Source organism: Paractinoplanes atraurantiacus (assembly GCF_900215205.1).
Taxonomy (GTDB): domain Bacteria; phylum Actinomycetota; class Actinomycetes; order Mycobacteriales; family Micromonosporaceae; genus Actinoplanes; species Actinoplanes atraurantiacus.
On record NZ_OBDY01000003.1, the window covers coordinates 111954 to 166210 of the forward strand.

The 54257-nt window shown below is 70.4% G+C and carries 70 protein-coding genes, 1 other RNA gene and 2 pseudogenes (2 of these 73 cut by a window edge); 61 read left to right on the plus strand and 12 right to left on the minus strand.

The genetic code is table 11. The annotated features are described in order from the left end of the window. From mtrA to hpf, 5 genes are all read left to right on the plus strand, one after another. Positions 1-205, plus strand: the final stretch of a protein-coding gene (mtrA, locus tag CRP55_RS09645) for an MtrAB system response regulator MtrA (protein WP_097319350.1). Its footprint begins 485 nt before the window's first position; only the last 205 of its 690 coding nucleotides appear in the window; its start codon lies off the left edge, out of view; its stop codon occupies positions 203-205. Positions 206-226: 21 nt separating this feature from the next. Beyond that, the gene (mtrB, locus tag CRP55_RS09650) at positions 227-1882 is read left to right on the plus strand and encodes an MtrAB system histidine kinase MtrB (protein ID WP_245922899.1); all 1656 of its coding nucleotides are present in this window, start codon (positions 227-229) and stop codon (positions 1880-1882) included. Next, on the plus strand, positions 1882-3696 hold the full coding sequence (locus CRP55_RS09655; RefSeq protein ID WP_097319351.1) for an LpqB family beta-propeller domain-containing protein: 1815 nt from the start codon (positions 1882-1884) through the stop codon (positions 3694-3696). Before mtrB ends, CRP55_RS09655 begins: the two co-directional genes overlap by 1 nt. Then, positions 3693-4478, plus strand: coding sequence for a ComF family protein (locus CRP55_RS09660; protein WP_245922900.1), 786 nt, complete (start codon positions 3693-3695; stop codon positions 4476-4478). The genes CRP55_RS09655 and CRP55_RS09660 overlap by 4 nt, the downstream gene beginning before the upstream one ends. Before the next feature lie 253 nt (positions 4479-4731). Then, positions 4732-5352, plus strand: a complete 621-nt coding sequence (hpf, locus tag CRP55_RS09665; RefSeq protein WP_097319352.1) for a ribosome hibernation-promoting factor, HPF/YfiA family — start codon at positions 4732-4734, stop codon at positions 5350-5352. A gap of 24 nt (positions 5353-5376) precedes the next feature. Here hpf and CRP55_RS09670 read toward each other — a convergent pair whose 3' ends face one another. After that, on the minus strand, positions 5377-6489 hold the full coding sequence (locus tag CRP55_RS09670; RefSeq protein WP_097319353.1) for a GNAT family N-acetyltransferase: 1113 nt from the start codon (positions 6487-6489) through the stop codon (positions 5377-5379). Between the two features lie 148 nt (positions 6490-6637). Here CRP55_RS09670 and secA point away from each other — a divergent pair, with 148 nt between their 5' ends. Beyond that, positions 6638-9565, plus strand: coding sequence for a preprotein translocase subunit SecA (gene secA / locus CRP55_RS09675; RefSeq protein WP_097319354.1), 2928 nt, complete (start codon positions 6638-6640; stop codon positions 9563-9565). 148 nt (positions 9566-9713) lie between these two features. Here secA and CRP55_RS52875 read toward each other — a convergent pair whose 3' ends face one another. The 3 genes from CRP55_RS52875 to CRP55_RS09690 form a co-directional block, all read right to left on the minus strand. Continuing rightward, on the minus strand, positions 9714-10418 hold the full coding sequence (locus tag CRP55_RS52875; protein WP_179855104.1) for an Rv3235 family protein: 705 nt from the start codon (positions 10416-10418) through the stop codon (positions 9714-9716). Between the two features lie 139 nt (positions 10419-10557). Beyond that, positions 10558-10785 carry a helix-turn-helix transcriptional regulator gene (locus tag CRP55_RS09685; protein ID WP_097319356.1) on the minus strand — a complete coding sequence of 76 codons (228 nt, stop codon included), beginning with the start codon at positions 10783-10785 and terminating at the stop codon, positions 10558-10560. 24 nt (positions 10786-10809) lie between these two features. Then, the gene (locus CRP55_RS09690; RefSeq protein WP_097319878.1) at positions 10810-11283 is read right to left on the minus strand and encodes an Lrp/AsnC family transcriptional regulator; all 474 of its coding nucleotides are present in this window, start codon (positions 11281-11283) and stop codon (positions 10810-10812) included. Positions 11284-11375: 92 nt separating this feature from the next. On the opposite strand from CRP55_RS09690, the gene CRP55_RS09695 reads away from it, so the two are divergent. Together CRP55_RS09695 and CRP55_RS09700 are read left to right on the plus strand one after the other, a co-directional pair. Beyond that, positions 11376-11891 (plus strand): rhodanese-like domain-containing protein, encoded by a 516-nt coding sequence (locus CRP55_RS09695; protein ID WP_097319357.1) that lies wholly within the window; start codon positions 11376-11378, stop codon positions 11889-11891. Between the two features lie 187 nt (positions 11892-12078). Beyond that, on the plus strand, positions 12079-12588 hold the full coding sequence (locus CRP55_RS09700) for a DUF6912 family protein (protein ID WP_097319358.1): 510 nt from the start codon (positions 12079-12081) through the stop codon (positions 12586-12588). A gap of 34 nt (positions 12589-12622) precedes the next feature. Here CRP55_RS09700 and CRP55_RS09705 read toward each other — a convergent pair whose 3' ends face one another. After that, positions 12623-13723, minus strand: coding sequence for a hypothetical protein (locus CRP55_RS09705; RefSeq protein WP_179855105.1), 1101 nt, complete (start codon positions 13721-13723; stop codon positions 12623-12625). 322 nt (positions 13724-14045) lie between these two features. Between CRP55_RS09705 and CRP55_RS09710 the strand changes: the two genes are divergently transcribed. From CRP55_RS09710 to ssrA, 8 genes are all read left to right on the plus strand, one after another. Further along, positions 14046-14561, plus strand: coding sequence for a PadR family transcriptional regulator (locus CRP55_RS09710; RefSeq protein ID WP_097319359.1), 516 nt, complete (start codon positions 14046-14048; stop codon positions 14559-14561). Positions 14562-14628: 67 nt separating this feature from the next. Continuing rightward, positions 14629-15741, plus strand: a complete 1113-nt coding sequence (prfB, locus tag CRP55_RS09715; RefSeq protein ID WP_097319360.1) for a peptide chain release factor 2 — start codon at positions 14629-14631, stop codon at positions 15739-15741. Between the two features lie 144 nt (positions 15742-15885). Then, positions 15886-16566 (plus strand): cell division ATP-binding protein FtsE, encoded by a 681-nt coding sequence (gene ftsE, locus CRP55_RS09720; RefSeq protein ID WP_097319361.1) that lies wholly within the window; start codon positions 15886-15888, stop codon positions 16564-16566. 71 nt (positions 16567-16637) lie between these two features. Beyond that, complete coding sequence (ftsX, locus tag CRP55_RS09725) at positions 16638-17513, plus strand: permease-like cell division protein FtsX (protein ID WP_097319362.1); 876 nt, start codon at positions 16638-16640, stop codon at positions 17511-17513. A 119-nt stretch (positions 17514-17632) separates the two neighbouring features. After that, the gene (locus tag CRP55_RS09730; protein ID WP_245922901.1) at positions 17633-18829 is read left to right on the plus strand and encodes a M23 family metallopeptidase; all 1197 of its coding nucleotides are present in this window, start codon (positions 17633-17635) and stop codon (positions 18827-18829) included. A 54-nt stretch (positions 18830-18883) separates the two neighbouring features. Then, positions 18884-19360 carry an SsrA-binding protein SmpB gene (gene smpB / locus CRP55_RS09735; protein WP_097319364.1) on the plus strand — a complete coding sequence of 159 codons (477 nt, stop codon included), beginning with the start codon at positions 18884-18886 and terminating at the stop codon, positions 19358-19360. Positions 19361-19405: 45 nt separating this feature from the next. Further along, positions 19406-20122: a cellulose binding domain-containing protein gene (locus tag CRP55_RS09740; protein WP_143234510.1), complete on the plus strand. Its 717-nt coding sequence runs from the start codon at positions 19406-19408 to the stop codon at positions 20120-20122. Between the two features lie 35 nt (positions 20123-20157). Then, positions 20158-20535, plus strand: a transfer-messenger RNA (tmRNA) gene (gene ssrA / locus CRP55_RS09745). A gap of 283 nt (positions 20536-20818) precedes the next feature. Here ssrA and CRP55_RS09750 read toward each other — a convergent pair. Beyond that, on the minus strand, positions 20819-22204 hold the full coding sequence (locus CRP55_RS09750; protein WP_097319366.1) for a M1 family metallopeptidase: 1386 nt from the start codon (positions 22202-22204) through the stop codon (positions 20819-20821). Between the two features lie 59 nt (positions 22205-22263). On the opposite strand from CRP55_RS09750, the gene CRP55_RS09755 reads away from it, so the two are divergent. From CRP55_RS09755 to CRP55_RS55595, 4 genes and pseudogenes are all read left to right on the plus strand, one after another. Continuing rightward, positions 22264-23202: an ArsR/SmtB family transcription factor gene (locus CRP55_RS09755; protein ID WP_097319367.1), complete on the plus strand. Its 939-nt coding sequence runs from the start codon at positions 22264-22266 to the stop codon at positions 23200-23202. Between the two features lie 245 nt (positions 23203-23447). Then, positions 23448-23885: a hypothetical protein gene (locus CRP55_RS09760; RefSeq protein WP_143234512.1), complete on the plus strand. Its 438-nt coding sequence runs from the start codon at positions 23448-23450 to the stop codon at positions 23883-23885. A gap of 43 nt (positions 23886-23928) precedes the next feature. Beyond that, positions 23929-24285, plus strand: a pseudogene (locus tag CRP55_RS56200) (MBL fold metallo-hydrolase); the annotation flags it as partial. Between the two features lie 82 nt (positions 24286-24367). After that, positions 24368-24499: a hypothetical protein gene (locus tag CRP55_RS55595; RefSeq protein WP_281260772.1), complete on the plus strand. Its 132-nt coding sequence runs from the start codon at positions 24368-24370 to the stop codon at positions 24497-24499. Positions 24500-24511: 12 nt separating this feature from the next. Here the strand turns inward: CRP55_RS55595 and CRP55_RS09770 are convergent, their stop codons facing one another. After that, positions 24512-25345, minus strand: coding sequence for a PHP domain-containing protein (locus tag CRP55_RS09770; protein WP_097319879.1), 834 nt, complete (start codon positions 25343-25345; stop codon positions 24512-24514). Between the two features lie 57 nt (positions 25346-25402). On the opposite strand from CRP55_RS09770, the gene CRP55_RS09775 reads away from it, so the two are divergent. After that, positions 25403-25828, plus strand: coding sequence for an NUDIX domain-containing protein (locus tag CRP55_RS09775; RefSeq protein ID WP_179855106.1), 426 nt, complete (start codon positions 25403-25405; stop codon positions 25826-25828). Here the strand turns inward: CRP55_RS09775 and CRP55_RS09780 are convergent. The 5 genes from CRP55_RS09780 to CRP55_RS09805 form a co-directional block, all read right to left on the minus strand. Next, complete coding sequence (locus CRP55_RS09780) at positions 25818-26192, minus strand: type II toxin-antitoxin system YoeB family toxin (protein WP_179855107.1); 375 nt, start codon at positions 26190-26192, stop codon at positions 25818-25820. The two genes, CRP55_RS09775 and CRP55_RS09780, sit on opposite strands and share 11 nt — an antisense overlap. A gap of 400 nt (positions 26193-26592) precedes the next feature. Beyond that, on the minus strand, positions 26593-27288 hold the full coding sequence (locus CRP55_RS09790; RefSeq protein WP_097319369.1) for an aggregation-promoting factor C-terminal-like domain-containing protein: 696 nt from the start codon (positions 27286-27288) through the stop codon (positions 26593-26595). 88 nt (positions 27289-27376) lie between these two features. Continuing rightward, positions 27377-28108: a class I SAM-dependent methyltransferase gene (locus tag CRP55_RS09795; protein ID WP_097319370.1), complete on the minus strand. Its 732-nt coding sequence runs from the start codon at positions 28106-28108 to the stop codon at positions 27377-27379. A gap of 4 nt (positions 28109-28112) precedes the next feature. Then, the gene (locus CRP55_RS09800) at positions 28113-28910 is read right to left on the minus strand and encodes an S-methyl-5'-thioadenosine phosphorylase (protein ID WP_097319371.1); all 798 of its coding nucleotides are present in this window, start codon (positions 28908-28910) and stop codon (positions 28113-28115) included. Between the two features lie 32 nt (positions 28911-28942). After that, positions 28943-29218, minus strand: a complete 276-nt coding sequence (locus CRP55_RS09805) for a helix-turn-helix domain-containing protein (protein ID WP_097319372.1) — start codon at positions 29216-29218, stop codon at positions 28943-28945. Positions 29219-29318: 100 nt separating this feature from the next. Here CRP55_RS09805 and CRP55_RS09810 point away from each other — a divergent pair, with 100 nt between their 5' ends. The 40 genes and pseudogenes from CRP55_RS09810 to CRP55_RS52890 form a co-directional block, all read left to right on the plus strand. Further along, entirely contained in the window at positions 29319-29597 is a 279-nt protein-coding gene (locus CRP55_RS09810; RefSeq protein ID WP_097319373.1) for a helix-turn-helix domain-containing protein, read from the plus strand. Positions 29598-29919: 322 nt separating this feature from the next. Further along, entirely contained in the window at positions 29920-30129 is a 210-nt protein-coding gene (locus CRP55_RS09820) for a BldC family transcriptional regulator (RefSeq protein ID WP_097319374.1), read from the plus strand. Between the two features lie 75 nt (positions 30130-30204). After that, a complete protein-coding gene (locus CRP55_RS09825) occupies positions 30205-30510 on the plus strand; it encodes a hypothetical protein (protein WP_097319375.1) in 306 nt (101 codons plus the stop codon). Next, positions 30507-31145: an RNA polymerase sigma factor gene (locus CRP55_RS09830; RefSeq protein ID WP_179855108.1), complete on the plus strand. Its 639-nt coding sequence runs from the start codon at positions 30507-30509 to the stop codon at positions 31143-31145. Before CRP55_RS09825 ends, CRP55_RS09830 begins: the two co-directional genes overlap by 4 nt. 32 nt (positions 31146-31177) lie before the next feature. Beyond that, entirely contained in the window at positions 31178-31633 is a 456-nt protein-coding gene (locus CRP55_RS09835) for a hypothetical protein (protein WP_179855109.1), read from the plus strand. Continuing rightward, positions 31626-31796, plus strand: coding sequence for a hypothetical protein (locus CRP55_RS52880; RefSeq protein ID WP_179855110.1), 171 nt, complete (start codon positions 31626-31628; stop codon positions 31794-31796). The genes CRP55_RS09835 and CRP55_RS52880 overlap by 8 nt, the downstream gene beginning before the upstream one ends. Beyond that, the gene (locus tag CRP55_RS09840) at positions 31793-32104 is read left to right on the plus strand and encodes a DUF6011 domain-containing protein (RefSeq protein WP_097319378.1); all 312 of its coding nucleotides are present in this window, start codon (positions 31793-31795) and stop codon (positions 32102-32104) included. The genes CRP55_RS52880 and CRP55_RS09840 overlap by 4 nt, the downstream gene beginning before the upstream one ends. Next, on the plus strand, positions 32101-32382 hold the full coding sequence (locus CRP55_RS09845) for a hypothetical protein (RefSeq protein ID WP_097319379.1): 282 nt from the start codon (positions 32101-32103) through the stop codon (positions 32380-32382). The genes CRP55_RS09840 and CRP55_RS09845 overlap by 4 nt, the downstream gene beginning before the upstream one ends. Before the next feature lie 278 nt (positions 32383-32660). Beyond that, positions 32661-32843 (plus strand): annotated as a pseudogene (locus tag CRP55_RS54470) (response regulator transcription factor); the annotation flags it as partial. Between the two features lie 98 nt (positions 32844-32941). Continuing rightward, positions 32942-34084 (plus strand): glycosyltransferase family 2 protein, encoded by a 1143-nt coding sequence (locus CRP55_RS09855; protein WP_097319381.1) that lies wholly within the window; start codon positions 32942-32944, stop codon positions 34082-34084. Between the two features lie 50 nt (positions 34085-34134). Beyond that, positions 34135-34578, plus strand: coding sequence for a hypothetical protein (locus CRP55_RS09860; RefSeq protein ID WP_097319382.1), 444 nt, complete (start codon positions 34135-34137; stop codon positions 34576-34578). A gap of 9 nt (positions 34579-34587) precedes the next feature. Beyond that, positions 34588-34896, plus strand: coding sequence for a hypothetical protein (locus tag CRP55_RS09865; protein ID WP_097319383.1), 309 nt, complete (start codon positions 34588-34590; stop codon positions 34894-34896). Further along, positions 34893-35537: a 3'-5' exonuclease gene (locus CRP55_RS09870; RefSeq protein ID WP_097319384.1), complete on the plus strand. Its 645-nt coding sequence runs from the start codon at positions 34893-34895 to the stop codon at positions 35535-35537. The genes CRP55_RS09865 and CRP55_RS09870 overlap by 4 nt, the downstream gene beginning before the upstream one ends. A gap of 4 nt (positions 35538-35541) precedes the next feature. Beyond that, positions 35542-35877 carry a hypothetical protein gene (locus CRP55_RS09875; RefSeq protein ID WP_097319385.1) on the plus strand — a complete coding sequence of 112 codons (336 nt, stop codon included), beginning with the start codon at positions 35542-35544 and terminating at the stop codon, positions 35875-35877. Continuing rightward, positions 35867-36472 carry a hypothetical protein gene (locus CRP55_RS09880; RefSeq protein ID WP_143234516.1) on the plus strand — a complete coding sequence of 202 codons (606 nt, stop codon included), beginning with the start codon at positions 35867-35869 and terminating at the stop codon, positions 36470-36472. Before CRP55_RS09875 ends, CRP55_RS09880 begins: the two co-directional genes overlap by 11 nt. Next, on the plus strand, positions 36472-36618 hold the full coding sequence (locus CRP55_RS52885; protein WP_179855111.1) for a hypothetical protein: 147 nt from the start codon (positions 36472-36474) through the stop codon (positions 36616-36618). Before CRP55_RS09880 ends, CRP55_RS52885 begins: the two co-directional genes overlap by 1 nt. Positions 36619-36762: 144 nt before the next feature. Beyond that, positions 36763-36972, plus strand: coding sequence for a hypothetical protein (locus CRP55_RS09885; RefSeq protein WP_143234518.1), 210 nt, complete (start codon positions 36763-36765; stop codon positions 36970-36972). Then, on the plus strand, positions 36972-37442 hold the full coding sequence (locus CRP55_RS09890) for a hypothetical protein (protein ID WP_097319388.1): 471 nt from the start codon (positions 36972-36974) through the stop codon (positions 37440-37442). The genes CRP55_RS09885 and CRP55_RS09890 overlap by 1 nt, the downstream gene beginning before the upstream one ends. Continuing rightward, positions 37439-37831, plus strand: a complete 393-nt coding sequence (locus tag CRP55_RS09895; protein WP_097319389.1) for a hypothetical protein — start codon at positions 37439-37441, stop codon at positions 37829-37831. The genes CRP55_RS09890 and CRP55_RS09895 overlap by 4 nt, the downstream gene beginning before the upstream one ends. Then, positions 37828-38238: a hypothetical protein gene (locus CRP55_RS09900; protein WP_097319390.1), complete on the plus strand. Its 411-nt coding sequence runs from the start codon at positions 37828-37830 to the stop codon at positions 38236-38238. The genes CRP55_RS09895 and CRP55_RS09900 overlap by 4 nt, the downstream gene beginning before the upstream one ends. Before the next feature lie 335 nt (positions 38239-38573). Beyond that, entirely contained in the window at positions 38574-39689 is a 1116-nt protein-coding gene (locus tag CRP55_RS53875; RefSeq protein WP_097319391.1) for an HNH endonuclease, read from the plus strand. Then, positions 39686-40609 carry a hypothetical protein gene (locus CRP55_RS09910; RefSeq protein WP_097319392.1) on the plus strand — a complete coding sequence of 308 codons (924 nt, stop codon included), beginning with the start codon at positions 39686-39688 and terminating at the stop codon, positions 40607-40609. Before CRP55_RS53875 ends, CRP55_RS09910 begins: the two co-directional genes overlap by 4 nt. Then, on the plus strand, positions 40606-40980 hold the full coding sequence (locus CRP55_RS09915; protein ID WP_097319393.1) for a DUF6221 family protein: 375 nt from the start codon (positions 40606-40608) through the stop codon (positions 40978-40980). The genes CRP55_RS09910 and CRP55_RS09915 overlap by 4 nt, the downstream gene beginning before the upstream one ends. Positions 40981-41174: 194 nt before the next feature. Continuing rightward, on the plus strand, positions 41175-41486 hold the full coding sequence (locus CRP55_RS09920; RefSeq protein ID WP_097319394.1) for a hypothetical protein: 312 nt from the start codon (positions 41175-41177) through the stop codon (positions 41484-41486). A 461-nt stretch (positions 41487-41947) separates the two neighbouring features. Beyond that, positions 41948-42457 (plus strand): hypothetical protein, encoded by a 510-nt coding sequence (locus CRP55_RS09930; protein WP_097319395.1) that lies wholly within the window; start codon positions 41948-41950, stop codon positions 42455-42457. Next, the gene (locus CRP55_RS09935) at positions 42429-44054 is read left to right on the plus strand and encodes a terminase large subunit domain-containing protein (RefSeq protein WP_097319396.1); all 1626 of its coding nucleotides are present in this window, start codon (positions 42429-42431) and stop codon (positions 44052-44054) included. The genes CRP55_RS09930 and CRP55_RS09935 overlap by 29 nt, the downstream gene beginning before the upstream one ends. A gap of 9 nt (positions 44055-44063) precedes the next feature. Then, positions 44064-45248, plus strand: a complete 1185-nt coding sequence (locus CRP55_RS09940) for a phage portal protein (RefSeq protein WP_143234520.1) — start codon at positions 44064-44066, stop codon at positions 45246-45248. Beyond that, positions 45245-45883: an HK97 family phage prohead protease gene (locus CRP55_RS09945; protein WP_179855112.1), complete on the plus strand. Its 639-nt coding sequence runs from the start codon at positions 45245-45247 to the stop codon at positions 45881-45883. The genes CRP55_RS09940 and CRP55_RS09945 overlap by 4 nt, the downstream gene beginning before the upstream one ends. Before the next feature lie 133 nt (positions 45884-46016). Further along, positions 46017-47474, plus strand: coding sequence for a phage major capsid protein (locus CRP55_RS09950; protein ID WP_179855113.1), 1458 nt, complete (start codon positions 46017-46019; stop codon positions 47472-47474). 84 nt (positions 47475-47558) lie between these two features. After that, a complete protein-coding gene (locus CRP55_RS09955; RefSeq protein ID WP_097319400.1) occupies positions 47559-48077 on the plus strand; it encodes a hypothetical protein in 519 nt (172 codons plus the stop codon). Between the two features lie 59 nt (positions 48078-48136). Continuing rightward, positions 48137-48565, plus strand: coding sequence for a hypothetical protein (locus CRP55_RS09960; protein ID WP_097319401.1), 429 nt, complete (start codon positions 48137-48139; stop codon positions 48563-48565). Positions 48566-48567: 2 nt separating this feature from the next. Then, a complete protein-coding gene (locus CRP55_RS09965) occupies positions 48568-49395 on the plus strand; it encodes a DUF4082 domain-containing protein (protein ID WP_097319402.1) in 828 nt (275 codons plus the stop codon). A gap of 12 nt (positions 49396-49407) precedes the next feature. Next, entirely contained in the window at positions 49408-50262 is an 855-nt protein-coding gene (locus CRP55_RS09970; protein ID WP_245922902.1) for a head-tail connector protein, read from the plus strand. 11 nt (positions 50263-50273) lie between these two features. Continuing rightward, positions 50274-50615: a hypothetical protein gene (locus CRP55_RS09975; RefSeq protein ID WP_097319403.1), complete on the plus strand. Its 342-nt coding sequence runs from the start codon at positions 50274-50276 to the stop codon at positions 50613-50615. After that, positions 50615-51076 carry a hypothetical protein gene (locus tag CRP55_RS09980; RefSeq protein ID WP_097319404.1) on the plus strand — a complete coding sequence of 154 codons (462 nt, stop codon included), beginning with the start codon at positions 50615-50617 and terminating at the stop codon, positions 51074-51076. Before CRP55_RS09975 ends, CRP55_RS09980 begins: the two co-directional genes overlap by 1 nt. A 2-nt stretch (positions 51077-51078) precedes the next feature. Beyond that, positions 51079-51822, plus strand: a complete 744-nt coding sequence (locus tag CRP55_RS09985) for a hypothetical protein (RefSeq protein ID WP_097319405.1) — start codon at positions 51079-51081, stop codon at positions 51820-51822. 90 nt (positions 51823-51912) lie between these two features. Continuing rightward, positions 51913-52323, plus strand: a complete 411-nt coding sequence (locus CRP55_RS09990) for a phage tail tube protein (protein WP_097319406.1) — start codon at positions 51913-51915, stop codon at positions 52321-52323. 2 nt (positions 52324-52325) lie between these two features. Further along, a complete protein-coding gene (locus tag CRP55_RS09995) occupies positions 52326-52817 on the plus strand; it encodes a hypothetical protein (RefSeq protein WP_097319407.1) in 492 nt (163 codons plus the stop codon). 1 nt (position 52818) lies between these two features. After that, complete coding sequence (locus tag CRP55_RS10000; RefSeq protein ID WP_097319408.1) at positions 52819-53244, plus strand: hypothetical protein; 426 nt, start codon at positions 52819-52821, stop codon at positions 53242-53244. A gap of 135 nt (positions 53245-53379) precedes the next feature. Then, on the plus strand, positions 53380-54257 hold the start of the coding sequence (locus CRP55_RS52890) for a phage tail family protein (RefSeq protein WP_097319409.1). Its footprint extends 1210 nt past the window's final position; 878 of the gene's 2088 nt are visible here — the first part of the coding sequence; it begins with the start codon at positions 53380-53382; the stop codon falls past the right edge of the window.

Here is a 54257-nt window from a genome sequence, read left to right on the forward strand (position 1 = left end):
GCTGGTGGCCCTGGCCCGCAAGCCGCGCCAGGTGTTCACCCGTGAGGTGCTGCTCGAGCAGGTCTGGGGCTACCGGCACGCGGCCGACACCCGCCTGGTGAACGTCCACGTGCAGCGGCTGCGCGCCAAGATCGAGCCAGATCCGGAGCGCCCCGAGATCATTTTGACGGTGCGGGGAGTCGGCTACAAAGCCGGCACGGGATAGGGAGCTACCCTTGCCCGCGTAATGCGCGCACCCGCCTGGCTTCCGATGCCCGTCCGCCGCACCCTTCGCGTGGTGCGGCGGTACTGGCGTGTGGCCGCGCGCCGGCTCGAGGTCCATTCCGCGCCGGCCCGCCGGGCGTGGCGGCGCTCGCTTCAGCTGCGCGTGGTCACCCTGACCCTGATCGCCTCCAGCCTGCTGGTCGGCGCGTTCGGCTGGTTCATCGCCGCCCGCAGCGCCACGATCCTGCTGACCCGCGCGCAGGAGGAGGCCAAGGTCTCCATGCGCAACAAGATCGATTACGCGGAGCAGCAGCTCACGGTCAACCCGCAGGCGAGCGACCCCAAGCTGCCGAACACGTTCGAGCTGATCGTCAGCCAGCTCGCCGACGGCGATCCGGCCGAGTCGGGCGGCTCGGTGGTCTCGATGCGGGCCGGGCAGTATCCCGAGCTGCGCGCGGCCACCCTGCCCAACGTGGGCACCGACGAGCTGATCACCCCCGAGTTGGCCCATGCCGTCTCCGACGACAGCAAAGAGGCCAGTCAGGTCGTCACGGCCACACTCAACGGGCGAACCACGAAATATCTGGCGTACGGGGCACCGGTGCGCACCAGCTTCGGCCACGTCGAGCTGTATTACATGATGCCGCTGACCACCGAGGACAGTGCGGCCAACCAGATCCGGACGACAGTGCTGGCCACCGGCATCGCGCTGGTCCTGCTGCTCGGCGTGGTGGCCGGCCTGGTCACCCGCCTGGTCGTCACCCCGGTGCGCATCGCCGCCCGCACCGCCCAGCGCCTCTCGGCCGGCCTGCTCGACCAGCGGATGAAAGTCGACGGCGAGGACGACCTGGCCCTGCTCGCCGCTTCGTTCAACCAGATGGCGGCCAACCTGCAGCGGCAGATCGTCCGGCTCGAGGAGCTGTCCCGCCTCCAGCGCCGGTTCACCTCCGACGTGTCGCACGAGCTGCGCACCCCGCTCACCACCGTCCGCATGGCGGCCGACCTGATCTTCGCCGAGCGCGACGAGTTCGACCCGGCCGTGGCCCGCAGCGCCGAGTTGCTCCAGGCCGAGCTCGACCGCTTCGAGAGCCTGCTGACCGACCTGCTGGAGATCAGCCGGTTCGACGCCGGCTTCGCCGCCCTCGACGCCGAGCACACCGACCTGGTGCCGATCGTCGAGCGGGTCGCCGAGCGGCTCACCGGCCTGGCCGACCGGGTCGGCGTCACCATCGAGCTGCGCGTGCCGGAGACGCCGGTGATCGCCGAGGTCGACCCGCGCCGGGTCGAGCGGGTGCTGCGCAACCTGGTCGGCAACGCCGTCGAGCACGGCGAGGGCCGGCCGGTCGTGGTCACCCTGGCCTCCGACGAGTCGGCCGTGGCGGTCACCGTTCGCGACCACGGCATCGGGCTCAAGCCGGGCGAGGAGCGGCTGGTCTTCAACCGGTTCTGGCGGGCCGACCCGTCGCGGGCCCGGCAGACCGGCGGCACCGGCCTCGGCCTGTCGATCAGCGCCGAGGACGCGCGGCTGCACGGCGGCTGGCTCGAGGCGTGGGGCTCGCCCGGTGAGGGCGCCCAGTTCCGGCTGACCCTGCCGGTGCGCTCGGGCGACCGCCTGCTGGCGGCGCCGCTCCCGTTGATCCCGCGCGACCGGGCTCCCGCGCCGGAGGAGGTGTCCTGATGCGCCGTCTTCTTGTCGGGGTCGTGGCGCTGGCCGTGCTCGTGCCCGGCGGCTGCGGCATACCCGACCGCAGCGAGGTGACCGTGATCGGCGACGGCCGGTCGGCCGGCGTCTCGGTCGAGGACGAGGCCCCGCCGCCCATCCAGTACAAGCGCGAGGCCGCCACCAACCCCCGCGAGCTGGTCCAGTACTACTTGCAGGCCGCGGCCGGCGACCCGCAGACCGCCCTCGAGCGCGTCAAGGCGTTCCTCGCCCCCGAGGAGGCGGCCGACTTCACCAACACCGACGTCCGGGTGGTGCGCGAGGCCGAGTCCATCCTCGGCGGCTATTCGCCGACCGACTCGGTCGTCACCATCACCGAGCAGCAGGTCGGCAACCTGACCAGCAACGGCGAGCTGGTGCCGGCCGCGCCGACGCCCGACTCGACCTACAAGATCAAGGTCGGCACGGTGGAGGGCCGGTCCGGCCTCTGGATCCTCGACGCGCCGCAGGTCATGCTGCTGACCGCCGACGCGCTGAGCGCGTTCTACCAGCGCCGGGCGATCTACTTCTGGAACAAGGACAACACCAGCCTGGTGCCCGACCTGCGCTACATGCCGCGCAGCGTGCCGGCGGTGCAGCAGCCGACGAAGATCCTGCAGTGGCTCGCCGCCGGGCCGTCCGACTGGCTCCGCGACTCCGTGCAGGCGCTGCCGCAGGGCACCGACGTGGCCGACAACATCCCGGCCGTCACCGACGAGACGCTCCAGATCAACCTGACCGCGCAGACCATCCCGGCCGGCAGCGACGCCGGTGCGATGGACCGGCTGCGGCGGCAGGTCCAGTGGTCGATCTACCCGGTCGTGCCCCGCACCCTGGAGATCAAGATCGGCCGGCAGGACCCGGTCAGCTTCAAGGACGGCGAATACCGCGAGAGCAACCTCGCCTACTTCCTGGACGACTCGCCCGAGCGCTTCGTGGTCTTCGGCGGGGCCGTCCGCCGGCTCAAGGAGACCCCGCGGGCCGAGGAACCGGTGCCGGTGCTCAAGGAGGCGGCCAACAAGGGCATCACCACGGCCGCCCTCAGCTCCTCGACGACGCACGAGTTCGCCGCGGTGGTCACCGGCTCGGGCAGCGGCCAGCGGCTGCGGGTCGCCGCCGCGCCCATCGGGCAGCAGGCCGACCTCAAGGAGGTCAAGCTCCAGGGCGCCCTCGGGCAGCCGGTCTGGGCGCAGACCGGCGGCACGGGCGCGGCCGGCGCGGTCGGCCTGATCACGGCGGGCGGGCACCTCTACAGCTTCGGCGCCGACGGCGGCGTGGCCCAGCGGGTCGAGTGGCAGGGCGACCCGGGCACGGTCACCGCGATCTCGGTGGCGCCCGACGGGCGGCGGGTGGCGCTGGTCAGCGGCGGGCGGCTCTATCGCACGGTGCTCAACAGCAGCGCCGACGGCGTCGCGATGAGCGGGCCCCAGCAGGTGCTGCCGCCCAACCTGAAATCGGTCACGGCGGTCGCCTGGAGCAGCCAGTCCTACCTGGCGGTGGCCGGCGTCCGGGCCGACAACAACCGGGTCTCGGTGATCGACGTGACGGTCGACGGCGCGCTCTCGGCGACCCGGCTCGCCGACATCGGCGCCGAGCCGGTGAGCTACCTGACGGCGTACCCGGAAAATCCGATCACCGGCACCGAGACCTCCGACTCGGAGGCGTACGTGGCCGGCGGCGAGGCCTGGGACGTGTTCAGCCAGCCCAACCCGATCACCAAGGCGAACCTCGCCGGCCCGGCGGTCAACGCGCCGGCCACGGTCAAGCCGACCGCGCCGCTCTACCTCAATTGAGCGTCCTCGCCGATCTCGCCGACCTGGTCCTGCCGAGCCCCTGCGCCGGCTGCGGGGCCGAAAGGGTGCCGCTGCGCCATGGTGCCTGCACCGAGTGCGCGGCCCGGCTGGAGGCGCTGCGGCCGTTCCGGACGGCGCCGACCCCACCGCCGCCCGGCATGCCGCCGTGCGTGGCCGTGGGTGCGTATGCGGGGCCGCTGAGGGGCGCGCTGCTGGCATACAAGGAGCGGGGCCGGCACCGGCTGGCCCGGCCGCTCGGCGCGCTCCTGGCGACCGCTGTGGCGGGCCTGGCGCCGCGCCGGCAGCCGGTGGTGCTGATCCCGGTGCCGTCGACCGCGGCGGCCCGCCGGGAACGGTACGGCGATCACATGACGCGGCTGGCCGCACACGCGGTGCGGCGGCTGCGCGCGGCCGGCTGGGAGGCTGACATCAGCCACCCGCTCGAAGCGTTACCCCGTCCTGACTCCACGTCACTGAGTGTGTCCGGCCGCCGTGCCGCGGCTGAGAGTTCGCTGCGAATCCGGCGGGCCCGAATCGGGTTTCCGCGACGCGCGACGCCGCGGAAAGGCACCCTTGTCGTAGTGGACGACATCGTCACGACCGGGGCCACGCTGGCCGCCGTGACGGGTCGCCTCGAGGAGGCGGAGATGCAGGTCACAGGCGCTGCCGTCCTGGCCGCTACCCAATTGCGGCGCTCGTCGCGCGGCGGTATCGCCGGATTGTCGCCCCGAGGCACCGAAAAGGTGGAACGTCCTGCATCTGGTATCCCGAACGAGGGGTGACGGGAGAGCATCGGCACGTTAGCGTCTTGGTGACGAGGGTAAGAGCTTCCGCCTACCCACACCGCCGGCAAGGCGCAGCGTTCCGCGAACCGCCGCACCGGAAAGGAGTCGTCTCATTCGCGATCGGTTACGCCCGGTGATCTGAAGATCCCGGCGTCGCCACATCAAGCACCACCGCGCGTCGCAGTTTTGGCGCCCCCGGCACCCGTCGATCAGGGCGCCCGCAAAACATGAACGTTGGGGGAGGTCACGAGTGGACATTGTCGTCAAGGGCCGCAACGTAGAGGTTCCCGATCACTACCGGGAGCACGTCGCCGACAAGCTGAGCAAGGTCGAGCGTTACGACCAGAAGCTGATGAGAGCGGACGTCGAGCTGTTCCACGAGCGCAATCCGCGCCAGTCGGACAATTGCCAGCGAGTCGAGATCACCGTCATGGCGAGAGGCCCGGTCATTCGCGCCGAAGCCTGCGCCAAGGACTTCTACGCAGCCCTGGACTGCGCCATCGCCAAACTCGACGGCAGGTTGCGCCGCTCGGCCGACCGCCGTCGCGTCCACCGCGGGCGCCGCGCGCCCGTCTCGGTGGCAGCCGCTACCGCGAGCCTGCCGACCGACCTCAGCCTGGCCCAGACGGCCGAGGAGACGTCATCCGTCGCCACCGCCCTGGCCGAGCACGACGAAGACCAGCCGTGGCGCATCGTGCGGGAGAAGGAACACCCCGCCGACCCGATGACCGTCGACGACGCTCTCTTCCAGATGGAGCTCGTCGGCCACGACTTCTATCTCTTCCTCGACAAGGACAGCGGCCGGCCCAGCGTCGTCTACCGGCGCCGCGGCTATGACTACGGCATCCTGTCGCTGGAGACCACGGGTTAGTCACCCATCAAAAGCCGAGGGCCTTCACCTGAGGAGGTCCTCGGCCAGGAGGACGTACTGCACGTCGTCGACCCGGCCACCGTCCGGGCCGGGCAGGCGCGAGCGCAGGTACGCCTCCTGCCGGAAGCCGGCCTTCTCCAGCACGCGCTGCGAGCCCTTGTTGGTCGGCAGCGCGCCGGCGATGAGCCGCGCCACGCCGGTCTCGGCGAAGACCCAGAGCGAGAGCAGCTGGGCGGCCCGGGTCGGGAAACCGCGGCCCCGGAACGCCGGCAGCATGCTGTATCCGATCATGGCCTGACCGGTCACCGGCTCGTCGTTGAACAGGCCGATGTCGCCGGCCGGCTCGCCCGTGACCGCGTCCTCGATCACCAGGTCGGCCCGCGTGCCGGCCAGCCAGTGTGCCTCGGCCCAGAAACAGCGCTGGCGGATCTTCTCCGGCGTCGGCGGCACCGGCGGCACGCTGGTGTTCACCACGTCGGGCAGCGAGCGCAGCTCGGTTAGGAAGGCGGTGTCGCCCGGGCCGAGCGGGCGCAGCCGCACCACGCCGTCGGTCAGCTCGCCGCCGGGCAGGTCGGGCAGCAGGCGCGGCACCGCCTCGCCGTCGTCGCTCGCGAGCCGGGCGAAGGCCAGCATGTCGTCGCGGCCGCCGTCCCGGTTGGGCTGGGCCCCGCGGCGTACGCCCTCACGCTGGTAGCCCGCGGCCAGCGCGACACGCTGGCTGACCGGGTTGTCCCAATGGGTCACCAGCTCCAGCCGGTGGAGACCGTGCTTGAAGGCGTGCGCGCTCATCGTACGTACGGCCGCGGTGGCCACCCCGCAGCCCCGGGCCCATGGCCCGACCCAATATCCGATCTCGGCCTGACCGCGGCTGGGCACCGCCTTGTCGAAGCCGACGCCGCCGAGCAGCTCGTCGGTCTCGGGGTCGGCGACCGCGTAGAAGGCGCCGCCCTCGGCGAACAGGGAGTCGATGCGCTCGACGATGAAGGTTTCGGCCTGCGCGACCGTGAAGGGCGACGGCACCACGGTCAGGAACCGCTGGGACATTTGATCGTTGTAGCCCTCGGCGAGTGCTTCGGCGTCCTCCGGCCGGAAAGCTCGCAGCCGCACCCCTTCACCGTTGATCTCCGCGCTTCGCACTTGGCCATCCTGCCCGAAGGACTGCGCTCTAAGCGAACTTGTTGCGCCGTTTCGCCCTATTTGTGCGGTTAACCGGAGGCTCGGGTCACAGCTTCGGAGGAAGGGTGCCTACCATGGTTCCGCAGACTGTCTAGGGGAGCGCTGACCCGTGTCGATTTTGGAAAAGGTCCTACGCGCCGGCGAAGGCCGCATGGTGCGACGGCTCAAGGCGATCGCGGAAGCGGTCAATTCGATCGAGGAAGACTATGTCGACCTCACGGATGACGAGTTGCGCGAGTGCACCCAGCAGTTCCAGGAGCGCTACGCGGACGGCGAGTCCCTCGACTCCCTGCTCCCGGAGGCGTTCGCGGTGGCCCGCGAGGGCGCCAAGCGGGTGCTCGGCCAGCGGGCGTACAACGTCCAGCTGATGGGCGGCGCCGCCCTGCACTTCGGCAACATCCCCGAGATGAAGACCGGTGAGGGCAAGACCCTGACCGGTGTGTTCCCGGCCTACCTCAACGCGTTGAGCGGCAAGGGCGTGCACATCATCACGGTGAACGACTACCTTGCACAGCGCGACGCCGAGTGGGTCGGCCGGGTGCACGTCTTCCTCGGCCTCACCGTCGGCGTGATCCTGCCCAACCGGCCCGCCGCGGAGCACCGCGAGGCCTACCTGTGCGACATCACGTACGGCACCAACAACGAGTTCGGCTTCGACTACCTGCGCGACAACATGGCGTGGTCGAAGGACGAGCTGGTGCAGCGCGGCCACAACTTCGCGATCGTCGACGAGGTCGACTCCATCCTGATCGACGAGGCGCGTACGCCGCTGATCATCTCCGGCCCGGCCGAGCACTCGGCCCGGTGGTACGGCGAGTTCGCGGCACTGGTCAACCGCCTCCAGCGTGGCAAGGAGGGCGAGGCCGACTACGACGTCGACGAGGCCAAGCGCACCATCGCGATCACCGAGCGCGGCGTGGCCAAGGTCGAGGACCGTCTCGGCATCGACAACCTCTACGAGTCGGTCAACACGCCGCTCGTCGGCTACCTCAACAACGCCATCAAGGCCAAGGAGCTGTACAAGCGGGACAAGGACTACATCGTCGACGAGGGCGGCGAGGTCCTGATCGTCGACGAGTTCACCGGCCGCATCCTGCATGGCCGCCGCTACAACGAGGGCATGCACCAGGCCATCGAGGCCAAGGAAGGTGTGGAGGTCAAGCAGGAGAACCAGACCCTGGCCACCATCACCCTGCAGAACTACTTCCGCCTCTACGACAAGCTCGGCGGCATGACCGGTACGGCGCAGACCGAGGCCGGCGAGTTCAACAGCGTCTACAAGGTCGGCGTCGTGTCCATCCCGACCCACCGGCCGATGATCCGCATCGACCACCCGGACGTCATCTACAAGACCGAGAAGGCCAAGTTCGACGCGGTCATCGAGGACATCGCCGAGCGCCACGCCACCGGCCAGCCGGTGCTGGTCGGCACGGTCTCGGTGGAAAACTCCGAGATCCTCTCGACGCTCCTGCGCCGCCGCGGCATCCCGCACAGCGTGCTGAACGCGAAGTTCCACGCCCAGGAAGCGACGATCATCGCCCAGGCCGGCCGTAAGGGCGGCGTCACGGTCGCCACGAACATGGCCGGCCGTGGTACGGACATCCTGCTCGGCGGCAACCCCGAGTTCCTCGCGGCCAACGACCTCCACCAGCGCGGCCTCGACCCGGTCGAGAGCCCGGAGGAGTACGCGAAGGCGCTCGAAGAGGTCCTGCCGACGTGGAAGGAGGCCTGCGAGGCCGAGGCGGCCGAGGTGCAGGCCGCGGGCGGTCTCTACGTGCTCGGCACCGAGCGCCACGACTCCCGCCGCATCGACAACCAGCTGCGCGGCCGCTCCGGCCGTCAGGGCGACCCGGGCGAGTCCCGGTTCTACCTGTCGCTGCAGGACGACCTGATGAAGCGGTTCCGGGCCGGCGCGGTCGAGGCGGTCATGGAGCGCTTCAACATCCCGGACGACGTGCCGATCGAGTCCAAGATGGTGACCCGCCAGATCCGCAGCGCGCAGACCCAGATCGAGGGCCAGAACGCGGAGATCCGCAAGAACGTCCTCAAGTACGACGAGGTCCTCAACAAGCAGCGCCAGGTCATCTACGCCGAGCGCCGCCGGGTGCTCGACGGCGAGGACATGCACGAGCAGGTCCAGCACATGATCGACGACGTGGTCACCGACTACGTCACGGGCGCCACCTCCGACGGCTACGCCGAGGACTGGGACCTCGACCAGCTCTGGACGAACCTCAAGCGCCTCTACCCGCTGACCGTGACGATCGAGGACATCGTCGACGAGTCCGGCGGCGAGCGTCAGACGATCGACCAGGAATTCCTGATCGCGCAGCTCAAGGACGACGCGCAGAAGGCGTACCAGGCGCGCGAGGAGGAGCTCGGCGCCGAGGCGGTGCGCGAGCTCGAGCGCCAGGTGCTGCTCAACGTGATCGACCGCAAGTGGCGCGAGCACCTCTACGAGATGGACTACCTGCAGGAAGGCATCAGCCTGCGGGCGTACGCCCAGCGCGACCCGGTGGTGGAGTACCAGCGCGAGGGCTTCGACATGTTCAACCAGATGATGGACGGCATCAAGGAGGAGGCGGTCGGCTACCTGTTCAACCTGGAGGTCCAGGTCGAGGAGCAGCCGACGGTGACGGTCGACCCGAGCAAGGCGGTTCCCCTGCCGGCGGGCGGCGTCATGGCCGACGAGGGCGCCAACGAGACCGAGTCCGACCGCGTCGAGGTCCGGGCCAAGGGTCTGGGCGACGCCCGGCGGCCGCAGAACCTCCAGTACACGGCGCCGGCCATCGACGGCGAGGCGGGCGAGGGCTCGCCGGTCATCCAGCCACAGCAGCAGCCGCAGGCGCCGGCCCTGGGCATCGGCCCGGGCGGCTCTCCCGTGCCGGCCAGCCCCGCGCACACCCCGGCCCCGCAGCGGCGCGGCGCGTCGGCGGCGGGCCAGCAGGAGTCGAACGGGCCGTCCCGCAACGCCCCCTGCTACTGCGGCTCGGGCAAGAAGTACAAGCGCTGCCACGGAGCACCCGGGGCAGTCTGATCCAGCGCTTCACACGGCCCGCCGGCGGTTTCCCGCCGGCGGGCCGTTCCGTGAGCCCTCCGGGCGGCGCCCGTGGCGGACGCTTACCCCTCCGGGCGGCGCCCTTTGGCGGACGCTTACCCCTCCGGGCGGCGCCTTTGGCGGACGCTTACCTTTCTGGGCGGCGCCCTTGGTGGATCAGGCGCAGGGCGGTGGCTGCCCACGCCTGCTGGTCGAGCTCCATGCGCAGCGCGGTTGCCCACGTGTGCTCGCCGATCTGGAGCGGCGCGGCGGCCTCGACGACGCCTGGGCGGGGCTCGCAGAGATGCAGGCGCAGGATCGCGACGGGTATCGGCTTGCGGGAGGGCCGGCGACCCGCGCGGAGCCCGGCCCGGCGCAGGGCGACCAGCCGGGCCAGGCCGAGCGCGCCCTCGGAAACAACCTCGGCGGCCTCGGCGGGCCGGGCGAGGTGGCGCAGATGAGCGGGCGGGCGATAGCCGTTCAGCACCTCGACGCAGGCGTGCAGGAAGCGCCGAACGGCCGGGCCCGCGTCGCAGGCGGCCGGACCGGCGTCGCGGGCGACCCGGACACCGGCGGCGAGCCCGTCCCGGACACCGGCGTCGCGGGCGACCCGGACACCGGCGGCGAGCCCGTCCCGGACACCGGCGCCGCGGGCGGCCCGGACGCCGGCATCCGGCGCGGGAACCGGCGCCGGGCCCGATGCCGGCGCCTCGGGCCGGGGCGGCAATGTCCCCCGCAGTGCCGCCGGGCCGGGGCGGGGCAGATCGAGAGTCAGCTGGGCGGGCGACCACAGGTCGGTGCCGTCCTCGTCGTCGAACGGCGGCTCGCATCGAGGCGCCGGGCGAACCGCCACCGCCGATCTTCGTACGCTCCCCATCACGCTCACCCCAGTCCTTGCGTTTGCCTTCGTTTGCTTACGATGGCGATTCTTCCGGGGCGCCGTATAGGCGGGCAACGGCACTTGTCCGATGCGGGAAGAGGGGCAAAAGGGCCTAGTCGCCCTCGGGGTTGACCAGCGGATTGTCGGCGACCCAGGCGGCGGTCTCGGCGTACTTCCGCTCGATGTACTGCTCCAGCTTGGCCCGCTCGACCCGCCACTGACCGCGACCGCCGATCTTGATGGCGGGCAGCTCGCCGCTGCGGACCATGTGGTAGACCTGCGAGTCCGAGACGTTCAACTCGGCGGCGACGTCGGCCAGCAGCAGGAATCGGGGCTCCATCCGCGTCAGTTTGCCACCGGCAGCCTACGATTGCTTGCCCAGGTCCTCGGTGGCGGCGATGGACCGGCCCGGCAGGGGACTGGAGTAGACGACGCTGGTGGTCACCGCGCCCAGCCCGGCGATGCGGCCTGTCACTTCCTCCAGATGGCGCATGGAGCGGGTCAGCACCTTGAGGATGAAGCAGTCCTCGCCGGTCACGTGATGCGCCTCGATGATCTCGGGCGTGGAGTCGAGCAGCGCGTGGAAGGGCCGGTAGTTGCCGGTCGGGTAGCGCAGCCGCACGAACGCCATCACCGAGAGGCCGACCCGTTCCGGCTCGATCTGGGCCCGATAGCCGGCGATCACACCGGACTCCTCGAGCCGCCGGATGCGCTCGGCGACGGCGCTGGGCGACATCGCAACGGCACGGGCCAATTCGGCGTACGAGGACCGGCCGTCCCGCTGCAACTCGGCAAGCAGACGCCAGTCGGTGCGGTCGAGCGCGATTTCCGTGGCCATGGCGGCCATCTAAGCCTGTTTCCCCGCCCATCCGCCAGTTCCGCCGTCGAAGCGCCATGGAGCAAGATCCGCCAAGCTCCTACTTTGATGGCATGACAACAACGCATGCCCGCGGCGCCGGCCCGGCCGACTTCAACGACTCCCGCCAGGCGGCGGCCTTCTTCGCGGCGCGGCTCTCCTTCCAGTCCGACGTGTCCGACGTGCGGGCGGGACTGGGCGAGGGCTTCGTGCTGATCGACTCCCGGTCGCGGGCGGCCTGGGATCAGGGCCACATCCCCGGCGCGGTCCACCTGCCCACGGCGGAGATCGCCACCCGGGCCGCCGAGCTGCTCGACCCGGCCGTCCCGGTGGTCACCTACTGCTGGGGTCCGGGCTGCAACGGCGCGACCCGGGCGGCGCTGGCCCTGTCCCTGGCCGGCTACTCGGTGAAGGAGATGATCGGCGGCATCGAGTACTGGATCCGCGAGGGCTTCCCCCTGCGTACCGCCGACGGCGATGTCAGAGCCGAGCCGGACCCGCTCACCGCGCCGGCCCCCTCCGGTCTCCGCACCGCGCCGATCGCCGGGTTGATCACCTTGGACGGCGAACCGCCGGCCTGCGGTTGCTGAAAGCGGCGCGCCGGCCCCGGGATGGCCGGCGTGCCTGCGGGCTGTTGGCGCCGGGCCGTCTCCGCCGGATCGCTGACCATGGCCGGGTGACCCGGCATGCCACGATCCGGACACGACTGGTGGAATGGGCCTACCCGGAGCCGCCGCGGCGGTGTACTACGGGGACGGTTCAACCGCAGGAGGAGACGTGCCGATCACCGAGCTGGTCCGGGTCTACGTGCCGGCCACCGTGCCGCTGCTCGGGGCCCTGCGCGCCTCGGGGCAGCTGGGCGCCGGGCCGCTGGAGGCGCACGCGGTGACGCCCGCGCTGCGCGAGTGGTACGCCGAGGGCGACGAGGAAGAGCTCGAATACGTGGCCTTCACCCGGGCCGCCCAGGCCGCCCTGCAACTACTGCGCCACGACGCGGCCGCGCCCCGCCGCCGCGTGGTGGTCTCGGCCGACGTCCCGGCCTCGTCGCTCGTGGCCCAGCAGAACGAGCTCGGCTCGAGCACGGTCGAGCTGCCGCAGCCGCTGTCGCTCAAGGAGATCGCCTCGATCCACGTCGACGGCGCCGACGCCGCCGACTCGGTGGCCGCCGCGGCCGACGTGGTCGACGAGGCCTTGGCCGGCGACCCCGACGCCCAGTTCACGGTCGACAGCGCCGAGGACCACGAACTCGAGTGGTACGCCGTCTCCGAACTCGACGAACTGCTCTGACGGGCTCCTCCGGCCGGCTCATCCTCCGGCCGGCTCATTCGGCCTGTTTGTCGGACTTTCCGGTCGCGACCTTTTCGTCCGCTGCGTCATCGGCGGCGGCCTGCGGTTCGGCGGTTGCGGCGGCCTGCGGTTCGGCGGCCGTGGGCTCGTCCGGAGTGCGGCGGACCCGGCCTGAGCGGGACACCGGCGCGACCGCCGGGGGCTCGTCCTCGTCCTCGTCGTCGGCGGGGCGGATCGTGCGGCCCACGGCGAACATCGCGCTGAGGGCGCCGACGAAGAGGACGACCAGGGCGCTGTCCAGGCGGGCGCCGCTGAGCATTTGCTGGACGACGAGCTCGAGGTCGCTGACCTTGCCGGCCAGCTCGAGCACGCGGGAGCCGGCCGTGCGGGTCAGCACCTCGGCGACCACCAGCAGCAGGCCGGGGCCGCCACCGGCGACCGCGTAGAAGCCCCACGGCACGTCCAGCTCGCCGCTGCGCTTGCGGGCGCGGCGGAGCAGCTTGTAGGCCACCAGGCCGGCCGCGAGACCACTGAGGAACGACTGACCGTACGAGAACCACTGGGCGGCGCTGGCCTGTGAGGACTGTGTGTCCCGCGAGCCCAGCGCGGTCAACAGCGGGCTCTGGAACAGGTTGAGCACGAAGCCCACCACGAAGACCGCGACCGAGCCCCAGCCGATCGCGTTGATCACGCGGGGGACGCGGAACCCGGCCAGGGCACCGCCGATGGTGGCCGCGGCGGCGATCGTGCCGCCCACGACCGCGTACATCCAGCCCTCGGTGTTGATCGTCACGACGGTCAGCGCGCCGATCAGGCCGATCAGCAGGCCCGTGCCGGTGGCGACGGCGAAGCGTGCGGTGGCGCCGAGCGTGCGGCGGCGCGAGATGAGGCCCAGCACGGCGAGGCCGGCCGCGGCGCCGGTGACGAGCGCGGCCGAGATGGCGCCGGGCAGCGCGTACGCCGTGGAGGTCACCTCCATCTCGGCGTCCTCACGGCCCGTGATCGTCGCGCGGGCCGACCAGAGCATGGCGGCCATCCAGATCAAGGTGGCGAGCGCGAGCAGAAGACCCGTCGACGAGGGTTGCTCGGCGCTGGCGTCCGCTTTGGGCGGCGCTGGGGTTTCCTGCTCACTCATGGGCCTCAGAGTAGCCGCCGAACCTCGGAGGAGCGGCTGGGCGTCCACAGCCCGGCTTGCCAAGAAATGCGGCTTTTAGGGGCTGCCACGCCGAATTCGGGAACGCGTACGTACCTTTTCGGCCGTTTGCTGCCCGGCATCGCCGTCTGACCGTTTAGGTCGCGCCATTTTACCTGGTCAAGAGCAAGTTGCACCGCCGAACGCGCCGGGTCGACACTCGAAGTCGGACTGTCTGTGCGGGACAGTCGTTTGTGGAGACGCAAAATGGACGGATCGGGCGAAATCCTGGACGTCGGCGCGACAAAGTGGCAGCTTAGAAGGCATGCCCGACTCTCAAATCAATCCCACGGCTGCCGCTTTGCTCGGCCTGCTCCACGAGGGGCCCATGACCGGCGGACAGCTCATGGCGGCTGCCGAACGCCGCCTCGGGCCATACTGGTCGATGACGCGGAGCCAGGTCTACCGCGAGTTGCCGGTTCTCGCCGAAATGGGCTATGTCCGTCTCGGTAAGCCCGGTCCCAGATCCAGCCAGCCCTACGCCATCACCGCCGCCGGCAAGCGAGCCTTCAGCCGGTGGCTGGCCGAGTCTCCGGGCCGGGACGCTCTGCGCAACCCGGTCGCTCTCCGTGTCGCCTTCGGGGAGCAGCACAGCGGCAATCAGCTGCAGACCCTCTACACCGGCGCGAGCGAGTACCACTCCGAGGCGCTCGCCATGGCCAAAGAGCAGGCGAAGGAGGCGAAGAAGGCGGGGGACTCGTACGGCGCGGCCGCGCTCGAGTTCGCCGTCGCCTATCACAAGGCCGCTCTCAGCTGGCTCAAGGTCGCCCCGGCCAACTGAACTCCGGCAACCGAACACCCTGCGGCCCCGGCCAGATCTTGGCCGGGGCAGCGTATTCTTGACTGTCGTGACTGCTGCCGACTATCCCGAGCAACTCAAAGCCCTCGACGCCACGCTGCGCAACATCGAAAACGTCCTGGACGTCGACAAGCTGCGGCGGGACAAGGCAGACCTCGAGGAGCAGGCCTCCGCACCCGACCTGTGGGACGACCAGGCCCGGGCGCAGGACGTCAACAGCCGCCTGTCGTACGTCTCCGGTGAGATCAACAAGCTCGAGCGGCTCCGCTCCCGGCTCGACGACGCCGGCCTCCTGCTGGAGATGGCCGAGGCCGAGGGCGACAGCGCCTCGGTCGACGAGGTGGGCGAGGAGCTCGTCACCCTCAGCAAGGCCATCGAGGAGATGGAGGTCCGCACCCTTCTCTCCGGTGAGTACGACGCCCGTGAGGCCGTGGTGTCGATCCGGGCCGGCGCCGGTGGCGTCGACGCGGCCGACTTCGCCGAGATGCTCCTGCGGATGTATCTGCGATGGGCCGAGCGGCACGGCTACCCCACGGAGGTCTACGACACCTCGTACGCGGAGGAGGCCGGTCTCAAGTCCGCCACCTTCGCCGTCAAGGTGCCGTACGCGTTCGGCACGCTCAGCGTCGAGTCCGGCACCCATCGGCTGGTCCGGATCAGCCCGTTCGACAACCAGGGCCGCCGGCAGACCAGCTTCGCCGGCGTCGAGGTGATGCCGGTGGTGGAGACCACCGACCACATCGACATCCCGGAGAACGAGCTCCGTGTCGACGTCTACCGTTCGTCGGGTCCCGGTGGACAGAGCGTTAACACCACCGACTCCGCTGTGCGCCTGACGCACATTCCGACGGGCATCGTCGTGACGTGTCAGAACGAGAAATCGCAGCTTCAGAACAAGGCCTCGGCCATGCGCGTGCTCCAGGCGCGGCTCCTCGAGCGCAAGCGCCAGGAGGAGGAGGCGGAGCTCGCCGGGCTCAAGCAGGACACCACTGGATCTTGGGGAGACCAGATGCGGTCGTACGTCCTGCACCCGTACCAGATGGTCAAGGATCTGCGCACTGAGCAGGAGACGGGCAACCCGTCCTCGGTCTTCGACGGCGAGATCGACGAGTTCATCGAGGCCGGCATCAAGTGGCGCAAGACGTCCGAGAAGGCCAGCTGATCTCGAAGATCGGTTGATCTCCGTACGCATGGCGACGGCGCCCGGACGCATTGTCCGGGCGTCCGGATTTTTTGCCACTCCGGGTGCAGATTGGCGGACCCGGCGGGGTTGGCGTTTTCGTTACACCGCGTAGACTGCGTTCCCGTGATTCAGCTCGAGAACGTGACGAAGACGTACCCCAAGGCGTCTCGGCCGTCGTTGGACGATGTCAGCGTCGGTATCGAGAAGGGTGAGTTCGTCTTCTTCATCGGCCCCTCCGGTTCCGGCAAGTCGACGATCATCAAGCTCCTCCTGCACGAGGTCGCACCGACCCAGGGCAAGGTGATGGTCAACGCCAAGGACGTGACCTCCATCCGCTCGTGGAAGATCCCGCACTTCCGCCGCTCGATCGGCTGTGTGTTCCAGGACTTCCGCCTGCTGCCCAACCGCACCGCGTACGAGAACGTGGCCTTCGCTCTCGAGGTCATCGGCAAGACCAAGGCCGTCTCCCGGCGGGTCGTGCCCGAGGTCCTCGAGCTGGTGGGCCTCGGTGGCAAGGAGCACCGCTACCCGCACGAGCTCTCCGGCGGTGAGCAGCAGCGTGTCGCGGTGGCCCGGGCGTTCGTCAACCGGCCGCTCATCCTCCTCGCCGACGAGCCCACCGGTAACCTCGACCCGGACACGTCGATCGAGATCATGCGCCTGCTGGACCGGATCAACCGGACCGGCACCACGGTCGTGATGGTCACGCACGACTCCAACATCGTCAACCAGATGCGCCGCCGCGTCATCGAGATCGAGAGCGGCCGCATCGTTCGTGACCAGGCCCGAGGCGTCTACGGCTGAGCCGGCTCCGCCCCCCATCCCCCCAAAGAGATTGACTCGGTAATGCGCGGAGTCCCGGAAGGAACCCCCCGATGCGCTTGAAGTACGTACTCAACGAGGTCCTGGTGGGCCTGTGGCGAAACGTCACGATGACGGTCGCCATGATCATCACCATGTCGGTCTCGCTGACCATGCTGGGCGCTAGCGTTCTGCTGTACTTGCAGGTCGACCAGATGAAGGATTACTACTACGGGAACATCGAGGTCTCGATCTTCCTGCGGTCTGACGTCACCGAGGCCCAGCGCCAGGCGGTCGACCAGGCGATCTCCTCGAACCCGCTGGTCGCCGAGCGCACGTACGAGACGCGCGAAGAGGCCCTCAAGCGCTTCCAGGAGCTCTGGAAGGACTCGCCCGAGTTCGTCAAGGCGGTCGGCCCGAACAGCCTCCCCGAGTCGTTCCGGGTCAAGCTCAAGGACCCGGAGCAGTACAAGACCTTCGCCGATCAGATCAAGGGCCTGCAGGGCATCCAGGACGTGATCGACCAGCGCACGCTGCTGGAGAAGGTCTTCAACATCTTCAACGCCATCCAGGTGGGTGCGCTTGTGGTCGCGGGGGTGATGGCGTTGGCCGCGCTGCTCCTGGTGGGAAACACGATCCAGGTCGCGGCGTACAGCAAGCGGCGCGAGGTCGCCGTGATGAAGCTGGTCGGCGCCTCGAACTGGTTCATCCAGGCCCCGTTCGTGCTCGAGGCGGTGGTGGCCGGCCTGATCGGCGCCATCCTGGGCTTCGTCGCGCTGTTCGTCAGCAAGGTGGTGCTCTTCGACCACAAGCTGCAGGCCTTGACGAACATCCTCACGCCGATCGACAACGGCAACGTGTGGCTGATGCTGCCAGTGCTCGCTGGCGTCGGCGCGGTGGTCAGCGCGGTCACCGCGTGGATCACCCTGCGCTTCTACCTCAAGGTCTAACTCCCTCTCGCTGAATACACACGGCGGCCGCGTTCCCTTTCCGGGGGAATGCGGCCGTTGGGCGTTATAGGCGAGTACGGTGGCATTCCGTGAGGTCATATAGCCGGATTCTTACCTTCTTGGCGATTTGTGCGAGCGTGCTCGCCGCGCCGAGCCCGGCCAGCGCCGACCCCAGCAGCCCCGACCAGGCCGCCCGCGCCGTCCACCAGGCCGAGGCCGTGCTCGAAGAGGCCACCGACGCCGCCCGGGCCGCGGCCCGCCGCCTCGAAGCCGCCACCGCGGCCATGCCCTCGGCTCAGCGCAAGGTCGCCACCTCGCGCGGCGCCGTCGCCGCCGCGGTCACCGCCGCCAACACCGCGTCACGCCGGGCGCAGGCCGCCCGGGCCGCCTTCGACCAGTTCGCCGGGCGTTTCCAGCAGGCACAGGACCGCGTCGCCGAGTCGCGGGCCCGGGTCGACGAGATTGCCCAGGCCAGCTACATGGGCAGCAACATCGCCCGGATCAACCTGCTGGTCGAGGCGACCGGCCCGGCCGACATGATGGACCGCCTGAGCCTGGTCGACCAGATCATGCGCACGCAGCAGCGCGAGGTGGACACGCTGGTCGGCGCGCGGCGAGAAGCCCGTACGGAACAGGACCGGGCCGGACTCGCCAAACGTACGGCCGAAGAGGCCGAAGCCGCCGCGAAGGCCAAGCTGACGGCCGCGAAAGCGGCCCAGATGGCCGCCGAGCGCGCCCGGAAGGCCCTGGAGACCCTGGCCGCGAGCCGGGCCCAGGCGCTGCGCGTGGCGAACTCCCAGCGGGCCGCCGTGCTCGCCCGCTACCGCGCGGCCAAGGCCGAAGAGGCGCGCATCCAGCAAGCGTTGCGCGGCTACTCGGTCAAGTCGGGGGAGACGCCGTACGAGGGCGGCCGGCTCTACATGCCGGTCAACGGCTGGAAGTCCAGCGACTACGGGCAGCGCTACGACCCGTACTACCGGGTCTGGCAGTTGCATGCCGGAGCGGACTTCGCGGCCGGCGGCGGCACACCGATTCACGCCGCGGCCTACGGGCGGGTGATCCGGGCCGGGTGGGCCGGCGGCTACGGCCGCTACACATGCCTGGACCACGGGAAGATCAGCGGCGTCGGCTTCACAACGTGCTACGGCCACCAGTCGGCGATCCTCGTGCACCTCGGCGAGTACGTGCGCCGCGGCGAGATCATCGGCCGGGTCGGCACGACCGGCGCCTCCACCGGCAACCATCTGCACTTCGAGACCCGCTTCGACGGGGTGCCCCGCAACCCCCTGCACTACCTGCCGTCGTGTCTGTGCTGACCCCTGTAACATTGACGGGTTGGTTTCGCACTCGTTCATAGGGGGTCGCTGGTCATGCCACGCGAACAGGGGCGCAAAGTCGTCGCCTCCAACCGCAAGGCCCGCCACGACTACAGCATCCTCGACACGTACGAGGCGGGCCTCCAGCTCACCGGCACCGAGGTCAAGTCGCTGCGGGCCGGCCGGGCGTCGCTGGTCGACGCGTTCGGCCAGGAAAACTACGGCGAGCTCTTCCTGCACGGCATGCACATCCCGGAGTACACGCAGGGCACGTGGACCAACCACGAGCCCCGCCGCACCCGCAAGCTGCTGCTCCACCGCGAGGAGATCGCCAAGATCCGCGGCAAGCTCCGCGACGACGGTGTCACGCTGGTCCCGCTCCAGGTCTACTTCAACAACGGGTACGCCAAGGTCGAGATCGGCATCGCCAAGGGCAAGAAGAGCTACGACAAGCGGCAGGACTTGGCGGCACGAGACGCCCAGAAGGAAATCAACCGGGCAGTCGGCCGACGTGCGAAAGGCATCAGCTGAGGTATGCTCCGCCCGCTTCTTTGATCTTCGCGGGGGGATTCGCCGTTGCCTTCCAAGCATTCCGTGCGCCTGTTCGGCCCCGCCCGGTTCGTTCTGAGCTTCGGTGTCGCGATCCTCGTCCTGCTGGTCGTCTGGATCGCGGTGCGGGCGGTCGGCCCGGCCGAGGCGGCCCGCCAGCCGTCGGTGACGCTGCCGTCGATGCCGCAGGTGCCGCTGGTCGTCTCCGACTCGCCGGTGCCCTTGACGGCCGCGCCCAAGTCGACGTCGCCCGCTCCCTCGCGGTCGGCGTCCCGCAGCCCGTCCGCGTCGCCCTCGCCGAGTCGCTCGGCCACCACGCCGCCTCCGTCGACCAGCTCCAGCCCGCAGCCGGAGAAGTCGACGACGAAGCCCACGACCAAGCCGGCCACGACCGTTCCGACGACGGCGCCGACCTCGGCGAAGCCGCAGAGCAACTTCGAAGCCCAACTGTCGGTCACGGCGAGTTGGGACCAGGGCTATGTTGCTTTCGTACGGGTGGAGAACTCCGGAGACGCAACGGCACAGTGGCGCGTCACCGTGTCGCACTCGGGCCTCGACGACATGGAACTGCGCGGAGTGTGGAACGCCTCGGGCGACCGGAACGGCAGCAGCCTGAGCTTCAGCGGCGGCTCGTTGGCCCCCGGCAAGTCCGTCACCTTCGGCTACCAGATCTCGAAGAGCGGCCGCGGCAACGCCCGCCCGGCCGGTTGCAGCGCCGTGGGCGGATCTTGCAGCGTGAGGTAAACTTTTCGAGCTGCCGCATTTCCGCGGCACATCCAGGGGGTGACTGGTTTCGACTTCGTACGTGGAGACAGGGGAAGCGAGCCGAGGAAGCCGACGTCGTCTCGAGAATCGGTCGTCGGAAACTTATAAGCGCCAAGGATAACTCCCGCGCTGACTTCGCTCTTGCCGCCTGAGGTAAGTAGCTAAGTCTGTCGGCCTGAGATTGCCTTCGACTCAGTAGCCGGCATCAGCTAGAAGGCTGGCCAATCAGTCCCAGTCGTGAGGACTGTGCGGCGAGATCAAACACGACTGGGCCCGCCATCCGGACTTGCTCACGTGAGCCGGAGGGCCGAGTAGAGGCACAGTGAGCTGCGCTCGGAGAAGCCCTGACGAAGCAACGAAGGACCCGGGTTCGATTCCCGGCACCTCCACGAGTCGATGGCGACCTGTGTCCGCAAAAAGCGCGGACCAGGTCGCCTCGTCATATCTACCTGGGGGGCGACCCCCCAGACCCCCACGGTGCGGTGGTCGCGCCTGGTGCGGTGGTCGCGCCTGGTGCGGTGGTCACGGTGGTCGGTCGGGTTCAAGTAGTCGGTGACCACCTCCACGGCATGGCGGCCCCCTGCTCGCGAAGATCGCGAGGCCGGGGGCCGTTTCGTCTACGTCTGCTCCGGGGCCGAGCCCGCTGCGGCAGTCCGGTCGACGCCGGGCGTCCTCTCAGGTGGCGGTGTTGCGCCAGCGGATCCAGAAGTCACCCAGGTTTACCGTCGTCGCCGACTGCAGGGCGGCACGCAGCTCCGCCGGTCGCGCCACGCCGAACCGCTGGGCGGCCAAGTAACGCCGCAGGCCGGTACGCATCGCGTTCCCGCCGATCAGCGCCTCCAGCTCGTGGAACATGCAGGCCCCGTCGCCGTAGACGGCGGAAACGTACTCGTCGCGGCGGGGGTCGTAGTAGTCCATTCCGGCGTCGACGCGCATGGTGTCGGAGAACCAGAACGGCGCGCCGGCGCAGTAGTCCGGGATGCCGAGCAGCTTCGTGGTGGTGTAGTGGGTCAGCGACTCGTCCAGCCACGGATGGGCGTACTCGTCGTTGCCGACCAGGGCGTACCACCACTGGTGCGCGGCCTCGTGCACGGCCGGCAGCGCTGCCGGCTCGGTCAGGATGAGGGTCGGGTACTCCATCCCGCTGAAGCCCTCGAAGCCGCCGATCACGGTGTCCATTTCGGGGTACGGGTACGGGCCGTACTCGCCGGCCGCGAACTCCATTGCCCGCGCGACCTGCCCCTGCACCTCCGCGGCGGCTTCTGCGGTCACGTCCGGCGTGTACCAGGTGCGCAGGCGCACACCGGTCGCCGTGCGCGTCTCGGCGCGGCGGAACGGCCCCGCCGCCCAGGCGAAGTCGCGCACCAGCGGCGCGGTGATCGTCGTGGTGGTGCGGCCGCCTTTCCGCTTCTCCGCCAGCACGGTTCCGGTGGCCGGCACGGCGAGCTCGTCCGGGTGGTTCAGCGACACGGCGAAGTTGCTGGTCAGCGAGTAGAAGCTTTCCGCGTTCGCCACGTACGGGGGTAGCTGCCAGCCGCGCTCGTCGCGTACGGCCAGCAGCGGCAGGGCGTTGCCGAGGAACGAGTACGGCCCGACCCGGCCGAACCGGTCGGCCCGCTCCGGCACCCGGATGGTCAGGTCGAAGGCGACCACGGCGGGCTCTCCCGGTGCGGCCGGGCGGCTCAGGCGTACCGGCAGCGCGGTGCAGCCGACGGCGAGCGGGCCGGCCTTGCCGCCCGCGAAGGCTGAGACGGCGATCGCCGGGGTGGTCGTACAGCCGTCCGGGCCGTTGCCCCACAGCCGCAGCCAGACGGTGTCGAGCGTGTCCGAGCCTTTGTTGACGAAGGCGACCCGCTGATGGCCCCGCCAGGTGGCGCCGGTGTCGTCGGCCGAGAGCCGGACCTGGTAAGCGACCGGCTGCGGCCCGGTGGCCGGCTGAGTGGCGGAGGTGGATCCGGCGACGGGTGCCGTGGCCGCGTCGGGGGTGGCGTACGCCGGCACGGCGGGTAGGGCGGCCGCGACGACGATGGTCGCGGCACTGAACAGGCGTGCGTGTCTCATGGCGGTCAGGATCGAGGGCCGGGATCGACGTACGCGATCCTTTCGGGCAGGGTCGAAACATGCTGCGCCTGTTGTTCGAACCCGCCGACCGGGGCCGGGTCATCTTCGACATCGCCTGGCACGCGGAGACCATCGGCAGCGTGCAGGCGCTGCGGCAGCCCGTGTCCGGGCCGTTCCTGGACCGGTGGCGGCAGACCGTCCGGCCCCGGGTACGCGGTGCGGCGGCTGCCCTCTTCGACGTGATCCCGGCCGAGGGCCTGGTCCCGGACTTCCTGACCCCGGAGGGATACAGCGGATGGCCCACCGACCGGTTCGCCAAGGCGCTGCGCGCTGCCGGCACGGCGACGGCCTGCGGCGAGCTGCGGGGGATCGACGACGCGCACCGCCGTACCCTGGCCGGACTCGCCGACGCGATGGAGGCGTACCACCGGATCTGTATCGCACCCACGGTGACCACCGTCGACGCGCTGCTGCGGGCCGAGCTCGCGCACCGCGCAGGATTGATCCTGACCGACGGCGTCGATGCGGCGCTGGCCACCCTGGGCCCGGACATTCGCTGGACGCCGCCGGCGCTCGAGGTGCGCTCGCCCGCCGAGGGCGAGATCCGGCTGGGCGGGCGCGGGCTGCGCCTGGTGCCGTCGGTGTTCTGGAGCCGTCCCGGGGTGATCGCGGAGGCGAGCGGCCGGCCGACGCTGGCCTACCCGATCCATCCCGCCCCCGCGTCCTGGGCGGAACCCCGCGACGACCCGCTGGCCGCGCTCGTCGGCCCCACCCGCGCCCGGGTGCTGCGTGCCCTGGTCACCGGCCGCAGCACCACAGAGCTGGCCCGGGATCTGCGGATCAGCGCCGCCTCCGCGTCCGGACACGTCACCGCGCTGCGGGCCGCCGGCCTGGCGGCCACCCGGCGGGCCGGGCGCGCCGTCCGGCACACCCTCACCCCGCTGGGCCTGCAAGTCCTCGCGTCGACCCGGTTCAGGGCAAGCCGAACGGAAGCTTGATCCCGGTGAACGCGCGTCTGCCACCCACCTCCGTCACCGGCCTGTCAACCACTGACGAGGGTCGCCGGGATGCGGCTCCACCAGGGCGGCGCGGAGCGACCTGACGTCGCCGACCGGCGCGAACCGCGTCGCCTCGTCATATCTGCTCCGGGGGCCGAGCCCTCGGAAGCCCCGCGGTGCGGCAGGTTGCGCTTGGTGGGCAGACGGGCAGCTGGGTGGCTGGCGATGCGATAGGTTGCGGGGCCATGACGCAGTCCATCGACGAACGTGCCATCGGTAGGCGCCGTTCAGCTCGCCCTCTGACTGTCGCGTTGTGGGTGGTGCTGGGCATTTATCTGATCGGCACGTTTCTGACCCTGACAGTGGCGGTGGTGCGCAGCGGTGACTACGGCGCTTTGCTCGCTCCCGGACTGGAGCGGCTCGGTGACCCGAAGGACTCGATCCCGGTGATCGGCCCGGAGTCGGTGTGGAATCCGCTGTTCTGGCTGGTCGCGCTCCCTCACGCGATTGTTCTGTACTTTCCGCAATTGCCGGTGGTGGGCTTGACGCTGGCCGGGATCGCCCTGGTGGTGGCTCGTGGCCGGTCGGTGCAAGCAGCGGCGTGGGCCGTGGTCTGGGTGGCGCTGACGGTGCTGGCCTTCTCGCCCTTCGGCGAGACGCTGCACAATTGGCTCCTCGACTAGCTGCTCTGACGATCGTGCGAGAGCGTGACGTCAGGATGTCTGCATGCGGGTAAGCGTTCTTGGTGCGTGTGGGGTGTGGCCTCAGGCGGACGAGGCGTGCAGCGGGTTTCTCGTCGAGCATGACGGGTTTCGGCTTCTTCTCGACGTCGGCTACGCGACCCTTCCGCGGATGTTGAGGCGCATCTCTGCGGAGCAGGTCGACGCGGTGTTTGTCAGCCATGGACATCCCGACCACTGTGCGGACCTCAACCCACTGCTGCGGGCCCGTGCTCTGGGCGGGTGTCCCGCACGGCCCCTGCCCGTCTATGCGCCGGCGGGCGCGCTCGACGCGGTGCTGGCACTGGACCGCCCCAGGTTGCTCGACGGCACCTACGTGGTGCACGAGGTCATTCCCGGCGCCGAGTTCGAGCTTGGACCGTTCCAGGCCGCGACCCGGCTCTTGCCGCACTGGGAGCCGAACGCCGGCATCCGTCTGGTCGCCGATGGCCGGCCATCTGGTCCTGACTCATCTCTGGCCGGGAACCGACCCGCGAATCGCGTTGGCGGCGGCCGCCGAGCACTATGGCGGCACCGTGGACATAGCGGTCGGCGGCTTCGCCATCGATCTGGAATGAACACGTCCTGCGTCAGGCGTACCACCTGTCGTACGGATGGCGGCCCGCGCGGAAGCCCAACGCCTCGACCATGGCGACCGCTTCGGCGAAGCCGTGGCCGACGAAGGACGGGGCGTGCGCGTCGCTGCCGAAGGTGATCACCTCGCCGCCCACCTCACGCCACCAGCGGACGATCTCCGGGAACGGCTTGTGGTTGGTGTTGACCTCCAGTGCTCGGCCCGTGGTCGCGACAGTCGTCAACGCGTACCGGAACTCCTCCTCGAAGTCTGTGGGGTTGAAGGGGCCCGCGGCCGCCGGCCAGTACCGGCTGACGAAGTCGATGTGGGCGAGGGCCTCGAAGTCGGCGAACCCGGCCACCAGCCGCGGTATCTCGGCCAGATAGTCGCGGACCACGTCAGCGGCCGGGCGCCGCGCGAAATGCTCACCCGGCTCGTTGAGTCCGCCACCCAGCGGCAGAGTGTGCAGGGAGGCGAGCACACGGTCGAACTGCCCCGCCCCGAGGACGGTGGCGAACTGGTCCCGGTGCCAGTGCGGTTCGCCGGCCTCGACACCGGTGAGGATCACCAGGTCGGGGAACTTGTCGCGGCAGCGCTGGACGCAGGCCAGGTAACCGTCGACGTCGAGTGGTGGCGGGGTCAGTGTCCCGTCCTCGCCGATCAGGTCGGTCACCTTCGCGGGGGCGTCCGGCGACGGCTCCACGTTGGTCCAGACGGTGAAGTCGAGGTGTTCGGTGAAGGCGACGGCCGGTAGACCCATCCTCAACGCCCGGGCGCAGCTGGCCTCCATGTCTCCGGGCTCGCAGTCCCAGGACCATTCGGTGTGCACATGTCCGTCAGTGGGCAGCATGAAACCGCAATAGCACGGCGTGCGCGTCGCCAGCCATGGCAGGAAGGAAGTGGCCGAATGGAGTTGCGACCGTGCTGCGGTGTCGTCGTCCAGGATGAGCGAGGCCGTGTGCTTCTGATGCGCCGCAGCGGTGAAGGCACCTGGGGACTGCCGGGTGGCGGAGTGGAGGCCGGTGAGACGTGGGAGCAGGCGGCCCGGCGCGAATGCCGGGAGGAAACCGGCTGGGACGTCGACCTGCACGGCCTCCTCGGCATTTACAGTGACCCCGCGACACAGGTACACCGCTATCCGGACGGCCGCGTCGTGCACTGCGTCGGTGTCGTCTTCCTCGGGTCGCCAGTGAGCCGCGCCGGAACACCGGACGGCGAAGCCGCGGAGCTCGGCTGGTTCCCGCTCGATCAGCTTCCCGAGCCGCTCTTCGCGCTCGATGTGCCCGTCCTGCACCACGCGGCACTGCAATCCGATGCACCGTTCATCGATTGAAGAGGCGCGCAAAGCGCGAACCACGCAGCCTCGTCATATCTTGCTCCGGTGCCGAGCCCGGACGCCCCTCGATGCGGCGGGAGGACCAGCCGGCCAGAGGGCCCTTCAGGAGTTCGGGTTTACCCAGGCCTGTCCCGTGCGGATCGCGCTGGACGTCGATGATCAGCTTGCTGATGCGCCGGGCCATCCTCGTGTCGTGGCGGAGCCACGCGTGTGGAGTGAAGACGATGCGCAGGGTCTCGTTCATGGCGTTCCACTCGTCCAGTGACACGATGACCACTGCCTTGCCGCCGCCGCGGGGGATGACGCATTCCTCGGCGTCGTCGATGACCGAGTCGACGACGGCAGCGAAGTTCTTACGCACGTCAGTGATCAGCGCGGAACCTTAATGGCTGTCTTTGACGCAGCCAAGTTGAACCTGGCGGCCCGATCCCAGATTTGCGGCGCGCATCAGTCATGCGGTTGATTCTGGGATCAGTAATTGTGGATCTGGCGGGGCGATGTGGGTGCGCGCGGTGGTCGCCAGGATGGTGCGCATGAACATTTTGTCGTACCGCTCCAGCAACTCGATCCTCAGCGTCTACTCGAAGGACTCGATCCTGTCCGTGGGGTCGGTGGGATCGATCCTGTCGGTGGCTTCGTTCGGGTCGGTGCTGTCGGTCCTGTCCGTTGCCTCGTTCGGGTCGGTGCTGTCGATCGGCGCGATCGGAGCGGTCGCCGCGACAGGGTCCTCAGTGGTCGCTGCCGCGGCGGTCGCCGTGGGGCTAGTAGTTGCCGTTGTTCTGGAAGTTCTGCCAGGCGCCGCACGGGGTCTTGTAGCGGCCCTTGACGTAGCCGAGGCCCCACTTGATCTGGGTGGCGGGGTTGGTCTTCCAGTCGGCGCCCTCGGAGGCCATCTTGCTGCCGGGGAGGGACTGGGGGATGCCGTACGCGCCTGAGGACTTGTTTTCGGCCTTGTAGTTCCAGCCGCTCTCTTTTGTCCACAAGTTGTTGAGGCACGGGAACTGGTCGATGCCGAAGCCGGCTTCGAGCATCAAGGCGCAACCGATCTTGCGGCTGCCGCTGAACTCGTTGCAGGAGCTGGGGATCGGGCCGTCGTAGGGGACCGGGCCGCCGTTCTCCAAGGCCTTCTTCTTCTCCTCGGCCTTCTTCTTGTCGGCGATGACCTGCTCCTCGAGGTCATGCGCGCGGGCCGCGGTGAGCTTCGCGGCGGCGGCCGCCTTGGCCGCGGCGGCGCCCTCGGCCTCGCGCTGCCAGGCGCGGGCGGCGGCGTGTGCGCCCTGGCGCTGCTTGAGCAGGGTCAGGTCCTGCGACTCCACCACCAGGTTCACCGGCGCGCCGGACGCGGCGGGGGAGACGGCAGGCCGCTCCTTGCCCAGGTAGACGCCGCCGACCAGGCCGGCCAGGAGCAGGCCGACCGATGCCGCGCGGACGCCGAGGCGGCCCAGACGCCGTTCCACGAGGGGTCCCTTCGCCGAGGATCAACGGCGAATACCATCACGCATCGACCCCTGTCGGCGAAACAGCAGAACGCGGATGTGACTGTAGTCACATAGTGGGGCGAATCCAGGTGGAGATGTGCGACTCGCTCTCGTCGCGGAACGGAGCGCGGGACCAGGACTCCCAACGGTGCTCGAGCTCCATGCCCGCCAGCTGCGCCATGAGGTCGAGTTCGGCCGGCCAGACGTACCGGAAAGGAATCCTGGAGATCTCGCCGTCGACGACGTGGACCGAGGCCATGGCCTGGGTGGCCGGCTCGTATGTGTCGAAGCCGAGCGTCGTGGGGGTGACGGTGAACGGGACCGCGGTCTGGCCCGGCGGCAGCTTGCGCAGCTCCGGGATCATCACCTCGACCAGGAAACGGCCGCCCGGGCGCAGGTGGGCGGCGGCGTTGCGGAACGCGGCGACCTGCCCCTGCTGCGTGGTGACGTTCATGATCGTGTTGAAGACGAGGTAGACCAGATCGAACTCGCCGTCGACGCGGGTCGTGGTGAAGTCGCCGACCGTCGCGCCGATCCGCTCGGCCCCGGGCTTCGGGCGCAGGCGGGCCAGCATCGCGCGGGACATGTCGATGCCGTGCACCTCGACGCCGCGCTCGGCCAACGGCACCGCGACCCGGCCGGTGCCGATCGCGAACTCCAGGGCGCGACCGCCGCGGCCGGCCAGATCGGCCAGCACGTCCGCGGTCCGCGCCACGACGGCCGGATCGAACTGGGGATCGTTGGGGATGTCGTACTTCTCGGCGACCTTCTCCCCGAAGAAGCCATCGGCGTCGATCATTGCTTCACGGTAGCTCGATCGGCAGCTTCAAACCCTCCAGCGCTGACGCGCAAGGGCAGGTCCGTCGCTCGGGGAGCTTGGTCACTGCTTCCAGGAGTACGGATCGGAGCCGCTCCGTGTTCTCCGCGAAGACCCGGAAAACCTCCTCCTGGGTGACACCGTGGTCGCCCTCGACCCCGGCGTCCAGGTCGGTCACCAGGGCGATCGAGGTGTAGCAGAGCCCCAGCTCGCGGGCCAGGAGAGCCTCCGGATGGCCGGTCATGTTGACGATCGTGCCGCCGATCGAGGTGAACCAGCGCGACTCGGCGCGGGTCGAGAACCGCGGACCCTCGACCACCACCATCGTGCCGCCGTCGACCGCGTCCACCGGGCGGGCCGCCTCGAGCACGGCGGCGCGGCCGTCGGGGCAATAAGGATCGGCGAAGCTCACGTGGACGGCGCCGGTGTCGTAGTACGTCTGCGCGCGCCCACTCGTACGGTCGATCAGCTGGTCGGGAACCACGAAAGTGCCGGGACCCAACTCGGGCCGCAGGCCACCGACCGCGCAGGGCGCGACGATTTGACGTACACCCAAAGCGCGAAGCGCCCAGAGATTCGCCTGATAGGGGATCTTGTGCGGCGGGAACCGGTGATCGCGCCCGTGCCGCGGCAGGAAGGCGACGCGGCGGTCACCCACTCGGGCGATCGTGATCGGGTCGGAGGGTGCACCGTAGGGCGTGGACACGACATGCTCGGACGCGGAATCCAGGAGGGCGTAGAGCCCTGAGCCGCCGATGACGCCGATCTCCGCCGCTGCGTTCATGGCCAGACCTTATCGGTGGCCGGAAACTCGGGCTAATGTGCGTTAGCCCGAGTCTCGGCCGCGCCGGCGGCGATGTCGGGCGGCGGCAGCAGCTCGTGCACTCCGACCTCTAGCGCGTTCGCGATGCGCAGGAGGTCGTTGAGGTCGATCGGCTGCTTGCCGCTGAGTCGGTAGCTGACCCAGCTCGGGGACACGTTCAGCTTCGTGGCCAGCTCGCGGCCGCTCATGCGTCGGCGAGTCATCGCCACGCGGATCTCGTCGGCGACGAGCTGGCTGAGCGTCGCGGTTCGCTCATGTGCCTGTGTCATATCGCAACTCTGTCAACGTCACCGTTACACGTCAAGCCGGACGGACGATATCGATCGTGCCATCTTGACGACGTTGCGCTATGCGTGACAGTCTTGCGCCATGCCCGACATCGAACCACCGGACGCGACGACGATACGCCTTGAGGTCGTGCGTCGCGCTATCGCCGCCGAGGTACGGGCCGAGATGGCGCGACAGAACAAGAGCTTGCGCGATCTCGCCGACGTCGTCGGTCTAAGCCACCAGTCGCTCGCCCTGCGAGTTCGCGGCGATATCGCGTTCCGCAGCGACGAGCTGGTGCTGCTCGCTACTGCCCTGCACGTGCCGGTCGAGCAGTTCGTCCGCCTGTCGGCGGCCGCGGATGCGGCGGCCGTCGCATGACCGCGCTCGCCGTCCCTACCGGCCCAGCGGGCCCCGGCCCTTCGGGTCCGGCTGGCCCCGGCCCATCTGGTCCTGCCGGCCCGAATGGGCCGCAGCCGTCCGGCCCGACCGTTCCTTCGCCGTCGGACGGTGCCGGAACGGTGCCGAAGCCGACGCTCCCGCCGCCCCCACCGCCGCCGCGATTCCCGCAGCGGCCGGCCGAGGGCACGGTCGGGTTCGCTCCGGCCGGCCCGAAGCCGCCGACGGACCCCGGTGAGCCATCAGGACCCCCGAAACCGCCGCCTCCGCACGTCATCGGACGGCGGGCTCACGGGATCGCGCCATGAACGCGCCGGACCCGGATCTGCCGGAGCTGCTGACGTCCGGCGAGGTCGCGCGTCTGTTCCGCGTCGACCCGCGGACTCCTGCGCGCTGGGCCATCGCCGGGCGGCTGACCGCGATCCGCACGCCCGGCGGTCATCGCCGGTACAAGTCCGCCGACGTCCTGGACCTGCTGCGCCGCCCGGCCGACGAGCCGCCGGCCACTTCCTGAAAGCCGCGAGCCACGACCGCTGCATCGGCCATGGCTCGCAATCCCCGACCCACCTCTACGAAAGGTCGAGGCCCAATGGCCACGGTACACAACCTCGAAGAGATACCCCCGGACGATCCCGCCGCCCAGGCGCCGGTCGACAAGACGAAGCTCGACCTCGGCTACCTCGCGCTCGTGTTGCTGTCCGAGGGCGTCGACCGCGAGCAGATCGAGGCGGAGCTCATGCAGCCGGCGCACGTCGTGCGTGAGGCGGTTCAGGTCTACCTCGACCGGGTGCTGGGGTCGCTGCCGATCGTCGCCCGCGCCGGATGCGCGATGCGCGCGGACCTGTTCTGCATCACCCACAACCGCCGCCACCAGCCGGCCGAGGTCACGTCATGACCGTCGTCGCGCAGCGCACGCCGGTTGACGAGGAGGCACGGCTCAACGCGGCTCGCGCGTCGTTCGCACTCGCGCAGCGTCACCAGGCCGGGGACCGTGAGGCCTTCGCCGACATCTACCGGATCCACTACCCGGCGGTCCTGCGGTACATGGAGAAGCGGGTACAAAAACGGCACCTCGCTGAGGACCTGGCGCAGGACGTGTTCGTCAAGGCGCTGCGTCGTCTCGGGACTTTCGAGTGGCGCGAGCGGCCGATCGCGGCCTGGCTGATGACCATCGCGCGGAACCGCATCGCCGACTACTGGAAGTCCGCGGGCTACCACCTCGAGGTCCTGTCGGATACCGCCATGGACGGCGCGGCGTCGCCCGGCGGCGGCCTCATGGAGCCCACGCTGGCCGACGACCCCGAGACCACCGCGATCACCACGCTGGTCCGCGAGCAGCTGTTCGCCCTGATGCACGAGCTCACGGCCGGGCAGGCCGAAGTCCTGGTGCTCCGGTTCTTCGACGGCATGAGCGTCGCCGAGGCGGCCGCAGAACTCGGCATCCACGCGAACGCCTGCAAGGCCCTGCAGTACCGGGCGGTGCGCGCCCTGGCCGCCGCCGGCGGCAAGTCCCTGGCGGCCGCCCGATGAACACCATCCACACCACGTTCCACGGAGGACCTGTGACCCGCGTCCGTTCCCTGCTCGCCCGCCGCGGAGCGCGAGGACGAACGGTGCTGTATTTCGTGCGCCTGCTCGGCGCCAGCGTGCTGTTCGGTTTCGCCGTGCTTGTGCTGGCCATCCTGGTCCTCGCCGCGATCGTGACCGTCGACAGCAACTGGCCCGGCCTCGCCGGCGGAGTCGTCATCGTCGCGGTGTGCCTCGGCTTCCTGGTGCTGCCGAAGCGCGACACCGACGACGGTGACGAAGGCCCGGAGCCTTACGTCGAGCCGCCGCCGGTGTGGGACACCATCGACGGCATCCCGGTAATGCCGGACGGATACGCCGTCGGCCACCGCTGGGATGACGAGGTCGAATACTGGCGGGACCGGTTCGCCGCGCCGGCGTACCGGCCGCCACACGACTACCGGATCCGCCCGGCCGTCCCGCCGTCCGACCAGGCCGGCGACGATGGGTGAGCGCTACCGCCTGAGCCCGGGTGCCCGCCAGGACCTGGCCGCCGCCTGCGACGCGGGCCAGCGGCGGATGTCGGCGGCCGCCGACAGGATGCTCGCGACGATCGGCCGCCTGAACACCCTCACCGGCGGTCGCGGCCCGGCCCGGGCGGAGGCTCGGCGATGACCGAACAGCCGGTCGAGCCCGTCTACTGCGAGATCTGCAAGCGGAAGCTGCGGACGCCGGAGTCCCGGCGCCGAGGCCGCGGCCGGGTCTGCGACGAGAAGGTCAGCTCCCGCCCGGGCACGTCCGGGCGGAGCCGGGATCACTCGCCGCGCACCGGCGGCCAGGCGCCGATGCCCATGGTGGGGCCGGATCTGCTCGACGAGCTCGCCGCGAGCGAGCCGGCCGCGCAGCCCGGCCCGGACATGATCGCCTGCGAGCTGAGTCCGACGTGCCTGCACCCGGCACGCGGCCAGGTCCGGCCGTCGTGAGCCGCCGTCAGAACCGCAAGCACTGGACCCGTAAGAGCGGCCGCGCCGAAAGCCGGGTGGCGCCGCACCTGCTGATCGCCGACCCGCAGATCCCCGCGGACTACTGGGGCCGCTCGCGCTGCACGGTGTGCCGCCGTCTCGGCAAGGCCGGCGACGCCGACCACATCGACCCCGAGGCGCCGCCGGCCGCCCCGCCGCCGCGCCCTCTCGACCCTGATTTTGCCGAGGCCGCGCGGGCCCGTGACGCCGCGATCCTCGGAGAAAGAGACGACGAATGACTTCCCCAGTTCCGGCGCCCGCCTACGTCCATCGCCTACTCGACTCCCTGCTGAACGGCGCGCCGCTGCACTTCCGCAACCAGCCGGTCCCCGCCGACGTCCAGGACCGCATCATGAAGGCCCGCCGGGCCAGGCTGGAGTCTGGCCCGAAGCCTCCGCAAACCCCGGCCGGGCCACCCGCGGCGGCGCCGAGCAGCGCGCCGGCCACGCCCGCCTTGCCGCCGAGTTCCAAGGGCAGCCGCGGCACCGATCACAGCCTGGTCAGTGACAAACGGGCGCTGACCAACCGCGAGTGGCAGGTCCTGAAGGGCATCGCGGACGGCCTGTCGAACGCCGACATCGGCCGGATGCTGTACGTCAGCGAGGACACGATCAAGACCCACGCCCGGCGGTTGTTCCGCAAGCTCGACGCCCGCGACCGGGCCCACGCGGTGGCCATCGGCTTCCGGCGCGGGCTGCTGCGTCCGGAGGACATGCCGGATCTGGGCGACACCCTCTGCTCCGCCCAGTGCGGCCTGCCGTACGTGGAGCAATCCTGCGTCGTGCACGGGCGGCGGTCATGAGCGCGCCAACTCTGGTCGACGTCCAGGCTCCGGAGACCGCCCGGAGCTCGGCCGATGCGCGGCCGCGCCGGGTGGTCGCGATCGTGCCGGCCTACAACGAGGCGGCCGCGATCGCCGCGACGATCCAGTCACTGCGCGACCAGACCCGTCCGCCGGACCTGATCGTCGTGGTGCCGAACAACTGCACCGACGACACCGCCGCGGTGGCCGAGGCCGCCGGCGCGTACGTGCTCAAGTACCCGGGCCACAACGAGGACAAGAAGGCCGGCGCGATCAACTTCGCGCTGGATCGGCTGGAGCCGTATCTGATCGAGCAGCCGTGGCACACCGCAGTGCTCGTGATGGACGCTGACACCACCCTCGGCTCGGGCTTCATCGAGACCGCCGTCGACGAGCTGGCCGCCGGCGTCGGCGGTGTGGGCGGCACCTTCGTCGCCCGCCCCTCGACCACAGCGCTCGGCTTCCTGCAGGCCCTGGAGTTCCACCGCTACGGCCAGGTCGCCAAGCGGATGGGCTACCGCGCCTTCGTGCTCACCGGCACCGGCACCCTGTTCTCGTGGCAGGCGCTGCGTGACGTCCGCGAACAGCGCCGCCGCGGCGTGCTGCTCCCGAAAGGTGCGAGCTACTACGACACGCACAGCCTGACCGAGGACAACGAACTCACCCTCGCCCTGCAGACCTGCGGCTACCTGGTCCGCGCGCCCGAGGGCATGTGGGCCACGACCGACGTGATGGACACCGTCGGCAAGCTCGCCGGCCAGCGCAAGCGCTGGTACCTCGGCGCCCTGCGCAACCTGGCCCAGTACGGCAGGCGGATGCCCGGCCACATGCGCTGGACCTACTGGCGGCAGCAGAGCGGCCTGTTCCTGTCCGCGGTCGTGGCCGCGGTCTACCTGATCGCCCTGGTCGCCTCCCTCGCCGTGTTCGGCGGCGTCGACTTCCGCTGGTACTGGGCGGCGCCGACCGTGCTGCTGCTCATCGAGCGGGTCGCGACCGTCTGGCGGATGGGATGGCGAGCCCGGCTCTACGCCGCAGCGTTCGTCCCGGAGCAGCTCTACACCCTGCTGCTCACCTTCATCTACACCCGCGCCTTCTTCGCCTTCGTACGCGGCGAGCGTGGCGGCTGGGCCGCCACCTGACCGCGCCCTTCTTCCTTCCTCCCTTCCGGTTTCACGAAAGGCACACATTCATGTACGGCAACATGCTTCCCAAGACCGGCGTCGGCTTGGCTCTCGGCGGCCTCGCCCTCAGCGCCCTCGACCTGGCGTGGATCGGCATCGCGATCGCCGTGCTCGGCGGCGCCCTGATCACCATCGCCAAGCTGATGCCGCGCCGGGTCGCGATCGAGCCGATCCCCGTCGGCGTCAACGACAGCAGGCTCACGGTGACCGTCGACGGCCGGCCCGTCGGCGCCCGCGTCGGCGAGGACACCCGCCGCCTGCAGCTGCACGACAACGCCCAGCCCGGCCCGTACGGTGTCGCGAACTGGCAGGCCCCGCTGACCGAGTTCGAGCAGCGCGCCGGCGTCATACCGCCCAACGCGCCCGGCCGTCATCGGCCCGAGAACGTCACCACCCGGGTCATGGACGGCGCAGCGGTCCAGCAGGCCCTGCTACGCGACCGCGCGGTCTGAGGCCCACTCGTGGCCTCGATCGAACTGACGCCGGGCGCGGCCGCAGTACTCCAAGCGGTCGCGGCCGGCAAGGTCCGCCGGCACCGGCTGCGCGCCCACGAAAGCCCGGCGCTCGGCACCGACTTCGAGGACGTGCCCGGCCACGGCCCGGGCGGCAAGCGCAAGGCCACCGGCCGCCTCAAGCCGCTGATCGCCAAGAACCTCGTCGTTCTCCCGCCCGGGCCGCCCGACGCGGAGGCCTGGCCCTGGGCGACCACCGAGCTCGGCGACACCGTGCTCGAAATCCTCAACCGCGCTGAGCAAGAGAGCGATCAATGACCCGCATCGTCTTCATCGACACCGAAACCACCAGCCTGCGCCCGGACCGGCGCGCCTGGGAGATCGGCATGATCATCCGCCCCGACGCCGCCAGCACGCTCCACGACGTCGAGGAGCGCTGGTTCATCCGCGTCGACGACCTCGACCTGGGCAACGCCGACCCGAAGGCCCTGGAGATCGGCCGCTTCTACGAGCGGCACCCGGCGTTCGCTGAGAATCCCGACGGCGACCCGTTCGAGCCGGACGGTCTCTTGGAGTACTGGGTGATGCACAAGGTCGAGAGGCTGACCCGGGGCGCGCACCTGGTCGGGCTGGTGCCCAGCTTCGACGCCGAGGTCCTCGCCGCCCGGATGCGCGAGCACGGGTTCTGCCCGTCGTGGCATCACCGGCTGATCGACGCCCGCACGATGGCGGCCGGCTGGGTCGCCGCCCACAACCCGGACGTGGACATGCGGCCGCCGTGGAACTCGGAGTGGATGTGCGCGCAGCTCGGCGTCGAGCAGCCGTCGCCCGGCGACCAGCACACCGCGCTCGGCGACGCCCGGTTCGCCCGGGACCTCTACGACCGCGTCGGCGGTGCCCTCGGCCCGCGACCGGAGCAGCCGGCCCCGGACGTCGTCCGCTCCGAGCCGGGGGAGTAGCCCAGTGACTACCGAAAACCCCGCCTCCGCACGGCAGCAGATCGAGGACCGGGACAGAGCCGCTCGGGCGGCCGGCTTCGCCGTCGACGGCTTCCTGATCGACCACTACAAGGAGCTGGAGCGGGCTCCCCAGGTGGTCTACTCCCGGCTCACCGTCGAGGCCGCCCTGGGTTACCTGATCGGCCACGGGCTGGTGAAGGTGGCCCCGCAGGAGGAATGGCCCGAATGGCAGCCAGTGGAGATCCCGGAGCACCTGCTCCCGGACGTGGCGGCCGCGGTCGGCGGCAACGCGGCCCTTCGCAACCAGCTGCTCGGGAAGCGGGGCTCCGATGGCCGCTGATCTTCCGAGCGAGCAGCCGATGCCGATACCGAACAGCGCACCCTCGGTGCAGGGGATGGTCCGGGCCGACCTCGAGGTGCGCGAGCAGCTCGGCCGGCAGCGGTACGGCACCGCGCTGCAGCCGAACAACGGCCGTGACGCGCTGCGCGACGCCTACGAGGAAGCCCTCGACCTGGCCTGCTACCTGCGCCAAGCGATCGCCGAACGCGACGACGCGGGTGATGGCCTCGTCGACTTCGCCCGCGGGGACCACGTGCGCGTCATCTCCGCCGAGAAGATCGGCCAGGTCGTCAACGTGGTCCGGGAACGCAAGGAGTTGGGCGGCCGCGTGTGGGAGTACGACGTCGTCACCCACGACGGGATGAAGTACGCCGCCCAGCCGCGTGACCTGGCGCCCGCGCCGATGTACGTGCTCGTCGAGCGCTGCCTCGGCAGCGGATCGCGCGGTCCGCTGGTCTACGACGTCCACGCGACCAGCGACCTGGAAGCCATCCGGGCACGGGCGGCCGACCGGCAAGACGTCGCGGTTCGTGGTGGCCGGCCGAACGACACCTACCGCGTGGCAGAGCTGCGCTTTATCGACGGAGGTGCGTAATGGGTTACGGCCAGCGCTGCGGCGACCCCAGGATCCTCCTCCTCGCCCTGCTGTTGATGCCGTACGCCGTGGTGCGGTACGGCATCGACGCCGCCCGGAAGACACCGCCGCGTCCAAAGGCCGCCGGCGAAGGGCGGAAATCGTGAGCGACATTCCACCGCCGACGAACACTGACGCCGGCCGGCACCCGCTCGGCCGGGCCTGCAGCGACCCCAGAACGATCATGCTCGCGCTGCTGCTGATGCCGTACGCCCTCGTCTGCTACGGCATTGACCAGAGGCGAGGCCGCCGTGGCAAAGCTTGAGCTGCACATCTCGATCTACCCTACGGTCTGGGTCGTGGTGCTCAAGGAGACCGGGCTGCCGAAGTACGAGGTCAGCGAGAGCATCTGGGCCACCGAGCAGCTCGCCCAGGCCCGGGCGTTCGTTCTGGCCGGCGAAACCGGGCAGCAGTGGGAGGTCGTGCCCGCGAAGGTCGGCCACGGGTCGGGTGACACCTGATGGCCAGCCTTCGCAAGCTTCGTCGCCGCCAACTTCGCTGGGTGCGGTACGACAACCGCACCGCCCGCCACGACCGGGCCATCCCACCCATCAAGGTCCCGCCTGGCCTGATCCGTGCCGCCCGGCGGGTCGAGGCCGAGATCGATCGGCGCTTCTGGGCCGAGACGCCGGAGATCTGGCTTGGCGGCCCTGAGGGCGAGGCGGCCCTGATCGACGACGTCCTCGGCGAGCGCTGCTGCCTCACTGGCGAGCAGGAAGGCCACGACGGGCCGTGCGTCGTGGCCTGCGACGAGTGCAACGGCGACGGCCGGTGCCCGGACTGCGGCGGCGTCGACGACCTCGGCTGTGACCTGTGCGACGGCTCCGGTAGCTGCCCGCGCGGCTGCGATTCCGGCGAGGTCGTGGTGGAGGAGTTCTTCCCGGCGCGCGTCTCTGTCGAGACCGTGACCGTAGCGGGAGGACTGCTGTGACCGAGCCGACCGAAGACATGATCGTGGCCGCCATCGAAGCCGGCCGCGCCACGATCCTCGACGACGAGGTCGTCGCGGCGAAGGCCTGCGCGGCCGCCGTGCTCGCCATCGTCGACCGCGACCACGCCGCCGAGGTGGCCAAGCTCCGCGCCGACATCGAGATCGGCGGGCGGGCCAAGGCGCTCGCCCTGAAGCAAGCCGCCGACGTGGTTGCCGCCGCACGCGCCGTCGCCGCCGAACTCCGCACCCTCGCAGTCGACCAGCGTGCCGAGGCCGCGCCGTGGCTGCACACCAGTAGCCCGTTGCAGTGGGCGCCGAACCGGGCGGCCGAGGCGTACGAGCGGGCGGCCGGGATGGTCGAGCAGCTGGTCGGAGGCGAGCCGTCGTGACCGTCATTCAGCCCAACGTTCTCCTCCACGATGCACGTGGCGGTCAGTGGCGGCCCGCGCCGAGCTACCAAGACCGTGAGCCCAATGGTCCCGGCTGGCTGCTGCTGCGTCGCTCGGCCGACGGCGTCGAGATGCCGTACGGCCGCGTGCTCGCCGCCTTCGGCTACGGCACCAACGAGAACCGCTATCTGCTCGGCCGCTTCGATAACGGCGTCCAGCTTCGCGCCACCGCCGAGGCGTTCCGCTGCATCTGTAATCCCGACGACCTGTTCCGGCCGCCGAACCCCATACCCCGCGCCGTCGAGGGCTGCCCGGCCCACAAGGCCCGGTACGCCGCCCAGCAGTTCGCCGACCGCGAGCAGGACCGCGAGATGCGGCAGTCGATGAACGCGGACGGCGAACTGTGAGCGCGTTCGAGCGGGCAGCGAACGCCTGATGCCGCGACAGTTCGGCAAGATCGACCAGTCTGTCGGCTGGCCGACTCTGCCGTGCTGTCCCCACAAGCACCCTGCCTCCGCCTGGTGCCCACCGTCCGGCGTGTGGCTGGTGCTCACTTTCTGCCTGCAATGCGATGAGAAGACCGGCGTCTACTGCCGCGTCCACCGTGACAGGAACCCGCCTTAGAACCTCGTTTCCTTCGAATCGATTCTCGGCCCGGCCGCCCCTGTGTGGGGTGGGCCGGGTCTTCGCGCATCTAACGCGCAATTCAAGTTGATCAATAGACCTGATCTTGCGGGGGACAGTGCCTTACTGGCTCGAATCAGACGACTTCCACTCCTGGCCGGTGTGGGAAGTCCTCGCCGACGGCGTCGCCGACGTCGTCGACCGGCTGCAGGCCGCCTACGCCCGCTGCAAAAGCGAGGCCTCGCACATCCGCAAGGACGGCTACCTGACCGCCGGGACCGTCCGGCAGCTCTGCCGCGGCAAGGCCAAAACGGTGGAGCTGCTGTGCACGCCCGTCCTCGAGGAGAAGCCGCTGCTGCACCGCGAAGGCGACGACTGCGAGTGCCTCGGCGACAGCTGGATCAAGGGCTACGACTTCCGGATCCACAACTTCCTCAAGCGCAACCCGAGCCGGCGCGAGAACGACCGGCACCGCCAGCAGAAGCGGGACCTGGCCGACGCGCGCCTCAAGGGCATGGTGAAGCGCCGCGACGGCGCCTGCTGCCGCTACTGCACCTCCGGCCCGCTCAGCGCCAAGGCCGGCAAGGCCCGCGACCGGCGCAAGGTGCTGACCTTCGACCACGTCGACCCCGACAAAGCCGCCGGCGACGACGGCGCGAACCTCGTCGTGGCCTGCGCCCGCTGCAACGAATACAAGGGCAAGCGGACCCCGTACGAGGCCGACATGGTGCTACTGCCCGCGCCCACACCGGAGCAGGCCGCCGCCCTGGAACGCCGCCCGCAGCTGCTCGTCGACGTCCCCCCGGCGGTGGGCGCCGACCACCAGCCCATCAACGACGCATCACCCGCCGATCACCGAATCGCCGCCGAGATCACCGATCACCATCAACAACCGGGCGTTGATCTGATCACCGATCCGACCACTGATCGAAAACACGATCACACCGACGATCCGACACCACAGGTGCATCCATCGCCGGTCACACCAGCACCAGATCAGCGGTCCGACGCCGCCGCCGAAGGGTCTGGGCTGGGTCGGGGCGGGCCCCCCGATCAGATCCGGCCAGCCAGCCCCACCTCCGGGCAGGAACCGCGCACCTCGGAATACCCCGACGTCTACCACCGCCGCTCCCGCCTACCTGAGCCACCGCCCTACATCGCACCCCCGGAATGGCCACCACCCACCTGGCCAGACGGGGCAGTGCCCGCCACTCCACGAGAGGACGTCGAATGACCACCACATGCGTCCGCTGCGGCGCCCCGGCCGACGCCTTCGTCTGCCGGCGTGAATCCCGCGACCTCGCCGCAGCCCTCACCATTGCCGCCGGCCACGTCGAGGACGCCGGACCCGTGATCGCCCGGCAGGCCCGCTACGGCACCGGCGGCGGAGGCGACGGCGACCAGCTGCCCGGCGACCTCACCGCCGCCGACCGGCTCGCTCCGATCGCCCGAGCCCTCGGCCACTGGGTGGCCGTCGTCGCTCGAGCAACCGGCCGCGCGCCGCGGTGGCGAGCCATGGCCGGCCCGCCGTGCCCCGTCGGCGTCACCTGCCCACACAGCACCTGCGCCAGCATCCGCCGCCGGGTGGCCGGGCCGCCGCTGGCCCTGCAGGCCGCCTGGCTTTCCCAGCGCGTCGACGCGCTCCGCAGCCATCCCGAGGCCAAGAGGGCCTTTGGCGAGCTGCACGCCGCCTGCGACGACCTCGAGCGCCTCGTCGATCGCCCAGCGGACAAGGAGCTGGTCGGCGTGTGCGACTGCGGGAAGGTGCTCTACGCCCGGGAGGGCTGGACGGTCATCCAGTGCCCGCTCCCGACGTGCAAGCTCGTCTGGCACGTCGAGCGGTCCCGGGACATCCTGCGCGAGCACCTGGGCGACAAGCTCGTCACCGCGACGGAGGCCGCGCACCTGATGGCCTACATGGACAGCGACCGCACCCAGGACAACCTGCGCAAGCTCATCGCCGCCCGGGTCAAGTCCGGGCTGATCGTCGCCCACGGCGAGATCGTCGAAGAGCCCGACGACGCCGAGCTGAAGCTCGCCGAGCAGGAAGCGCGCGACCCGGCGCCCAAGGTCACCCCGACATACCGATTCGGCGAGGTGGCCGCGGCGATCGCCGCCGTCCCGCGCCGCAACCGCGAAGGAGCTGCAGCATGACCGATCCGACCTGGAGAACAGCGTTGAACCCGCGAACCGCATGGCTGAAGGCCCGGCTCGACGAGGACGAGCGCAAGATCGAAGCTATGGAGCGTGAGGAGAAGCGCGTCCAGACCGCCCCGGTCTTCCAGGGACATCCGAAGGGCTGGCTTGCGGGCGTGGAGATCTTCGTGAGCCCCACGCGGTGGCGGGCCGAGGTCGAGGCCAAGCGGCGGTTGCTGGAGTGGTGCATCAGGCTCGATCCCGGAGACGGGCTGGGCGGTCTCATGGCCTACGACGCGCGCAAGATCGAAAGCTGGCTGGCGATGTCGTACATCGATTGCGAGGGGTACTCCGACCTGTGGCCCTGGGGCCCGCACGTCGAGCGATGAAGGGTGACGCGCCGCACGAGAGTTGCCGAGGCTTGATCGCAGCCCGTACTATTCCGGCCTGAAAGCAGTCGATCACGCTGCCCAAATCTCGATCAAGGCCCGGCCTAGTGCCGGGCCTTCGTCGTCTCCTGGACATCCCGCCTCGGATGATCGGCCGATCTGATCATCGCGGCTGATCTCTACTGTGGATGACCATGGGAATCCGTGATGAGTGGAACAAGGCCAAGGCGGACAACGGCCTGGGCAACGGCGGCATCGCCCAGAACACTAAGCAACTCCAGCTTGGTGACGAAGCGGCCAAGGCCTACGCCGCCGGCGATTGGTACTTCACGCCGAAGCTCAACGCCCCAGCCACGCACCACGGCCTGTCCGGCAACATCTCCGACTGGGCCCGCATGATCCGAGCGATCACCGAGGCCGGCTGGAACCTCCAGCACTGGACAGTCGCCCAGGACGCACAGGGTCGCCCAGAGGCCTATCCGGTATTCATCCGTCGCCAGGCGTAGCCGGCATCCACCCAACGCCCACCGAGCGGCCCAGCCGCTGCGGTGGGCGTTGCCGTATCTGGTGGTAGGCGTGAGCAGGCACACCGAGGACAGCAAGGCCTATCGCCTCGTACGTCGTGAGTTCCTCGACGACAACCCCGAGTGCTGGATCTGTCACCACGGCGGAGCCAACCAGGTAGACCACAAGATCCCGAGGTCGAAGCGGGCAGGCCGCCTGGAGACATGGAACTGGCGCCCATCGCATGGCCCGCCGGGCTGCCCGGTGTGTGGTCGGTGCTGCAACCAAGAGCGTGGCGTTGGTGAGGCCGAGCCGCGGGCGTGGATCACCTCTCCTGACTGGTGATCAAGGCCCTGACCTGGTTTTTTAGCAAAACGGACATTTGACGACCCCGCGCCCAGCCGTTCTTTTTTTCTCCCCGGCAGGTCTGTGATCAGCCGGATCTGAGCGGGGGGAGCAGCCGGTGAGCGACTCGATCACCGCCGCGATCAGCGCGCAGATCGTCTATGCGCGCCAGCTCTCCGGCAGCACCCGCGACGACATCGCGGCCGCGGCCCGGAAGGCCGGGGCGCCGGCGACGTTCACCGCGGCCGCGCTGCGCAACCTCGAGGCCGGGCGGCGGTGCCCGACCGTCGACGAGGTCCTGTGGCTCGCCGACGCGCTGGCCACGCCGGTCCGCCAGCTGCTCGGCGAGCACGCGGACAAGTTCGGGCACGACGCCTACCGGCCACCGGAATGCGGCGCGGTCGAGGACGCGACCCGCACCGCGGTCGAGGAACTCGGCGACGACCTGACCGGCCGCCAGCGTGCCCTGGCCGCCGCGGCGTACGCCCTCGCCAAGGATCTCGACGGCGCCGGCGACAAGCGCCAGCCAGCTCAGCTGGCCAAGACGCTCGCCGACACTCTTGCCGCGATCTGGGAGCTCCAGCCGTTCGAGGACGACGATGAAGAAGACGACCTCGGCCCGGAGTAGCGGTCCACAGATCCAGCCGGTCGAGCTGCATGTCGGCATGTCGCCGGAAGAGATCTTCGCGGCGTACGGGCTGACCTGCCCGCCCCGGGTCGGCACGCTACGCAACCCAGCCCGCAAGACCTATGGCGGCCGGGTCGCGCGGATCCAGACGCTGCTGGGCCAGCCGCCGATGCCGTGGCAGCGCTACGCCGCCGACGTCGCCCTCGAGGTCGATCCGGAGACCCAGGCGCTGGCCTACCGCGACGTGACGTGCCTGGTGCCCCGACAGTCGGGCAAGACCACCCTGGTGCTCGGTGTAAAGGGCCACCGGGCGCTGGAGATGGGGAAAGAGGCCCGCCGGCACAAGCCCTCCCAGGGCCGGCGCCAGCGGATCCTCTACGCGGCTCAGAACCGGATCGCCGCGCGGGAGAAGTTCGTCGACGACCACCTGCCGATCCTCGAGGCATCGCCGCTGAAGGCCCGTTTCCGTACGCGGCTGACCAACGGGTCCGAGGCGATCATCTGGGACACCGGCGCGTACGACGGCATCACCTCCAACACACCGACCGCCGGGCACGGCAAGACCCTCGACCTCGGCTTCGAGGACGAGTTCTTCGCCGCCGAGGACCACCGCCTGGAGCAGGCTTACTCGCCGGCCATGGTCACCCGGTGGTCCCCGCAGCACTGGCGCGTCTCCACCGAGGGCACTGAGCAGTCGCTCTACCTGGCCGCCAAGGTGGAGCTCGGCCGGGAGATCGTGGCCGCCGGCGCCGCCACCCAGATCTGCTACCTCGAGTGGTCCGACCTCGAAGGCGATCGCGACGACCCGGCCACCTGGCTGCGCTGCATGCCCGCCCTGTGTCCGTCCGAGGACGACGAGTGCCGTTGCTCCCCCTACTGGCGGCACACGGTCACGCTGTCGACGATCCGCGGCGAGCTGGACAAGTTCCGCAACCGCACCGACGAGTTCGACCGGGCGTACCTGAACCGGCGTGAGGGGTCGGTGCTCGCGCCCGATCCGAACCTGCCGTCACCGGCAGTATTCGCGACCCGCGTCGACGAGCGCGCCCGGCCGGGCGAGGTGGTCGCCTTCGGCATGGAGATGACCCGGGCCCGCGACGTCGGCGCGATCGTGGCTGTCTGGCCGGGCGTGGACCACCACCGGCACATGAAGGTCATCGAGTACCGGCCCGGCATCGACTGGATGGTCGGCCGGGCGCTCGAGCTGCAGGAGCGGTGGAACCCGGTCGCCTGGGGCCTGGACGTCGTCGGCCCGGTCCGGGCTCTGCTCACCGCTCTCGTCGACGCCGGCCTGAAGCTGCCCAGCGGCGAGCCCGAGCGCGGGCAGCTGGCCACCCCGAACGCCGGCGACGTCGCCGCGGCGGCCGGAATGGTCGCCACCGGCATCCGCGACGGCTGGCTGTGGCACGAGGACCAGAAGGCGCTCAACGACGCCTACAAGCTCGCCCGCTCGCGGCCGCTCGGCGACTCGTGGGCGTTCGACCGCAAGGTCGGCGACTGCTCCACCCTGATCGCCGGCGCCGTCGGCCTGTGGGCGCTGGAGACCCGCAAGCACCTCGCCGTCGAGGCCATCAACCCGTGGGATCAGGTCTTCTAGGAGGCGCTCGTGTCCGTGTGGACGCGCATGGCGAGCTGGCTCGGCTACGGCCAGCAGCGCGCCGCCCAGATCGACCCGCTCGTCGCGGCGCTGACGCAGCGGTACGCCGGGTACGGCATGCCGGTCAGCCCGGAGTCGGCGGCCCGCAAGGTCGCGGTCGGCTCCACGATCCGGCTGATCACGAACACCGGCCGCACCATGCCGGTCCACGCCTACCGCGGCACCGGCGGCGCGACGGAGGAGCTGCCGACGCCGGCCATCCTCGAGGACCCGGACGGCACCGGCCGCGGCATCGACGACTTCATCGCCCAGGCGCTGTGGTCGCTGGCCGCGCGCGGCAACCTGATGGTGCACGTGCTGACCGTCAACGGGTCCGGCCGGCCGGAAACGATCGAGGTCCTGAACCCGGACCTGGTGCACCCGGAGGTCGACGGCGACGGCGCCCTGTGGTGGAAGCCGATGTCCGGCCCGCGGATCCCCGGCCGCCGCGTCAAGCACGTCCGGCTGTTCCCGGTGCCTGGCGTCGTCATGGGGCTGTCGCCGATCGAGCAGCACGCGGCGACCATCGGCGCCGGCATCGCCGCGGAGAAGTTCGGCTCGGACTTCTTCGACGCCGGTGGCCATCCGACGGCGCTGCTGAAGTCGGCGGCGCCGCTCAGCCAGTCGCAGTCCGACAGGGTGAAGTCGAAGTTCCGGATCGCCGCGGCGTCGCGGGAGCCGGTCCTGCTGCCGGACGGCATCGAGTACGAGCAGATCCAGGTCAAGCCCAACGAGAGTCAGTTCCTCGACGCGCAGGAGTACAGCTCGGCGGAGTGCTGCCGCATCTTCGGCCCCGGGTTCGCCGAGGCGCTCGGCTACGAGACCGGCGGCACGTACACGTACACGAACGCGGTCGACTCGGACGTGAAGCTGCTCAAGTACTCACTCGACGCCTACCTGACGCCGATCGATCGGGTGCTGACGTGGTGCCTGCCGAAGCTGCACTACGTGAAGCTGGGCCGCGAGTCGCTGCTGCGGATGAACCCGCTCGACCGGTTCCGGCTGTACGAAATCGGGTCGCGGATCGGCATCGACACCCCCAACGACCAGCTCGCCCTCGAAGACCGGCCGCCGGTGCCCTGGGGCGACAAGCCGTACGTCGTGAAGAAGACCAGCGACACCACGTCGTCGTCGCAGAACGGAGCCCCGCAGTGAGCCTCCACCTCGACCGGCGGGCCCGGTTCACGCGCCAGTTCACCGTCCGCGCCGAGCTACGCGCCGCCGCCGACGGGCCGACCACCCTGGACGGCTACGCGTCGATCACCGGCCAGCCGTACACGGTGCGCGACTGGCTGGGTGAGTACGAGGAGACCATCGAGCCGGGCGCCTTCAAGAAGACGCTGCGCGAGAAGGACGACGTGCGGCTGCTGCTCAACCACGACGGCCTGCCGCTGGCCCGCACCAGCTCGAAGACCATGACCCTCGACGAGGACAACGAGGGCCTGCACGTCGTCGCCGAACTGGACCGCCGGTCGCACCTGACGAACGACGTCGCCGTGGCCATGGAGCGCGGCGACCTCAGCGAGATGAGCTTCGCGTTCAGCGTGACCCGCCAGGAGTGGGACGAGGACTACACGCAGCGCTGGATCAAGGAACTCAAGCTGTTCGACGTCTCCGTCGTCACCTACCCGGCCAACCCGGCCACCACCGCGAAGCTGCGCGCCGTCGACCTCGAGCAGATGGGCGACGACGAGCTGCGCGAGCTCGTAGCCCGCGCACAGCGCCGCCTCGCGCCCCGAATCGACGCCGGCGCACTCGACGCCCTGCGCGTCGCCATCGACCTGGCCTGACGGCCAACCGCCACCGCACACCCACGTTGCGCCGGAGCCTGCGCCGGAGCGCCATGCGCGCCACCACCCAGGCCACCACCCGATGCGGACCGCTGTGGCTCTTTCCCTTCCGCACCAACGAGAGGACCCCGGCATGACGCCGCTGGAAGCCCTCCGGAAGCGCCTGGAAGAGCTGCGTTCGCAGATCACCACCAAGCGCACCCGGGGCACCGAAATCCTGTCCATGGCCCCCGACCAGCTCACCTCCGAGCTGACCGCCGAGGCCACCCAGCTCCGGTCGGACCTGGTCGGCATGCGCTCCCTCGAGGAGCAGCTCGTCGAGCAGATCCGCGACGAGGAAGCCGCCGAGGCCCGCCAGGCGGACGCCCGCTCGGCCCGGGCCGCCGCCGGCACCACCGAGGTGCCCGAGGCCCGCAACGTCGGTGGCGCCCGCGTCACCAACGAGGAGCGCACCTACTCGCTCCAGAAGACCACCCGCGGCGAGACGTCGTTCTTCTCGGACGCCTTCAACGCCACCCAGAGCGGCGACATGGGCGCGCAGCAGCGCCTCGCCCGCCACGCGCGTGAGGTCGAGGTCGAGGGCGAGCTCAAGGAGTCCCGCGCGACGACCACCGCGTCGTACGCCGGCCTCGTCGTCCCGCAGTACCTCGTCGACATGTTCGCCCCGGTGCTGCGCAACGGCCGCCCGCTGGCCAACCGGGTCAACCGGCTGCCGCTGCCCGCCCAGGGCATGACGCTGAACGTGCCCCGCGGCACCACCGGCGCCGCGGCCGCGAGCCAGGCCACCCAGAACTCCGCCCTGCAGAACACCGACCAGGTGTGGGCGGACCTGGTCGTGCCGGTCGTGACCATCGGCGGCCAGCAGGACGTCTCCCGGCAGTCGCTCGAGCGCGGCACCCCGGGCATGGACACGATCGTCTACATGGACCTGGCCCGCGCGCACAACGCCGAGGTCGACCGGCAGGTCGCCGCAGGCTCCGGCGCCTCCGGGCAGATGCTCGGCATCCTCAACACCGCCGGCATCTACCAGGCCAGCGCCTACACGGCGGCCGCCACCGCGGCGACGTTCTACTCGAAGACGGCCGGCGCCGTTGCCGCGGTCGCCGGTGCGGGCACCGAGATCCAGCCGAACTTCTGGGTCATGCACCCGCGCCGGTGGTACTGGCTCACCAGCCTGCTCGACTCCAGCGGCCGGCCCCTCGCCGTGCCGAACGCCAACGGTGCGATGAACGCGCTGGCGATCAACACCAACCCGGGCGGCTACTCGGCCGACTCGGACGCCGACCCGCCGCAGGTCGTCGGCACCTACCACGGCCTGCCCGTGATCATCGACGCGAACATGCCCACCGCTGTCGGCTCCGGGCCGGAGGACCAGGCGCTCGTCGCCGACTCCACCAAGGCCTACCTGTGGGAGGACAACGGCGGCGTCCCGCGCCAGCTGAAGTTCGAGCAGACGCTCGGCCAGAACCTCACCATCAAGCTGGTGCTGTTCAACTACGCCGCGTTCACCGCGGGCCGCTACCCGACCGCGTTCGGCGTCACCGGCGGCAACAGCGCGGCCGGCTTCGGCCAGATCGCGCCCGTCTTCTAGCAAGCCCTGGCCGGCCCGCGTCCCCGCGCGGGCCGGCCGAACCAGTCCCCGTGCTCCGGCACACCGACGAGAGAGGCGACCCCAATGTCGCAGATCGACCCGGCGGCCCGAGCCGCCCTCCTGGTTCCGGAGTCGACCCGGACCAACTACATCACCGAGATCCGCCGGGCCGCCGTCGCCCGGGGAATCTCCGTCGACGCGGCCAGGACCGAGAAGGTCAAGGCCTGGCGGACGCAGCACGAGAACGAGCCGCTGGGCGGCTACGACGTGCTGGCCGACTGGCTGGAGGGCGCCGACCTGGGCGCGCTCGACGCGGTCGACCCGGCCGAGCTCGCGAAGGCCCGCGCGCTCGAGTCGGCCAAGCGGGACCCGGCCAACCCGCAGGCCGCGATCCTCGACACCTCCGACGCCGAGGTGCGCAAGGAGATCGACCTCGCCCGCGACACGGCCGCGGCGGGAGCGTCGGCGGACGCCCCGGTCATCACCAAGGACGGCGCCGAGATCCCCGCCGGGCGGGTCGACGCGGTCCTGGCCGGCGACGTGAAGCCGTCCGAGGCGGCGAAGCCCGGCACGGGCTCGGCCAAGTCGTCTCCCGCGAAGTAGTCGAGCGGGGGTCCGCCTCGCGGTAGGCGGGCCCTCGCGCCAACCTGAAGGGAGCCGTCGTGACCAACGCCCTGTATGCCACCGCCGCCGAGGGCTTCATCGACGGCAGCATCGACCTGGACACCGCGACCATCAAGGCCGCGTTCGTGCGCGGCTACACGTTCTCCGCCTCGCACCGGTTCGTCTCCGACGTGACCGGCGCCGGCGGTACTCTGAACGGCACCTCGGCCGCCCTGGCCTCCAAAACAGTCACCTCAGGTGTGTTCGACGCGGCGGACACCACGGTCACCACCACGGCGAGCGCCGTCGACCACGGCATCCTGCTCTTCCAGTCGTCCGCGGCCGCGGGCGGCGCCGACGTCGCCGCCAGCGCGCAGCGGGTCATCGCCTGGTACGACACCGGCACGGGCCTGCCGATCCAGCCGGGCACCGGGTCGACGCCGATCACCTGGGACAACGGCACGAACCGGATCCTCAAGGTCGGATAGCCGTGGCGGAGTCCCTGTTCGGCACCGCCACACCCGCCGTCGTCAACGCCACCGACAGCGTCGCCTACTCGATGGGCACCCAGTTCGTCCCGGCCGTCGACGGCACGATCACCCACGGCAGGTGGCGGTTCCCCACCACCGCGCTGGTCGGCGTCACCATCGGCGTCTTCCAGGTCGCCGGCACGGTCACCCTCGGCACCAAGGCCTTCAGCTCGCCGGTCGCCGGCGCCTGGAACGAGGTCGCGTTCGACACCCCGATCCCCGTCACAGCGGGCACCGCCTACCGGGTCGCGATCTGGACGCCGAGCCACTACACGGCCACCACCTCGTACCCGTGGCCGGTCAACTCCGGCAACCTGACCGCGCCCAACACCAACGGCTGGTTCATCACCGGCCCGTCGCTGGTGATGCCGACCACCCAGTCCGGCAACAGCGCCTCGTACTTCGCCGACGTCGTCTTCGAGCCGGCCGGGGCGGGCGCGTCCGCCGCGCCCGCCGGAATCGCCGTCGCCGTAGCACCCGGCACGCCGGCCACAGCCCTGAACCGATCCGCCGCCCCCGCAGGCCTGGCGGTCCCCTCCGCGCTGGGCGTGCCGTCCGTCTCCGGCGCCGTGGTGGTCCCTGCCGGTCTGGCCGCGGCCGCCGCTCTCGGCCAGCCGACCGCCGCCCTCAACCGCAGCGCCACCCCGGCCGGCCTCGCCGTCGCGGTTCAGCTCGGTGCGCCGTCCCCGGTGGAGCCACCGCAGACCGCCGGGTCGGGCGCCCGGATCGTCACCACCACCCGCCAGGCGGCGCTCGTCACGCGGACCCCCGGCCGCATCACCCGCTGAAGGAGAACCGCCGTGACGATGTACGACCTGGGTGACGCGATCCCGCTGCGGCACGAGGTGACCAACGACGACGGCGACCTGACCAACGCCACGGTCGCCGTCGTGCTCACCCGGCCGAACGGCACCGCCTTCCCCGCGGTGTCGGTGACCAACCCGTCGACCGGCGTCTACAAGGCCAACCCGATCCCGGACGCGACCGGCGCCTGGGCTGGTGTGTGGTCCACGACCGGTGCGGTCACCTCGGTCACCCCGTTCACCTTCACCGTCGGCGACCCCGCCCCGGCGCTGTACACGTCACTGCCCGACGTGCAGACGGCCATCGGGAAGATCGAGGACGACGACCGCGACGACCTGATCCTGAAGGCGATCGCCGCGGCGTCGCGGCTCATCGACCGCCGCACCGGCCGCCGTTTCTACGCCGACCGCGTCGCGACGGCCCGCACCTTCCCCGTCTGTGGGCAGTCGATGTACGTCGGCGGCGAGCAGGTCCTCCTGGTCGACGACATCGCCACCGCGACCGACCTGGCGGTGGCCACCGGCAGCACCGGGTCCTGGACGCCGGTCAGCACCTGGGAGACCGGCCCCGACAACGCGCTCGCCTACGGGCAGCCGATCACCGAGATCCGCGCCGCCGCCGGCTGGATTCCGGCCACCGGCCGCGTCCAGATCACGGCCCGCTGGGGCTGGCCGGCGATCCCCGAAGAGATCGCCCAGGCGGCCCAGCTGCTCGCCGCCCGCCTGTACCGCAGGAAGGACTCGCCGAACGGGGTCATCGGGTCCGCGGACTGGGGCACCATCCGCGTCTCGCGCACCGATCCGGACGTCGAGGCCTTGATCCAGCCGTTCGTCATCCCCGCGATCGCCTGAGGAGGCACCCCGTGCGTACCACCGACGACATCCTGGCCGACCTGCGCAAGCGCGCCGAAGGCGGCGAGGACGTGCGGCAGCTCGTCATCGCCCACGAGTCCCTGGCCCGGCTGCGCGCCGAGCGGGCCGAGGCCGTCAAGGCCAAACTCGACGAGAAGTTGCCCGGCCTCGACGCCCAGATCCGCCACTGGCTGGGCTTCGTCGACGAGGACGTCGACGACCGGGCGGCAGGCGAGCCGGGCAAGGACTCCACCAAGCTGGTCGCCGTCGACGAGCAGACCCACATCGTGGACGTGCCCGGTGTCGGCCCGGTCCGGCAGGCGCCCACGGAAGCCGATCCGGCGGCGAAGTAGTGGAGATCTCCGTCGTCAAGAAGGCCCTGGCCGACGCCGTCCGGGCCGCCGGCATCGACATCCCGCGGGCTGGAAAGCTGTCGTGCTACTCGCACTCGCCGGCCGCGCCGAACGTCCCGGCGTTCACGTGCGGCCAGGTCGCGGTCGACCCGCTCGGCACGTTCGGCCAGGGCAACGGGCCCGGCCTGGAGACCCTCGACATCACCTGCGCGGTGCTCACCTCCGCCGCCGACGACGACGCCGGTCAGCGGCTGCTCGACAAGCTCATCTCCAAGGACGGCCCCTACTCGATCCGGCAGGCGCTGATCGCGGCCCGCGGCGAGCCCGGCCAGCTGGCCCTGGGCGGCGTCGCCCACGACGTGTGGGTGCAGCGCATCGACGGCTACCGCATGTTGTCGTACGGCGGCGAGGACGCGAACTACTACGGCGCCGACGTGCTCGTGCGCGTGATCGGAGACTGACCGTGCCGAAGTTCGTGCTGCAGAACGTCCGCCTGTTCACCGGGTCGGCCGACCTGACCACCGTGAACAACAAGGTCGAGGTCAAGGCCGAAGCCGAGACGCAGGACACCACCGCCTTCGTCCCGACCGGCGACGTGTGGACCGAGGTCCTGGCCGGCCTGCGCTCGTGCGAGCTCAACGCCGAGGGCCAGTGGGAGGCCCTCGACAACAGCCGCGTCGACAACGTCTCCTTCGGCGACCTCGGCACGATCACCCCCTGGACGATCTGCCCGGCCGGCGCCGCGGTCGGAGCGCTCGCCTACCTGACCGGCACGCTGCGCACGAGCTACGAGCTCGGCGGCTCCGTCGGTGACGTCGCCCCGTGGACGGCCGACGGCAAGGGCAGCACCCCGCTGGTCCGCGGCGTCATCGCCCACCCGCCCGGCACGGCCCGCACCGCGAACGGCTCCGGCACCGCCATCCAGCTCCCTGCGATCGCGGCCGGCCAGTCGCTCTACATCGCCTCGCACGTCCAGTCGGTGGCCGGCACCACGCCGTCGCTGACAGTGCGGGTCGAGTCCGACGACGCGAACGGCTTCGCCTCGCCGACCACGCAGGCGACGTTCACCGCGGCGACCGGTCTGACGTCGCAGCTGATCCGGGTGCCCGGCCCGATCACCGACACCTGGTGGCGGGCCGCCTGGACGATCACCGGCACCGCGCCGTCGTTCCTGTTCACCACCGCGTTCGGCATCGCGGCTCCCTGAGTTCCCGGGCCTCCGCCCGTCCCCAATCCCTGATCACCGAGCCCGTCGTCCCCACGGCGGGCTCGTTGGCGTGCCCGGAAGGACATCCCCATGGCCAAGAGCGTGCTGCTCAACAGCTACATCGCCATCAACGCGGGCGACCTCAGCGCCTACTGCTCGAAGATCGAGCTGAAAGCGGAGTGCGAGGACCAGGACGTCACCACGTTCGCGTCGGGCGGCTGGAACGAGCGTCTGGCCGGCCTGCGCAGCTTCGAACTCGGGCTGGGTTTCAAGCAGGACGTCGCGGCGGCCGCGATCGACTCGATCATGTTCGCGCTGCTGTTCACCGTGGTCACCTTCGAGACCCGGCTCTCGAACGCGGTCGTGGGCACGAGCAACCCGAAGTACACCGGCTCGATCTTGATCAAGGAGTGGACGCCGATCAACGGCTCCGTCGGTGACGTCGCTGAGCTTGACGTCACCTTCCCCGGCTCCGGTGCGCTGGTCCGCGCGACGGCCTGACCGTGATCGGCGTCGAGACCGACGGGCAGGCGCTCAAGAAGGTCGCCCGGGCGCTGCGCGATGAGGAAGACGGCAAGGCGCTGGCCCGCGATCTCGGCAAGAGCATCCGCAAGGCCCTCGAGCCCGCGGTGATCGAGGCCCGGGCCGGGATCATGGGCATGCCGTCGATGGGCCTGCCGGTCGAGGGCCAGCCTCTGCGGCAGGCGATCAGCCGCCGCATCAAGGCCCAGGCCAGGCTCTCCGGCCGCGCCCCGGGTGCACGGGTGCGGGTCACGAAAAAGGGCATGCCGAGAGGCTTCGAGCTGGCCGCCCGCCGCACCAACCGGCGCAAGGGCTGGCGGCACCCCGTCCACGGCAACACCGAGAAATGGGTGCAGCAGATCGGCCAGCCCGGCTGGTTCGACGACCCCATGCGCCGCGGGCGCCCCCGCTACCGAGCTGCTGTCTTGACCGCCATGAACGAGGCGGCCCGACGTATCACCAGGAAGGTCTGACGTGCGACTCACCTACAAGCCCGCCGACGGCACCGAGCAGAGCTGGATCTTCCGGCCGGGCGACCTGCCCCGCACGGTGTGCTCGCAGCTGCAGAAGGTGTACGGCAAGCCGTACGACGTCTTCGAGGCGGAGGTCCAACAGGGTGACATCGACGCTCGCGCGGTCGCGCTGTGGCACTGCATGCGTTCCGAGCACCCGCTGCTGAAGTTCGAGGACCTCCCCGACTTCAAGAAGAAGGAGCTCACGGTTTCGTACGAGGCCGAGGAACTGCGGGAGATCCTGAAGCAGACCGAGGCCCGGGCGTCAGCGTTGCCCGCCGACCAGCGCGAGATGGCCCTGGCCTCGTTGCGCGCCGACCTCGCCGAGATCGAGGCGGCCGAGGCAGCCGACCCGGGAAAAGCCTCGAAGCCCAAGGCCGCCGGCTGAAACAGCGCGCTGGGCTGCTCGCCCACTTCTGCCATATCCGGCCGTGGGAGCACGACCTGCTCACCTTCAACGAGGCCGAGCAGCTGATCGCGTTCGTCGACGACATGAACAAGCCGAGCGACTGAGGGGGGTGCCGTGAGCGACACCTCCGTGGTTTTCAACGTCCTCGCCCGCGACCGGGCCAGCCGCGTCTTCCGGCAGATCCACCGGTCCGCTGCGGAGTCCGGTACCGGCATCGCCCAGGTCTTTGGCCCGGCCCTCATGCCGGTGCTGGCCGGCGCCACCTCCGCCGTCGCCGGTCTCGCCGGCGCCCTGATGGGCGCGGGCGCCGCCGGCGCGGTCTTCGGCGGCGTCTTCAAGAGCGCCTTCTCCGAGATGAAGGAGGCCTCGGACAAGAGCCAGGACCTGCGCGACAAGATCACCCTGCTGAACGAGCAGATCCGGGTCGCCAACGCGACCGGCATCGGCGACGCCGGCAAGCTCGAGGCCCAGAAGATCAAGAAGGTCAACGAGCTGATGGCTCGCTACAACCTTCTGCCGCCGACGGTCCGCGGCGCCACCATGGCGTACGACCGGATGAAGGACGCCTGGCAGGGCTTCGTCGACAAGAACAAGCCAGCCGTCTACTCGGTGATGACCAAGGGCTTCAACCTGATCACCCGCAACGTGGGCCTGCTCCAACCGCTGTTCAACGTCGGCGCCGACGCGGCCAAGCGGCTCGTCAGGGCGTTGCAGGACGCATCCGACGGCGGCGGCCTGAAGCGGTTCATCGGCTGGCTGACCGGCAATGCGGGGATGGCGCTGAACAACCTCGGCGGGATCATCAAGAACCTCGGTGTGACGCTGTACAACGTCTTCAAGGGCTTCGCGCCGACCGGCCAGGGCATCTTGTCGTGGCTGAACGAGGTGACGGCGAAGTGGGCGGCCTGGTCGGCGCAAACCGAGGGCGGCGGCCTGCAGGCGTTCGTGGCGTACGCGACGGCCCAGGGCCCGCAGCTGGTGACCATCCTCGG

What these genes read in the sequence shown, in the direction of transcription:
- mtrB (WP_245922899.1), top strand. Translation starts at nt 227, where the DNA reads ATGCGCGCACCCGCCTGGCTTCCGATGCCCGTCCGCCGCACCCTTCGC.
- CRP55_RS09655 (WP_097319351.1), top strand. Translation starts at nt 1,882, where the DNA reads ATGCGCCGTCTTCTTGTCGGGGTCGTGGCGCTGGCCGTGCTCGTGCCC.
- CRP55_RS09685 (WP_097319356.1), bottom strand. Translation starts at nt 10,785, where the DNA reads ATGGAGCCCCGATTCCTGCTGCTGGCCGACGTCGCCGCCGAGTTGAAC.
- CRP55_RS09690 (WP_097319878.1), bottom strand. Translation starts at nt 11,283, where the DNA reads ATGGCCACGGAAATCGCGCTCGACCGCACCGACTGGCGTCTGCTTGCC.
- CRP55_RS09695 (WP_097319357.1), top strand. Translation starts at nt 11,376, where the DNA reads ATGACAACAACGCATGCCCGCGGCGCCGGCCCGGCCGACTTCAACGAC.
- CRP55_RS09705 (WP_179855105.1), bottom strand. Translation starts at nt 13,723, where the DNA reads ATGAGTGAGCAGGAAACCCCAGCGCCGCCCAAAGCGGACGCCAGCGCC.
- CRP55_RS09710 (WP_097319359.1), top strand. Translation starts at nt 14,046, where the DNA reads ATGCCCGACTCTCAAATCAATCCCACGGCTGCCGCTTTGCTCGGCCTG.
- ftsX (WP_097319362.1), top strand. Translation starts at nt 16,638, where the DNA reads ATGCGCTTGAAGTACGTACTCAACGAGGTCCTGGTGGGCCTGTGGCGA.
- smpB (WP_097319364.1), top strand. Translation starts at nt 18,884, where the DNA reads ATGCCACGCGAACAGGGGCGCAAAGTCGTCGCCTCCAACCGCAAGGCC.
- CRP55_RS09750 (WP_097319366.1), bottom strand. Translation starts at nt 22,204, where the DNA reads ATGAGACACGCACGCCTGTTCAGTGCCGCGACCATCGTCGTCGCGGCC.
- CRP55_RS09755 (WP_097319367.1), top strand. Translation starts at nt 22,264, where the DNA reads ATGCTGCGCCTGTTGTTCGAACCCGCCGACCGGGGCCGGGTCATCTTC.
- CRP55_RS09760 (WP_143234512.1), top strand. Translation starts at nt 23,448, where the DNA reads ATGACGCAGTCCATCGACGAACGTGCCATCGGTAGGCGCCGTTCAGCT.
- CRP55_RS55595 (WP_281260772.1), top strand. Translation starts at nt 24,368, where the DNA reads ATGGCCGGCCATCTGGTCCTGACTCATCTCTGGCCGGGAACCGACCCG.
- CRP55_RS09770 (WP_097319879.1), bottom strand. Translation starts at nt 25,345, where the DNA reads ATGCTGCCCACTGACGGACATGTGCACACCGAATGGTCCTGGGACTGC.
- CRP55_RS09775 (WP_179855106.1), top strand. Translation starts at nt 25,403, where the DNA reads ATGGAGTTGCGACCGTGCTGCGGTGTCGTCGTCCAGGATGAGCGAGGC.
- CRP55_RS09795 (WP_097319370.1), bottom strand. Translation starts at nt 28,108, where the DNA reads ATGATCGACGCCGATGGCTTCTTCGGGGAGAAGGTCGCCGAGAAGTAC.
- CRP55_RS09800 (WP_097319371.1), bottom strand. Translation starts at nt 28,910, where the DNA reads ATGAACGCAGCGGCGGAGATCGGCGTCATCGGCGGCTCAGGGCTCTAC.
- CRP55_RS09805 (WP_097319372.1), bottom strand. Translation starts at nt 29,218, where the DNA reads ATGACACAGGCACATGAGCGAACCGCGACGCTCAGCCAGCTCGTCGCC.
- CRP55_RS09810 (WP_097319373.1), top strand. Translation starts at nt 29,319, where the DNA reads ATGCCCGACATCGAACCACCGGACGCGACGACGATACGCCTTGAGGTC.
- CRP55_RS09820 (WP_097319374.1), top strand. Translation starts at nt 29,920, where the DNA reads ATGAACGCGCCGGACCCGGATCTGCCGGAGCTGCTGACGTCCGGCGAG.
- CRP55_RS09825 (WP_097319375.1), top strand. Translation starts at nt 30,205, where the DNA reads ATGGCCACGGTACACAACCTCGAAGAGATACCCCCGGACGATCCCGCC.
- CRP55_RS09830 (WP_179855108.1), top strand. Translation starts at nt 30,507, where the DNA reads ATGACCGTCGTCGCGCAGCGCACGCCGGTTGACGAGGAGGCACGGCTC.
- CRP55_RS52880 (WP_179855110.1), top strand. Translation starts at nt 31,626, where the DNA reads ATGGGTGAGCGCTACCGCCTGAGCCCGGGTGCCCGCCAGGACCTGGCC.
- CRP55_RS09840 (WP_097319378.1), top strand. Translation starts at nt 31,793, where the DNA reads ATGACCGAACAGCCGGTCGAGCCCGTCTACTGCGAGATCTGCAAGCGG.
- CRP55_RS09855 (WP_097319381.1), top strand. Translation starts at nt 32,942, where the DNA reads ATGAGCGCGCCAACTCTGGTCGACGTCCAGGCTCCGGAGACCGCCCGG.
- CRP55_RS09860 (WP_097319382.1), top strand. Translation starts at nt 34,135, where the DNA reads ATGTACGGCAACATGCTTCCCAAGACCGGCGTCGGCTTGGCTCTCGGC.
- CRP55_RS09870 (WP_097319384.1), top strand. Translation starts at nt 34,893, where the DNA reads ATGACCCGCATCGTCTTCATCGACACCGAAACCACCAGCCTGCGCCCG.
- CRP55_RS09880 (WP_143234516.1), top strand. Translation starts at nt 35,867, where the DNA reads ATGGCCGCTGATCTTCCGAGCGAGCAGCCGATGCCGATACCGAACAGC.
- CRP55_RS52885 (WP_179855111.1), top strand. Translation starts at nt 36,472, where the DNA reads ATGGGTTACGGCCAGCGCTGCGGCGACCCCAGGATCCTCCTCCTCGCC.
- CRP55_RS09890 (WP_097319388.1), top strand. Translation starts at nt 36,972, where the DNA reads ATGGCCAGCCTTCGCAAGCTTCGTCGCCGCCAACTTCGCTGGGTGCGG.
- CRP55_RS09910 (WP_097319392.1), top strand. Translation starts at nt 39,686, where the DNA reads ATGACCACCACATGCGTCCGCTGCGGCGCCCCGGCCGACGCCTTCGTC.
- CRP55_RS09915 (WP_097319393.1), top strand. Translation starts at nt 40,606, where the DNA reads ATGACCGATCCGACCTGGAGAACAGCGTTGAACCCGCGAACCGCATGG.
- CRP55_RS09920 (WP_097319394.1), top strand. Translation starts at nt 41,175, where the DNA reads ATGGGAATCCGTGATGAGTGGAACAAGGCCAAGGCGGACAACGGCCTG.
- CRP55_RS09935 (WP_097319396.1), top strand. Translation starts at nt 42,429, where the DNA reads ATGAAGAAGACGACCTCGGCCCGGAGTAGCGGTCCACAGATCCAGCCG.
- CRP55_RS09950 (WP_179855113.1), top strand. Translation starts at nt 46,017, where the DNA reads ATGACGCCGCTGGAAGCCCTCCGGAAGCGCCTGGAAGAGCTGCGTTCG.
- CRP55_RS09955 (WP_097319400.1), top strand. Translation starts at nt 47,559, where the DNA reads ATGTCGCAGATCGACCCGGCGGCCCGAGCCGCCCTCCTGGTTCCGGAG.
- CRP55_RS09990 (WP_097319406.1), top strand. Translation starts at nt 51,913, where the DNA reads ATGGCCAAGAGCGTGCTGCTCAACAGCTACATCGCCATCAACGCGGGC.